At 39.0% G+C, this 57,671-nt stretch carries 59 protein-coding genes, 1 pseudogene and 1 riboswitch (1 of these 61 running past the window's edge); of the genes and pseudogenes, 51 read left to right on the top strand and 9 right to left on the bottom strand.

Annotated features, from left to right (window positions below; genetic code table 11):
* A protein-coding gene (locus BLV86_RS12925) for a hypothetical protein (protein WP_090818178.1) crosses the window boundary here: on the top strand, positions 1-184 show its end. 758 nt of this gene lie to the left of the window's left edge; the window shows 184 of its 942 coding nt (coding positions 759-942); its start codon lies off the left edge, out of view; it ends in the stop codon at positions 182-184.
* A 140-nt stretch (positions 185-324) separates the two neighbouring features.
* On the opposite strand, the gene tnpC is transcribed toward BLV86_RS12925, so the two are convergent.
* The 3 genes from tnpC to tnpA (BLV86_RS12910) form a co-directional block, all read right to left on the bottom strand.
* Positions 325-1,968, bottom strand: a complete 1,644-nt coding sequence (gene tnpC, locus BLV86_RS12920) for an IS66 family transposase (protein ID WP_090818175.1) — start codon at positions 1,966-1,968, stop codon at positions 325-327.
* Between the two features lie 111 nt (positions 1,969-2,079).
* Positions 2,080-2,460 carry an IS66 family insertion sequence element accessory protein TnpB gene (gene tnpB, locus BLV86_RS12915; RefSeq protein WP_090818172.1) on the bottom strand — a complete coding sequence of 127 codons (381 nt, stop codon included), beginning with the start codon at positions 2,458-2,460 and terminating at the stop codon, positions 2,080-2,082.
* Positions 2,453-2,794 carry an IS66 family insertion sequence element accessory protein TnpA gene (gene tnpA, locus BLV86_RS12910; RefSeq protein ID WP_090818169.1) on the bottom strand — a complete coding sequence of 114 codons (342 nt, stop codon included), beginning with the start codon at positions 2,792-2,794 and terminating at the stop codon, positions 2,453-2,455. The genes tnpB and tnpA (BLV86_RS12910) overlap by 8 nt, the downstream gene beginning before the upstream one ends.
* Before the next feature lie 228 nt (positions 2,795-3,022).
* On the opposite strand from tnpA (BLV86_RS12910), the gene BLV86_RS12905 reads away from it, so the two are divergent.
* The 19 genes from BLV86_RS12905 (at position 3,023) to BLV86_RS12825 (ending at position 18,578) form a co-directional block, all read left to right on the top strand.
* Positions 3,023-3,487, top strand: coding sequence for a hypothetical protein (locus BLV86_RS12905; RefSeq protein WP_090818166.1), 465 nt, complete (start codon positions 3,023-3,025; stop codon positions 3,485-3,487).
* Positions 3,488-3,616: 129 nt separating this feature from the next.
* Positions 3,617-4,171, top strand: coding sequence for a 3'-5' exonuclease (locus BLV86_RS12900; protein ID WP_090818163.1), 555 nt, complete (start codon positions 3,617-3,619; stop codon positions 4,169-4,171).
* A 48-nt stretch (positions 4,172-4,219) separates the two neighbouring features.
* On the top strand, positions 4,220-5,371 hold the full coding sequence (locus tag BLV86_RS12895) for a hypothetical protein (protein ID WP_090818160.1): 1,152 nt from the start codon (positions 4,220-4,222) through the stop codon (positions 5,369-5,371).
* Positions 5,372-5,489: 118 nt separating this feature from the next.
* On the top strand, positions 5,490-5,741 hold the full coding sequence (locus tag BLV86_RS17920) for a hypothetical protein (RefSeq protein WP_175456554.1): 252 nt from the start codon (positions 5,490-5,492) through the stop codon (positions 5,739-5,741).
* The gene (locus BLV86_RS12890) at positions 5,710-6,531 is read left to right on the top strand and encodes a DnaB-like helicase C-terminal domain-containing protein (RefSeq protein ID WP_175456553.1); all 822 of its coding nucleotides are present in this window, start codon (positions 5,710-5,712) and stop codon (positions 6,529-6,531) included. Before BLV86_RS17920 ends, BLV86_RS12890 begins: the two co-directional genes overlap by 32 nt.
* Before the next feature lie 47 nt (positions 6,532-6,578).
* The gene (locus tag BLV86_RS12885; RefSeq protein WP_090818154.1) at positions 6,579-7,139 is read left to right on the top strand and encodes a 3'-5' exonuclease; all 561 of its coding nucleotides are present in this window, start codon (positions 6,579-6,581) and stop codon (positions 7,137-7,139) included.
* Between the two features lie 18 nt (positions 7,140-7,157).
* Complete coding sequence (locus BLV86_RS12880; protein WP_090818152.1) at positions 7,158-8,276, top strand: chromosomal replication initiator protein DnaA; 1,119 nt, start codon at positions 7,158-7,160, stop codon at positions 8,274-8,276.
* 66 nt (positions 8,277-8,342) lie between these two features.
* Positions 8,343-8,873 carry a YqiA/YcfP family alpha/beta fold hydrolase gene (locus BLV86_RS12875; RefSeq protein WP_090818149.1) on the top strand — a complete coding sequence of 177 codons (531 nt, stop codon included), beginning with the start codon at positions 8,343-8,345 and terminating at the stop codon, positions 8,871-8,873.
* 8 nt (positions 8,874-8,881) lie between these two features.
* Positions 8,882-9,055, top strand: coding sequence for a hypothetical protein (locus BLV86_RS17915; protein ID WP_175456552.1), 174 nt, complete (start codon positions 8,882-8,884; stop codon positions 9,053-9,055).
* 264 nt (positions 9,056-9,319) lie between these two features.
* Positions 9,320-10,636, top strand: coding sequence for an AAA family ATPase (locus BLV86_RS12870; protein ID WP_242873306.1), 1,317 nt, complete (start codon positions 9,320-9,322; stop codon positions 10,634-10,636).
* Positions 10,637-10,725: 89 nt separating this feature from the next.
* A complete protein-coding gene (locus BLV86_RS12865; RefSeq protein WP_090818146.1) occupies positions 10,726-11,484 on the top strand; it encodes a DnaA/Hda family protein in 759 nt (252 codons plus the stop codon).
* Between the two features lie 320 nt (positions 11,485-11,804).
* Positions 11,805-12,209, top strand: a complete 405-nt coding sequence (locus tag BLV86_RS12860; RefSeq protein ID WP_090818143.1) for a signal peptidase I — start codon at positions 11,805-11,807, stop codon at positions 12,207-12,209.
* Between the two features lie 341 nt (positions 12,210-12,550).
* Entirely contained in the window at positions 12,551-12,961 is a 411-nt protein-coding gene (locus BLV86_RS12855) for a hypothetical protein (RefSeq protein ID WP_090818140.1), read from the top strand.
* Positions 12,962-13,185: 224 nt separating this feature from the next.
* A complete protein-coding gene (locus BLV86_RS12850) occupies positions 13,186-13,848 on the top strand; it encodes a TraX family protein (RefSeq protein ID WP_090818137.1) in 663 nt (220 codons plus the stop codon).
* Positions 13,849-14,088: 240 nt separating this feature from the next.
* Complete coding sequence (locus tag BLV86_RS12845) at positions 14,089-15,636, top strand: helix-turn-helix domain-containing protein (RefSeq protein ID WP_090818134.1); 1,548 nt, start codon at positions 14,089-14,091, stop codon at positions 15,634-15,636.
* Between the two features lie 201 nt (positions 15,637-15,837).
* Positions 15,838-16,278, top strand: a complete 441-nt coding sequence (tnpA, locus tag BLV86_RS12840; protein WP_090818131.1) for an IS200/IS605 family transposase — start codon at positions 15,838-15,840, stop codon at positions 16,276-16,278.
* Positions 16,235-17,398, top strand: a complete 1,164-nt coding sequence (locus BLV86_RS12835; RefSeq protein ID WP_090818128.1) for an RNA-guided endonuclease InsQ/TnpB family protein — start codon at positions 16,235-16,237, stop codon at positions 17,396-17,398. Before tnpA (BLV86_RS12840) ends, BLV86_RS12835 begins: the two co-directional genes overlap by 44 nt.
* A 200-nt stretch (positions 17,399-17,598) precedes the next feature.
* Entirely contained in the window at positions 17,599-18,354 is a 756-nt protein-coding gene (locus tag BLV86_RS12830) for a class B sortase (RefSeq protein ID WP_090818125.1), read from the top strand.
* Positions 18,354-18,578, top strand: a complete 225-nt coding sequence (locus tag BLV86_RS12825; RefSeq protein WP_090818122.1) for a hypothetical protein — start codon at positions 18,354-18,356, stop codon at positions 18,576-18,578. The genes BLV86_RS12830 and BLV86_RS12825 overlap by 1 nt, the downstream gene beginning before the upstream one ends.
* Before the next feature lie 34 nt (positions 18,579-18,612).
* On the opposite strand, the gene iscB is transcribed toward BLV86_RS12825, so the two are convergent.
* A complete protein-coding gene (gene iscB, locus BLV86_RS12820) occupies positions 18,613-19,887 on the bottom strand; it encodes an RNA-guided endonuclease IscB (protein WP_090818119.1) in 1,275 nt (424 codons plus the stop codon).
* Between the two features lie 686 nt (positions 19,888-20,573).
* On the opposite strand from iscB, the gene BLV86_RS12815 reads away from it, so the two are divergent.
* A complete protein-coding gene (locus BLV86_RS12815; protein WP_090818116.1) occupies positions 20,574-21,098 on the top strand; it encodes a hypothetical protein in 525 nt (174 codons plus the stop codon).
* A gap of 56 nt (positions 21,099-21,154) precedes the next feature.
* Here BLV86_RS12815 and BLV86_RS12810 read toward each other — a convergent pair whose 3' ends face one another.
* Positions 21,155-21,625 carry a hypothetical protein gene (locus BLV86_RS12810; protein WP_090818113.1) on the bottom strand — a complete coding sequence of 157 codons (471 nt, stop codon included), beginning with the start codon at positions 21,623-21,625 and terminating at the stop codon, positions 21,155-21,157.
* A 168-nt stretch (positions 21,626-21,793) separates the two neighbouring features.
* Between BLV86_RS12810 and BLV86_RS12805 the strand changes: the two genes are divergently transcribed.
* On the top strand, positions 21,794-22,915 hold the full coding sequence (locus BLV86_RS12805; RefSeq protein WP_090818110.1) for a toprim domain-containing protein: 1,122 nt from the start codon (positions 21,794-21,796) through the stop codon (positions 22,913-22,915).
* A 189-nt stretch (positions 22,916-23,104) separates the two neighbouring features.
* Here the strand turns inward: BLV86_RS12805 and BLV86_RS12800 are convergent, their stop codons facing one another.
* Both BLV86_RS12800 and BLV86_RS12795 read right to left on the bottom strand, forming a co-directional pair.
* Positions 23,105-25,195 (bottom strand): hypothetical protein, encoded by a 2,091-nt coding sequence (locus BLV86_RS12800; protein ID WP_090818108.1) that lies wholly within the window; start codon positions 25,193-25,195, stop codon positions 23,105-23,107.
* Positions 25,196-25,274: 79 nt separating this feature from the next.
* Positions 25,275-25,868: a zinc ribbon domain-containing protein gene (locus BLV86_RS12795; protein WP_090818105.1), complete on the bottom strand. Its 594-nt coding sequence runs from the start codon at positions 25,866-25,868 to the stop codon at positions 25,275-25,277.
* A gap of 467 nt (positions 25,869-26,335) precedes the next feature.
* On the opposite strand from BLV86_RS12795, the gene BLV86_RS12790 reads away from it, so the two are divergent.
* The 11 genes from BLV86_RS12790 to BLV86_RS12740 all read left to right on the top strand — a co-directional run bounded on the left by BLV86_RS12790 (position 26,336) and on the right by BLV86_RS12740 (position 35,847).
* The gene (locus BLV86_RS12790; RefSeq protein WP_090818101.1) at positions 26,336-26,620 is read left to right on the top strand and encodes a hypothetical protein; all 285 of its coding nucleotides are present in this window, start codon (positions 26,336-26,338) and stop codon (positions 26,618-26,620) included.
* Positions 26,621-26,681: 61 nt separating this feature from the next.
* Entirely contained in the window at positions 26,682-27,029 is a 348-nt protein-coding gene (locus BLV86_RS12785) for a hypothetical protein (protein WP_090818098.1), read from the top strand.
* A gap of 66 nt (positions 27,030-27,095) precedes the next feature.
* Entirely contained in the window at positions 27,096-28,424 is a 1,329-nt protein-coding gene (locus BLV86_RS12780; protein WP_090818096.1) for a hypothetical protein, read from the top strand.
* A 16-nt stretch (positions 28,425-28,440) separates the two neighbouring features.
* A complete protein-coding gene (locus BLV86_RS12775) occupies positions 28,441-28,926 on the top strand; it encodes a PrgI family protein (protein WP_090818093.1) in 486 nt (161 codons plus the stop codon).
* 24 nt (positions 28,927-28,950) lie between these two features.
* Positions 28,951-31,686, top strand: coding sequence for a VirB4-like conjugal transfer ATPase, CD1110 family (locus BLV86_RS12770; RefSeq protein WP_090818090.1), 2,736 nt, complete (start codon positions 28,951-28,953; stop codon positions 31,684-31,686).
* 252 nt (positions 31,687-31,938) lie between these two features.
* Positions 31,939-32,313, top strand: coding sequence for a Lar family restriction alleviation protein (locus BLV86_RS12765; RefSeq protein ID WP_090818087.1), 375 nt, complete (start codon positions 31,939-31,941; stop codon positions 32,311-32,313).
* 3 nt (positions 32,314-32,316) lie between these two features.
* Positions 32,317-33,000, top strand: a complete 684-nt coding sequence (lepB, locus tag BLV86_RS12760) for a signal peptidase I (RefSeq protein WP_090818084.1) — start codon at positions 32,317-32,319, stop codon at positions 32,998-33,000.
* Positions 33,001-33,183: 183 nt separating this feature from the next.
* A complete protein-coding gene (locus tag BLV86_RS12755; protein WP_090818081.1) occupies positions 33,184-33,837 on the top strand; it encodes a hypothetical protein in 654 nt (217 codons plus the stop codon).
* A gap of 10 nt (positions 33,838-33,847) precedes the next feature.
* Positions 33,848-34,147, top strand: a complete 300-nt coding sequence (locus BLV86_RS12750; RefSeq protein WP_090818078.1) for a hypothetical protein — start codon at positions 33,848-33,850, stop codon at positions 34,145-34,147.
* A 128-nt stretch (positions 34,148-34,275) separates the two neighbouring features.
* Positions 34,276-34,944: a 3'-5' exonuclease gene (locus tag BLV86_RS12745; protein ID WP_090818075.1), complete on the top strand. Its 669-nt coding sequence runs from the start codon at positions 34,276-34,278 to the stop codon at positions 34,942-34,944.
* A gap of 117 nt (positions 34,945-35,061) precedes the next feature.
* Complete coding sequence (locus tag BLV86_RS12740) at positions 35,062-35,847, top strand: ADP-ribosylglycohydrolase family protein (protein WP_090818073.1); 786 nt, start codon at positions 35,062-35,064, stop codon at positions 35,845-35,847.
* Positions 35,848-35,905: 58 nt separating this feature from the next.
* Here the strand turns inward: BLV86_RS12740 and BLV86_RS12735 are convergent, their stop codons facing one another.
* Positions 35,906-37,201, bottom strand: a complete 1,296-nt coding sequence (locus BLV86_RS12735; protein WP_090818070.1) for an ATP-binding protein — start codon at positions 37,199-37,201, stop codon at positions 35,906-35,908.
* 429 nt (positions 37,202-37,630) lie between these two features.
* Between BLV86_RS12735 and BLV86_RS12730 the strand changes: the two genes are divergently transcribed.
* Entirely contained in the window at positions 37,631-38,230 is a 600-nt protein-coding gene (locus tag BLV86_RS12730; RefSeq protein ID WP_090818068.1) for a hypothetical protein, read from the top strand.
* Positions 38,231-38,233: 3 nt separating this feature from the next.
* A complete protein-coding gene (locus BLV86_RS12725; protein ID WP_090818064.1) occupies positions 38,234-38,494 on the top strand; it encodes a hypothetical protein in 261 nt (86 codons plus the stop codon).
* A gap of 23 nt (positions 38,495-38,517) precedes the next feature.
* Here BLV86_RS12725 and BLV86_RS12720 read toward each other — a convergent pair whose 3' ends face one another.
* Positions 38,518-39,060: a hypothetical protein gene (locus tag BLV86_RS12720; RefSeq protein WP_090818061.1), complete on the bottom strand. Its 543-nt coding sequence runs from the start codon at positions 39,058-39,060 to the stop codon at positions 38,518-38,520.
* 175 nt (positions 39,061-39,235) lie between these two features.
* Here BLV86_RS12720 and BLV86_RS12715 point away from each other — a divergent pair, with 175 nt between their 5' ends.
* The 16 genes and pseudogenes from BLV86_RS12715 to BLV86_RS12645 form a co-directional block, all read left to right on the top strand.
* Positions 39,236-40,528, top strand: coding sequence for a Na+/H+ antiporter NhaC family protein (locus tag BLV86_RS12715; protein ID WP_090818058.1), 1,293 nt, complete (start codon positions 39,236-39,238; stop codon positions 40,526-40,528).
* A 189-nt stretch (positions 40,529-40,717) separates the two neighbouring features.
* Positions 40,718-43,099: an InlB B-repeat-containing protein gene (locus tag BLV86_RS12710; protein ID WP_090818055.1), complete on the top strand. Its 2,382-nt coding sequence runs from the start codon at positions 40,718-40,720 to the stop codon at positions 43,097-43,099.
* 217 nt (positions 43,100-43,316) lie between these two features.
* Positions 43,317-43,859 carry a type IV toxin-antitoxin system AbiEi family antitoxin domain-containing protein gene (locus tag BLV86_RS12705; RefSeq protein WP_090818052.1) on the top strand — a complete coding sequence of 181 codons (543 nt, stop codon included), beginning with the start codon at positions 43,317-43,319 and terminating at the stop codon, positions 43,857-43,859.
* 142 nt (positions 43,860-44,001) lie between these two features.
* Positions 44,002-44,163: a hypothetical protein gene (locus BLV86_RS17910; protein WP_175456550.1), complete on the top strand. Its 162-nt coding sequence runs from the start codon at positions 44,002-44,004 to the stop codon at positions 44,161-44,163.
* Positions 44,164-44,217: 54 nt separating this feature from the next.
* On the top strand, positions 44,218-44,508 hold the full coding sequence (locus tag BLV86_RS12700) for a hypothetical protein (protein ID WP_090818049.1): 291 nt from the start codon (positions 44,218-44,220) through the stop codon (positions 44,506-44,508).
* Positions 44,509-44,523: 15 nt separating this feature from the next.
* Positions 44,524-45,054, top strand: a complete 531-nt coding sequence (locus BLV86_RS12695; RefSeq protein WP_090818046.1) for a nucleotidyl transferase AbiEii/AbiGii toxin family protein — start codon at positions 44,524-44,526, stop codon at positions 45,052-45,054.
* Between the two features lie 327 nt (positions 45,055-45,381).
* Positions 45,382-46,803 carry a hypothetical protein gene (locus BLV86_RS12690; RefSeq protein ID WP_090818042.1) on the top strand — a complete coding sequence of 474 codons (1,422 nt, stop codon included), beginning with the start codon at positions 45,382-45,384 and terminating at the stop codon, positions 46,801-46,803.
* Entirely contained in the window at positions 46,796-48,022 is a 1,227-nt protein-coding gene (locus BLV86_RS12685) for a hypothetical protein (protein ID WP_090818039.1), read from the top strand. Before BLV86_RS12690 ends, BLV86_RS12685 begins: the two co-directional genes overlap by 8 nt.
* A 198-nt stretch (positions 48,023-48,220) precedes the next feature.
* Positions 48,221-49,120 (top strand): helix-turn-helix domain-containing protein, encoded by a 900-nt coding sequence (locus BLV86_RS12680; protein ID WP_090818036.1) that lies wholly within the window; start codon positions 48,221-48,223, stop codon positions 49,118-49,120.
* 118 nt (positions 49,121-49,238) lie between these two features.
* Positions 49,239-50,429: a ParM/StbA family protein gene (locus tag BLV86_RS12675; protein ID WP_090818033.1), complete on the top strand. Its 1,191-nt coding sequence runs from the start codon at positions 49,239-49,241 to the stop codon at positions 50,427-50,429.
* Positions 50,429-51,301 (top strand): hypothetical protein, encoded by an 873-nt coding sequence (locus BLV86_RS12670; RefSeq protein ID WP_090818030.1) that lies wholly within the window; start codon positions 50,429-50,431, stop codon positions 51,299-51,301. Before BLV86_RS12675 ends, BLV86_RS12670 begins: the two co-directional genes overlap by 1 nt.
* A 123-nt stretch (positions 51,302-51,424) precedes the next feature.
* Entirely contained in the window at positions 51,425-51,892 is a 468-nt protein-coding gene (locus BLV86_RS12665) for a hypothetical protein (protein ID WP_090818027.1), read from the top strand.
* 155 nt (positions 51,893-52,047) lie between these two features.
* A pseudogene (vapC, locus tag BLV86_RS18685) lies at positions 52,048-52,441 on the top strand (type II toxin-antitoxin system tRNA(fMet)-specific endonuclease VapC).
* 202 nt (positions 52,442-52,643) lie between these two features.
* A complete protein-coding gene (locus BLV86_RS12655) occupies positions 52,644-53,234 on the top strand; it encodes a hypothetical protein (protein WP_090818024.1) in 591 nt (196 codons plus the stop codon).
* A 200-nt stretch (positions 53,235-53,434) separates the two neighbouring features.
* On the top strand, positions 53,435-56,587 hold the full coding sequence (locus BLV86_RS12650; protein WP_090818019.1) for a SpaA isopeptide-forming pilin-related protein: 3,153 nt from the start codon (positions 53,435-53,437) through the stop codon (positions 56,585-56,587).
* A 53-nt stretch (positions 56,588-56,640) separates the two neighbouring features.
* Positions 56,641-56,717, top strand: a riboswitch (Fluoride riboswitch).
* Between the two features lie 50 nt (positions 56,718-56,767).
* The coding region (locus BLV86_RS12645) for a cation:proton antiporter domain-containing protein (protein WP_090818017.1) at positions 56,768-57,671 on the top strand (904 nt) is incomplete at its 3' end.

Genomic DNA, 57,671 nt, shown 5'->3' with positions numbered 1-57,671 from the left:
TCCTGATCCAGAAGATCTAAATAATTTCGAGATGATGATTATACTTACTGATTCAGCTGTGGATTATTATAAAGAGCATGAGGGAATTATTAATATGCATATCCAAGGGAACAACTATAACTGCAAAATTGTTGAATGGACTGAAAGAAAAACACAAAGACTGTTGTTTGATAATCAAAAATAATATTCTTACTGAAACGAGTAATAAATAAGTGATGTGCCAAAAAAAGCGCATCACTTATTGTATTATTATTTCGTAAACGATTCAAAATCGACGTAGTCGAAAAAAAATCCCCGACCCGTCGATAGACGAGTCGAGCAATATTAGCTCTTCCTGATATACTCCGGTAAATTTGGAGACCAGGGGAGCAGGTTATCAATTATGAACTGTCGCCGTTGATCTTCTGGATCATCACGATGCTGCGGCAGTACCTGAAGGATATACTCGAAATAAGCATACGGCTTCAGATCATTTGCTTTGGCTGTTTCAGCCATTGAAAATAAAACAGCACTTGACTGAGCACCAGCTAAGGAATCGATCATCACAAAGTTCTTTCTTGAAATGACGAAATTGCGGATCTTCCGTTCAGCTTCCGAATTATCAAGTGGAACTTGGGCATTACTTATAAAGCCACGAAGATATACTTCCTGGTTTAAACTGTATGTAAGTCCCTTACCTGTTTCGGATTTAGGCCTTGCCTTTTTAGATTCAACCTGTTTTCTGATCCAGTTAAAATAATCATCAAGGTCCTTTTTGAGGTCCACTGTTCTTTTCAGCAGATGTTCTTCCTCAGAAAGATCCTTCCATTGATTGTCTTTCCGGAACAGAGAGGCGATGCGCTGAAGAGCTTCTTCAGAAATCTTTAACTCATCGCTGTAAGCCGGTTTGCCCTGCAGAGCTTTTACTGCATTGGCAAAGTGTCGTCTGGCATGCGCCCAGCACCCACAGATAACGATCGACTCACCAAGGTGATGGTATGCATCATAACCATCGCAGCATAGGAAACCGTGATAATTTTCAAGGAATTCCTTTGCATGGATATGCGCCCGGGTCTTCTGGTATTCGAAGATGACAACCGGATGCTGGTCTGCCTCCTTGGTGTAGACCCACATGTAACTGGTGGATCCGGCCGGTCGGCCGTCTTTGGCGACTTTGACCGTAGTCTCATCTGCATGAACCACGTTGCAGGTGAGCAGATCTTGCTTCAGGCAGTCATAGATCTGTGAAAAATACAGATCAGATACATTGATCATCCAGTGCGCCATCTTTTGCCTTGTCAGAAGAGCGCTATGCTCTGAGAAAGTCTTCTCCAGACGCATAAAGGTGACAGCATTGACGTACTTCGCTGTCATGATGCCGGCAAGTAATGACGGCGATGCAACGCTCTTATCAAATGGCTTTATAGGATGTGGTGCTGTGATAATCGTACCACATGAATTGCATTTGTATGTGTAGACGGTATGTTCCTCAACCTCAAAGGATGCAGGATGGAATGCAAGCTGACGATAGGTCTTCTTGCCGATTTCAGTATAAGTGCCTCCGCACTTGCACTGAAGTTCTGACTCATCGAGTTTATGTGGGACATTGACTACCGGGAATGGCTTAAGAAGCTCGTCAAGCTTTCCGACCTCACGAGGCTTTCGATTGTGCGATGTTTTCTTCTCGGATGGCTGTGAAGGATTGATATCCTCGATCTCAGGCTCACGGAGCTCGGCTTCAGAGGCGTCAACAATGGTTATCTCGGCTTCATTGAAGCAGAATTCCATCTGGTGATCTATCTGGTCAAGCTTTTCTGTACGACGGCCAAACCTGTGATCAAGATGAGTGTTTAGATACTCTGTAAGCTCATCCAGTTTTCTGTTTTGGGCAGCTATCTGCTGTTGCATGGTATAGACCATCTCAACCAGTAGACTGTTTGAAAAATGCTGCAACTGTTCTTTTGTGTATTCTTTAATTTCATCGCTCATGATGTAAATTTACCACTAAAGAACAGCAAGGTACAGAGCTTAGGCCAAAGATGTGGAGTGCTGGCAAAAGTTGTGGATTTTCAAGGCTTTTTGGCCTCTTGAAGATGATGGTTATACACTTTTTAAAGCGTTTTTTATGGATGCCGGATATACCTTTGGGATACCCTGAGTTTTATCAGGTCTCATGCCATCCATGAGCTCTGCAAATTCACGTGGAGATAGTTCCCTGGCTTCTGCCGGAGTTCTGGGCCATCTGAATTTGCCGGTCTCAAGACGTTTGTAAAGAAGCAGGAAACCGTCGCCTTCCCACAGGAGTCCCTTGATCCTGTCATTACGGCGCCCGCAAAACAGGAAAAGGCACCTGTCATAGGGGTACAGCTTGAGTGTATTCTCAACGATTGCGCTTAGTCCATCAATACCTCTACGAAGATCCGTATATCCTGAAGCGATGTAAATGTGTTCGAAACTTTTTGGATCAACATCGTTAAGCATTGATTGCCCTCAGTATGTTTTGAATAAGCTGTGCTGAAGCCGCATTGGTCAGTGCGATGGACACAGAGCCGGAGCTTATAAATGCTGTTTTATTGTCAAGGTTCGGTGCTTCATCTTCAGCTACCTGTGTTGCTAATTCAGAAGCATTTATTTCAACAAGCTGAGGGATGGCACTTGCTGCCGCCTCTCTGAGCTTTTGTTGACGATAATAAAAACAATTTGTACTGATGTTTGCCTGCTTACACCAGGCAGATACAGTAAGTCCGCTCTGCTTCTGATCCTGGATCATTGCAATCCAGTTGTTGCGACGGACGTTATTGGTAACTTGATCCATGAGAAATGCCTCCAAATCCTTTTGGTAGTTTTCACAGTAACAATTGAGACTGTGAAAACTCTCAAAATATGTTTGGGATTATTATCTCAGGATTGTGATAGGTTTTAAAGTACGGTAAATTTTGTACCGTTTACATTATTTCAAAGTTTTCAAAGTAATTGTAGCGATAATTACAATATTTAAGATTAAAACAGAAATATTTTTATAATCCAAAATAGGTATATGTGTATGAGTGGTTTAAGCAACCAGCAAAAATCGGTTTTTTCTCATTTATTAAACGTATATATTAGACAAAATCCGGAACAGTTTAAATATGATATAAATTGTAAAAGAGATTGTGTCAATTGTAATATCGAGAAAAAAAGTATTTGTAATGTATTAATTCCGGAGGGGATAGAGTTAAATAATTATATTGTTAAAGATATTTCTCTGGATGAGCTTCCATATTCATGGAAGGACACAAATAGAGCATACGAAAACAATGCCTCAATCGGTCTATGTTTTTATATAAAGGCTTATATTGATGTTTACTTCGGATTTGAAGATCTAGAGGAAGATGAGCAAGCAACAAAATATGAGCAAATATCAAAATATTATAAAATACATGCTTCTCTCGATTTTGAGAAGTTAATTATAAGATGTCTAACCATTAGTTCGTGCAGAGATAAGGAGTTCAATTTTTGTGAGAATTAATACGATATCATTGTTTCATACCAAGCCAGGAGAAGTAACAATTCGGTAAGATTTTTACAGCAATGCTAGAAATTATATATTAATAAAATTTTGTATAAAGCAGAGCCATATTGGGTAAAGGGAAAAAACATGAAAATGCAGCAAGTTTCAAAATACATCAATATTTTAACTAAGGATTCCTTTGTTGTATTCGATATAGAATCAACCGGGCTCAATTCGGAAAAGGATCAAATTATAGAAATCAGCGCAGTCAAAATTGTAAATGGCAAAATGATTGAACAGTTTTCGACTTTAGTAAATCCGGGTATAGTAATTACAAGAGAAGTAGCAAATTTGACTTCTATTACCAATGATATGGTAAAAGATGCTCCTCCCTGTGAAGAAGTAATTCGAGAATTAATGGGATTCTGTAAGGGATCTGTTCTAGTATCACATCATGCTGAATTTAGTATGAGTTTTATAAAACAAGCGGGACAATATTTAGATTTAGATATTTCATATATTGATACTATGACAATGTCCCGAGCATTGTTGCCTGATTTAGAAAAATACGGGCTTGATATAGTGGCAAGTGCGTTGAATATCTCTTACGCAAGTGATAGAACCATTGATTGTGCAGAATGCACTGCACAAGTATTTCTAAAATTATTGAAAAGGCGCAAAGATAGACAGGATTGTAACTAATGATAATGGACATTATTTAAGGATCAAGCAACGGAGGTCATAAATAAAATGAAGCTTAATAAATATCAGACAATCGCATTGGAAAAGATGCAGGATAGTAGAGCTATCAGCCACAAATTATTGAAAGAGTTTTCCGATAAAGAAGGGGCTTTGTATAGTTTCCTTCATATTGTAAAAAGACATGATGACGAACTTAATGTGTGTTTTAGAGGAAATAATAATGCTATCGAAATATATTATCTAAATCATCTGGTTTGGAAGCTTACTCCTGCGGATAAGGGCAACTTTAGGGTTAGCTTTAATTTTAATCATGCTAAACTCATGCCTGATAGAATGGAGTATCTGAAGCGATTAGAAATGGATGGGAAGGGTTTTGTTCTTAAAAATACCGGCGAGATAGAGTGGATAAAGGAATCTTTTTCAAAAAAGGATATAAATGATGGATTGTGGCAGATCTTCAAGGACATCATGGATTTCTGTTTTGATCCTCTTAAAGGGACACCTCAGATAGAGAAAAGATGGCAGCATAAGTTCTTTAGAGACTTCCATACTTATGAGTGCTTGACTAAAGGATTTTATGTTTATGATCTGGAATATCATCAGAAGCTGCCAAACAAAAAAGAGTTAAATAAAATGTTTATTGGAAAAACAGATGATGAATTGAAATCCATGGGCGTTCATTCCGATGTTATGAAGAATGTCGTAGTCAAGAATGAGCCAGATTTTATAGGGATTGAGTTAGATACAGAAACAAATGAATCATATCTGATTTTTGGGGAAATCAAATCTTTATATAAAAGTTGTAATGGAAAATCCGGTATCATGAGTCATCTAGAAAAAATGAAGGAGTTCATGGAAACGGATATACTCGTTAATAAAAGAAAAGCTGAAGCAGAATCCATGCTACAACAATATTCAGCCATCGGAGATATTACAAAGACCACTGGTCTTGAAGGATTATCGAAGCGACTTAAGATAAAAAATGTTCTTGTTTTGACAGATTCAAAGTATCATGACAAAAATAATACTGTGGTTGAATGGGATAAAAAAGGAGGAGCTATCAAGTATTTTGAGGATAATAGAAATGACATAATTGATAAAGCCAACGAGGTCGGATGTGAGATATGGCTCGTCAAAAATGCTTGTTGTGATGATGAGACCCCGATTACTATGAAGCATAATATCTGTTGTATTAAGTAAAAACATTTGGAAATGGTTTTTAAAAATTATGGGGAGCAATGTGCTGAAAACCGCGCATTGCTTCTTTTATTATATGATTTAGAAAGCGTTTATCAAAAGCTAATGGAGAGGAGAGAATATGAATATCCTTAACATTCATGGTTATGCTGGTTCAGCGGAAAATACTAATTTTTCAATTTTGAAAGAGGCAGGATATACAGTAATCAGCTTTGAAATCGATTATGATAGTTGTTCTGCTACATTCAAAGAACAGTTGGTGGAAGATTATAGGCGATGTGCTAAAAATAGCACATCGTTTTTTTTATTATGTACTAAAGAACAAACAGAAAGGGCAAGATATGAAGGATTATTTAGAGAAAAGCATAGATGACATAACCGGATTCCGAGATGTCGATAAGATGATTTCAGGATTGCCTAACGGCAATTTGATAGTTGTTGGCGGAAGACCTAGTATGGGTAAGACAACTTTTGCTTTGTGTGCGGTAAAAAATATGGTCTTAGACAAAAGAAAAAAAGTAATGTTTTTTTCTTTAGATATGTCTAGAGAAATGATAGTAAAAAGACTTATTGCCAGTAAGTTAGATATTGATTTACAGGACTTTATAGCCGGAAGGATAAACGATAACCATTGGGATGATTTATGTAGCAATGCCACGGTATTAGCTAATTCTGGACTTATGCTTAATGATACTCCAGGGATATTGGTTGATGATATTTATAAAATATGCCTTCAGTTGAAAGAAATGCAGGGTGTTGATCTGGTTGTAGTGGATTATCTTCAACTTATTTCTGCACCAGATGAAACAATAAGTAGAACAAAGCAAATTGAGTATATAATCAGGAAACTCAAAAGTTTAACAAATGAGCTAAATAAACCAGTGATAGTAATTTCTCAATTATCAAGAGCCCCTGAGACTAGAGAAGACAAACACCCGGTGATGTCAGATTTTAGGGAAACAATAATAGGTAGAGAAGCAGATACTGTAATGATGATGTATAGAGAAGATTATTACAATAAAGATTCTATATTTCATAATCTGACTGAAATAATGTTTCTAAAACGAGGAACCGGAGGAAATGGAAAGGTGTGTTTGGAATGGGATTCCCGAAAAAGTGAGTTCAAGGACTATGAAGGTATGAGATCTTCAGATGCAGAATAGAATCCGCTTTCAGGAAAGGATTATAGAGTGATAAACGGAGATATTTTATGAAATTACATAAATTTGAAGATTTTAATAGTCTAACAGTTAATGATTCCTATGTAGTATTAGATATCGAAACTACAGGGTTTAGCTCTGAAAAAGATAAGATAATTGATATCAGCGCAGTCAAAATTGTAAATGGCAAAAGGATTGACCATTTTTCGACTTTAGTAAATCCAGGGATAGTAATTCCAAGAAAAATAACAAATCTGACTTCGATCACCAATGAAATGTTAAAAGATGCTCCTCCCTGTGAAGAAGTAATTCGAAAATTCATGGCATTCTGTATGGGATCTGTTCTAGTATCACATAATGCTGAGTTTAGTATGAGTTTTTTAAAACATGCGGGAAAAGATTTGGATTTAGATGTAGATATTTCATATATTGATACACTGACAATGTCCCGAGTATTGTTACCCGAATTAGAAAAATTCGGGCTTGATAAAGTGGCAAGCGCGCTGAATATTTTGTACGAAAGTGACAGAACCATTGATCGTGCAGAATGCACGGTACAGGTATTTCTTAAACTATTGAAAATGTATGATGGTGAGCAGGATTGTCATTAATATAAGGAGAAACATTGCATGAGGATTAAGATAGAGAACCAAGTTAATATCGATAAGAAAAATGTCGCAGAGATTCAAGAAGTGAAAAATAATGATAAAAGAGAAACAACACTGAGTGTTGACAGGATAATACAAGATTGGGAGATGATTCTTAAGGATATCAAAAAAGATCACAATCTCCTTTGTGTCTCATTTGATACATGGCTTAAGCCTTTAAAAATATGCGACTTAGTAGATAATGAATTAGTGGTAATAGTACCAGAACAAGGATATATCAAAATCCTAGAAAAGAAAATGTATTCATCGTTTTTAAAAGATGCTATAGAGAAACGTTACAAGATTCCCATAGATATACGTTTTATTACAAATGATTATTTAGAGAAAATAACCATAGCTGTAAATAATAAAACAAGCATAAATTCAATGTATCGCTTTGATAATTTTGTAGTATGTGACGGTAATATGTTTGCATACTTAACTGCAAAAGAAGTTGCGACAGGAAATAATAGATTCAACCCATTCTGTATTGTTGGACCGGATGGAAATGGAAAAACACATCTTTTGCAGGCTATAGGTAATGCAATCAGTGAGACAGATCCAAATAAGAAGGTTATTTATTGTACATCAGAATCATTTATCAATGAATTCATTACTTCAATAAAACAAGGCTCTTCCCAAAAATTCAGAAGAAAATATAGAAGTGTTGATGTATTGTTGTTAGATGATATTCCTTTCTTTGCAGGAATGGAGGGTTCAGAAGGAGAATTTGCTCATCTTTTTGATACACTAGATAGAATGAATAAGCAGATAGTATTATCTTCCGATAAGGCTCCTAGAGATATAAAGGAAATGGATGAGCACATACGTAATTTTATCAATTCGGGTTTAGTTATTGAAATATCCGCTCCAGATAAGGACATGAAAGAAAACATTATAAGAACAAAGGCTCGCGAAGCTGGGATTTTTTTACGGGATGATGTCATTGATTATATTGCTTCCAATTGTAATTCAAATGTTAGCGAGATTGAAGGATCGATTAAAAGCTTAGTTGCTTATTCGGAACTATCAAAATATATGATTTCACTAGATGCTGCAAAAGATGTACTCAAATCCATCGTTTCTGAAAATAATAATTAAGATAAATGATAATGTATTCAAATAAGTCTCTGAAGAGCTTAAGTGACTAAAAGGAGTGGAAAGAATATGAATATCCTTAATATACATGGTTACGCCGGATCACCTGAAAACACTAATTATTCAATCTTACAAGATGCGGGATACACAGTGATCAGTTTTTCAATAGACTATGATAATTGTTCCGCTACTGACGTTGAAGATTTTCTTTTGGCAGCTGCAAGAGTATATCGAGTGGATATGATAGTTGCTACTTCCTATGGTAGCTACTTCGCAAATATCATATCAGGGAAATACAATTTGCCATTTATAGCGACTAATCCGTGTGTAAATCCCTCTATAAGTCTGAGAAATCTGGCTCCGGATTATTGTTTTAGAGAAGCGAAGTATTTCAAGAGCAGGAACCGGGAATATCAGAAAAATTGGGAAAATGGAATCTATATTCTTGGGAATGCGGATGAAGTTATAGATCATTCCATCACGAAGGGAGTGGTTGGAAAGGCTAAAATATATGAGGTATCTGGCACACATCGACTTCGTAGAGAATCCTACGAGATATTGTTACTTAAAGAAATAGAGTCGCTTATGAAGGAAGGATAGAAGGTTTTATGCGAGGTGTATTTTGGCTGATAGATGAAGAACTTCTTGCAGTACCTTATGATGATAGTTCAAGTGTTGGTATCGCTAAGTCCGGTAATAACTACAATCATAAGCTTCTGTGGTGTCATGTTAAACCAAGAAAATGCAATAACCGTTTAATTATTATCCCAGGGGCAGAGTAAGCTTAACAGTAAGGGTGAACCTGTCATTTACATGAATCCGAATATTTCCGAGGAATATATTCCAGAGATCATGAATTTATTTGGATTGAAAGATGTTCCGAAGGTACATTATGACTGTAGTGAACATTACATATGCGGTTTTGACTAAAAGAAAAAGATACGGCTATAAGTCAAAAAAGGTCAAAGAAAAATAATGGTTTAAAGTGAGCAATGTACCAAAAAAGGCACATTGCTTTTTCTATTATGTGAGTGTAAGGAGACAAGATGAACTTAAATAAAAACCGAAAGGATGCAAATCAAATGAAAGATTACTTTAGTGAGATCGTAGGATATGAAGACATAAAGAGGGAATTAAGACTTATAAGTGATATGCTCAACAATCCGGACATTTATGAGAAACTCGGAGCAGGTATTAACGAAGGTATGATCCTCTGTGGGAAACCTGGAACTGGAAAAACAACAATGGCTGAATGTCTGATTAAGTCACTGAACAGAACGGTATTTGTATGTAGAAAGAAGGCGTCAGATGGAAAGTTTGTAAAAACTATTACCGACACTTTTGAGGAAGCTAAAAGGAATGTCCCATCGGTCATACTGCTTGATGATATGGATAAGTTTTCTGATCAGTACGATCCGGAATGCGAATCAGCGATAGACGCCGAGGAACTGGTTACTGTGCAATCATGTATAGATGAAATTAAGGGAATGGACATCTTTGTTATCGCAACAGTAAATAATATTAGGAAAATCCCCGATTCATTGATACGACCGGGAAGACTCGGAAAACTTATAAGAGTTCGGAAACCAAAATATGAAGAAATCATTGATATCATTAAGCATTATCTTGCGAAGAAAGCACTGACAACCGGAATAGATGAGATAGATATTGCTAGAATGCTTATAGGAGAATCCTGTGCAACGATGGAAAGTGTCATAAATAGTGCAGCTATGAAAGCGGCCTTCAATCGACAGAAAAACATTGAAATGCATAATATCATAGATGCATGTTTAGACGTAATCTTTGAAGCACCCGAAAAAAGTGCATCATTGTCAGAAGATACTAGAAAAAAGATTGCCTATCATGAGGCTGGTCACGCGGTTATCTCGGAAGTATTAGATCCCGGTAGCGTAAGTATTATATCTATCAGAGAAACTAATGATGGGAATTATGGTTTTGTAAGGTATTATCGATCCGATGAGAAAGAAGATTTCAGTTTAGAGTATAACGAAAACATATTGAAATCGTCTCTGGGCGGCAGGGCTGCAACTGAATTGATATATGGCGAAACAGATATGGGTTCAAATTCTGATTTGCACAACGCTTTTTCTAACGCACGCTGTCTTGTTGACAATAATTGTATTTATGGATTTCAGTACTGGATAGAAGATATGAACCCTGATTTTGTAGCTGAAAACAGAAACCGGGCCATGGCTATTCTCATGGAGAAGAATTACATGGAAGCTAAACGAATACTTGCAAATAATCGCGATTTGCTCGAAAAGCTAAAAGATGAATTATTAGCAAAGACAACGTTGGTGTATTCCGATATCAGAAGAATCTTTCAATGGGAATCAAAATAATAACTAGCGATTCTAAAAAGATCTTTGGACATATTTGCTGTAAAAAGAAATGTTAATAGTTTTGCACCTATAAAGGAGGAGTAATCTATATGTCACATGATAATAAAATGTCGTCTAAAAGTGCATTTAACACACATCTTAGCGCGGTGTATACATTTAAAAACTTCATAAACTGTGAAGAAAACATGATTGCATTTGCTGCCGCAAAGTCTGTAGCTTTCGAAACTGAAGTATATAATCCGTTATTTTTATATGGGGAGAGCGGAACAGGAAAGACTCACCTTTTGCATGCAATAGGCAATCATATCTGTGATCATTACAACAATATGGATGTAATGTATATTACAGCTGAGATGTTTATAAATGAATATAGTAAAGTTTCTGATGATATTCAGGAAAATGAAATAAGGGAAAAATATAGGGATGTAGACGTGTTACTTATAGATGATATCCAACTTATGTCTGGAAACGAAAAGATGTTAAGAGAACTTGAGTTTACCGTGGATGCTCTCATAAGGGATGAAATGCAAGTGGTTATATCAGCAGATAAGCCCCCCAAAAAACTTGACGGATTTAGCACGCGCATGAAAAAATTACTTGGAATGGGTCTTGTCACAGAGTTACGTGCTCCAAACAATATATCTAAGGAAACTATCATAAGAATGAAGGCACAGGAACAAGGAGTACTGTTAGAAGAGGATGTATTCAAGTACATATCAGCTAATTGCAATGCGGATGTTGCTGAGATTGAAGGCGTCATGACCAGTATCGCTGCATATTATCAAATATATAAGCCGGTGATAAACTTAGAAACTGCAAAGAATATATTAAAGAATGTGTTCTGTTAATGAAAAAATGTGTCTGGCAAACTAGGTGATGACTCAAGCGTATGAAGTGCCGAAACAATTATTTAAGGACATCTTGATGTATTTTTAAATCCAGTTTCAGCTTAAGTGAACAGATTTAAAATCAAAGATTGAAATAATTTAACCGATCCGTTACGCTCGATTTCTGTGCTAACGAATCGGTTCTTTTAAATCTGGTATTTAATTGCAAAATTAATCAAAAGAATTTCAATAAAAACTGATATAGCCAAAAGTCTCCCCATAATAAATATAGAAAGCAAATTATAATCAGGCATCTATATACCGGAAAGGCCATTAAAAGAATGAACAGAAAGAAGTTATTGAATATCGGGGACAAACTGCTCACTGCGCTCATTGTGCTCTTTTTTATTATCACAATCCTTTTTAAAGTGAGATACATAGAAACAGGTTCGATGAAGCCGACACTACAGGTGGGATCCATAGTATACGTAAATCCATTCTCATACAGTGAAAAAAGAAAACCGGGTATCGGAGATATAGCCATGTACCAGTCATCGACAGGCATGGAATACATACACAGGATAGTCGATATTACGGAGGATGGGAATTACATTTTTAAAGGCGATAACAACTCAACCACGGACTTTAGTCCTGTGCCGCTTACCAATATCGAAGGAAAAGTGGTAATAAAGGTAAATATTGTCGCTCCAGTGATTAGAGCAATTAAGAATCTTCAGGATATCTGATGTCCGATTATATTGGGTTATTACATACAAGCCTCTGCCTATATGAGCAGAGGTCTTTTTTGGCAATAAAAAAGGCAAGCCCGAAAGCTCACCTTGACCGATCTCATGTATCGGTGCTTCTCCGAATTACTTAACGTAATTTACGAGAATTATTATTTCATAGAATACTCAAAAAATCAATGGTTTTCTGTGGTCTATGTTTTACCTCAAACAGCTTTCAACTTGTTTCTTCAGAAAGCTTTTTTTCATAATAATCCTTTCCCTTATAAGAAATATCCCTTCCCATAATTACAGTGTTACAAAAACAAGTAATTGCGTTAAGAACGCAGGAGGAGAAAGAAGTGAAGATTTACTATCAGAAAGAGATGCCGTGTCCAATTTGCGGTAAAAAAATACTGAATTCCGGAAAGACAAATGATTCCGGGCTTTTTGAAGAGGAGAGGTTCCACTGCTGGAGGTGCAAAGAGGACTTTTTACCATACCAAGATGTCCAGAAAATGTTCGTAACGGAAAAATACGCTATAGCTATAAAAAAGGATATCGATGGATGGAATTACAGAGTACTTGACCTTTACGGAAAGACTCTCAAAGAAGGTACCGACCAGGATGCTTCTTGCGCTATGTCACTTTGCAGACAGGTAATACGTGAATGCAATTTGAAAAGCAACCAGATACGAGCTCTCAGCGAGGAATCCAGAATCCTCATGCTTGAGATCTTTGAACGAGGAGGTCGTCTGGTTCCGGCTTCATAGATGCACTTCATAAGCCCCATTGCGGGGCTTTTTTTATCTGAACTTGTCTCCTCCTATGACTATCGGTTCCAGATATTCCTGGATTCATTCAATATCACAGCATTATTGTTCATTTATGATTTTGGATAATAATATGTTTGGTCAAACTGCTTTGCAATTTTTTACTGATACGCCCAGAACTCCTCCCATAATTAGAATGCAGAAATGTTTTCTTGGAGGTTTTGATGATAAAGCTACTGGCCCTTTTAACGATGCTAATAGACCATTTAGGTGTCATACTATTCAAGGATATAATGATATTCCGGCTTATCGGACGGCTTGCCATGCCTCTGTATGCTTACTGCATAGCAAGAGGATTTTACTTTTCAAAACAGCACGGAACACTTAAAAGGTATGTATCAAATATCCTTGCTTTGACCATAATATCAGAAATTCCATATAGCCTGATTGTACAATACCCAGCCATTAACATAGGATTCACCTGGCTTAGTGCAATAGCAATACTCTTTGTATTGGAAAGTAACATGGATAGACCGAAAAAATATCTTGCGGCTTGGCTTATAGTCCTTTTTTCCTACAGTTTGGATCGGATCATCAGCTTTGACTATGGAATATACGGGGTGATGACGGCTGTTGCCATGTATTACCTGATGGTAAAACAAGAATCGCCGGTTATGATGTTCATAGTCTCGATGAGCCTATGGATATTCTACATTTTATTTATGAATAGATCTTTTGAACAGTTCTATGCGGTATTTGCAGTATTATTTATCGCTTTTCTGAGCCCTATTGATGATATCGTAAGGATTCCGAAGAGAGTATATTATTGGTTTTACCCACTTCATATGATTATATTGCTGCTCATAGGAAAAATGCTTCCAAAGTAATCAGAAGGTATATAAACACTATTTTTTTCTAATAAAAACGCTCTCTATAGGGGTTGTCAGGGATGACTACTCCTATTTTTTTGAAAAAATTTCAAATAATAATGAAAAAGTACACTATTCTTACCAATATCGAGATATCCCCTTCCATAATTATGTTACGGAAAAAGAAGTCATAATAGTGAAAGGGGTGCAATAACACCTACGAACCTTATTCCGAAAAAATAGTTAGGGTTAATAACCATGGAAGAATTAGACGTTAAAAAATCACAAGGCATGACAGACTCTTATGAGCTCATCGGTATAGACAGCGAAGGCTACGGTAAAGTCTCGAAGTGTCTGATGCTGGACACTAATATAGATCCGTCCGCAAAAGGTCTGTTTGCCTATTACGCGACTTATACAGGTAGCGGTATGAATTATGCTTTTCCATCGAAAGAGAAGATAATGCGTGATCTTAAGATCAGCAACCGCACTATGTATAAGTACAGAAAGCAGCTGGAAGAAAGAGGCTATATTAAAGTCCAGGAGCTCTACAACAAAGAACATAAGCAGATGACAAACCACTATATCATCAATATGTGCCCTGGAGACATAATGGAAGAGCATAGCAAAGGTTCCCGTGCAGCTTATTTAAGCTTCAAGGGCTGGGGGAATATGCCGACAATGGTGGCAATGGATAGCTCACTAGGGTTAAAAGCGATAGGGCTATATGGTTATATATCTGCTCTTGCAGGATCGGATACCTATACCCTCCTAAGAGCGGAATATCAAAAGAACACCTTTGGATTACAGGAAGAGCCTTTCCAAAAAACAGTAAAAAAACTCATCGATAACGGATATATTATTCGCTACCAGGTTCACGTTAACGGTTCCGTCCGTGGAGCAGTCTATGAACTTACAGACCACAAATTGTCTCAGGAAGAGATTGATAAAGAAAAAAAGAACAGAGTAAGAGTATTTACTGAAGAAGAGTGTCTGAGTATGTTCGGGAGACCGGAATTTGTAGATTTTGGAAGTAACGGGCACAGGAGAAGTACGCCTATTTGTCAGAACCCGGGAAATAGCACCACGGCTAAAACCTTGAAAAATAAGGATTTTTATGAGGTACCGGAAAAGAGCACCACGGCTTTTCCTAAGGAATCCTCCGACATTCAGAACCCGGAAAAGGACACCACAGCTATCTACACCACGGCATCCCACACCGCAGAGGAGAGCACCACAAACAATAACACAATAAACATAAACACAATAAACAATAACGCATTAAACATCACTCACTCCCTCAAGAAAACAGAAAAGAGTGAAGGAGAGAAAGGTTCGCTCGATTCCTGTGAGCTATTGTTCGATAAAAAGCCAATGGATTACAGAACAGCATTGAATACCCTGAAGGATGCAGTAAAATACCAGTCATGGGCTAAAAAGGATTCAAACCTCGATTTGACGGTTGAGATCCTGGCAAGAATGTTGTCGGATAGAAATACGTTTAATGTCAAAGGGATCATGATATCATCTGAGGATGTCATAAAAAAACTTTCAGACAGACTTACAGAATATCATGACATAGATAAAGCTGATCTTGCTGACTTCCTGTGTGCTTGCGCCGGAAAGATGGCAGAAACTGAATCAAAAGACGGAATCCGTATAAATGACAAGCAGAAATACATGAGGTCTATCATATACGACGCGTTACTCAGTAACACTATGTCTGTCGACCACTTGGAGGACCCTGTGATACGCAGCATATACACAAAAAAGCTTGAAACATTTGAAAAAACGAAAAGTTTTTAACACGCCGTGAGCAAGAAATCCCCCCTCTTCTATAAGTGGGGGATGAATTGCGCCCAGCACGGCGCTTTTTTCATTTTAGAAATCTTTATCGAAAATTTTTATCAAAAGCCAAATAAAAAGAACATATATTCTTGACTTCTAGAGTAAGGTGGCATATAATAATTATATATCAGTCGTAATGAATATATGAGGCTATAATAAATGAATCTTGATACAAATAATCATTCAGTGTTCTTGTTGCATTACCATCTTATCATGTGTGTGAAGTACCGAAACAAGGTCATCAATGATGCCATATCTTACAGACTCAGGGAGATATTTGAAAAGATCGCTCCTTCCTACAACATCACTCTTGAGGAGTGGAACCATGATGTGGATCACGTCCACATCCTTTTCAAAGGGCAGCCGAACACTGAAATAAGCAGATTCATAAATGCATATAAATCTGCCAGCAGTCGTCTTGTGAAAAAGGAGCATCCCGAGATAAGACAGTATTTATGGAAAGAGATGTTCTGGTCACAGAGTTACTGTCTTATCACGGCAGGCGGTGCGACTGTCGACATCATCAAACAGTACATACAGTCACAGGGAATGAAACATGGCAAACAGGGCAATAAAGTACAGGATATATCCAACAACTGAACAGAGTATATTGTTTGCAAAGACCTTCGGTTGTTGCCGTAAGGTCTGGAACCTGATGCTTTCAGACAAAATCGAAGGATATAAGGTGACTAGCAAATTTCCTGCTGTTACTCCGGCTAAGTACAAGAAAGAGTGTCCTTTCCTTAAAGAAGTGGACAGCCTTGCTCTTGCCAATGTACAGATGAACCTGCAGACTGCATTCAGCAACCGGTTCAATAAGAAGCGCAAGGTAAAAGCCGGTTTCCCTAAGTTCAAATCCTGCAAGCACAGTCATAAATCATTCACAACAAACTGCCAATACCCGAAACCATCCAATAAGCTAAAGCGGCCTACCATCAGATTAGATGATGACGGTCTTATACTGCCCAAAGCAGGCAAGGTAAAGGCCGTAGTCCATCGTATTCCCGAAGACAACTGGCACATAAAATCAGTGACAGTATCAAGAGAATCGGACGGTAAATTCTACGCATCTGTATTATTTGAATACGAGAATGCTGTAAACACCTATGCTCCTGATTTTGATAATGCCATAGGACTTGATTATGCATCAGACGGTCTGTATGTTGACAGTAATGGCAATAAAGGCAGTGACCATAAGTATTACCGTGAGTCACAGCGTAAGTTAGCAAAGGCGCAAAAGGTTCTGTCAAGACGAAAGGGTTCAAAAAAGAACTCTGCTAAATCAATGAACTACCTTAAGCAGTTACGAAAGGTAAATAAGATACACAGACATATATCCAACCAGAGACTTGATAATTTACACAAACTGTCTGCGAAGATAGCCAATTCGCATGACATAGTCTGTGTTGAAGATCTTAATATGAGATCCATGTCTAACAAAGGCTTTGGCAATGGCAAAGCGACCCTTGATAACGGATATGGTATGTTCTTAGACTTCCTTAGTTATAAACTTCATGACAGAGGTAAACTGCTTGTCAAAGTAGACAGGTGGTTCCCGTCATCGCAGATATGCAGCTGTTGTGGCATACGACACTCTGAGATGAAAGACCTTGCTGTACGTAAAATGGTATGCAAGTGTGGTCTCAGTATTGGACGAGACCATAATGCGGCTATAAATATAAAAATGGAAGGCTTACGCATACTGAAGTCAGCAGCATAAGCCATTACTTATACAAAATAGGGACGGAATGTCCCGAATCTACGCCTGTGGACATTGTGTAAGACGGGCCAACAAGGTAACTTGTCTGGAACGCAGTAGTGGTTGAAGCAGGAAGCTCCGACTTCTATAAGTCGGAGTAGTTCACAAAAACACTAATACGCCAATAACATAGTCCATAATTCACCTGGAAGGGTTTGATTATGAGGATATTAAAATACATTTTCCTTGTGATGTGTATCGTTCCTTTGGCACTAATGTTTTTACGAATGGGCGAATACCAGAAAGAGGAGAACACATACAACGAGATTAAGAGGATAGTTGCAGAGCAGAGAATAAGGGATGGCCAGAAAGCAGTGCCGGATTGGGTAAACCCCAATGACCTTATTAACTTTGATAGTCTATTAGATAAAAATCGAGAGACAGTCGGGTACATCAGGATAGACGGAACAAAGATTGATTATCCTGTTGTACGTACTGAAAAAGATAGCGACAGATATCTTAACACCGGTTTTAACGGAAATAAATCCATTTACGGCACCATATTTGAAGATAGTGCCGGCGGACTAAATCTCACAAACAACATACTCCATGGGCATAACATGAAGAACGGCAGCATGTTCGGGAGTCTTAAAAAGTTTGATGATGAAAAGTACACTGAATCCCATAAATTGATTAAATATATCACCGAAAACACTGTTTATCTTTACGAGACGGTATGTTTTTTCACGGCAAGTGGGAGAAACTCGATATTATTGAAAAATCTTGTTCCTTACAGCAAAGAAGAATTTGAAGCATTAAAAGATACCATAACTGCAAACAAAGGCATCTTTTACGGGGATATGGAATGGGGTGAACAATACATTACCCTTGCAACCTGTGAATATTCACATAAGTCCGGACAATGCTATGTTATTGGAAGGCTTATGGACAAATACAAATTCAAGGAGACGGACTGATGAAGATTTTAAATGAACATGATAACAGAGAAAGAAAAGTCACCGAAGTTAAAGTCAATGGAAAGTCGGTGAGATTTGCCCTGAATGCATGGAACACACTCCTTAACATTGTAGGCGGTGTATTGGCAACTATAGGAGCTATCAGCCTTGTGCACCCGGACCTTAGACTTGAAGTAGTGACCATCTTCAACCAATTTCTCGACGAAATTGGATTGTTTTTCTGATATTACCCGAAAAAAACATGAGGCTGCCATAATTTTAAATAGCCACGGGAACGTCGGGGCTTGCCCCGATGAGGAGTGGCGTCCTCCTTTCACAAATGTAATTTTTTCGCATTTCTAACAACTTTATCTTCTTATAGGACAATTGTTCGTTTATCTTGGTTCCATCCAGCATACGTATTGCAAACCTGCCGTCCAGTCTTCTGCCAAATACAAAGGCTTCAACACTATTTACGGTCACTTTATCGTATAGCCTGAATCCATGTACTTCATATGGAGCCTGGTTACGTTTACGGATACCACCTTTGTTTATGGTACTCTTATGTATCTGCCGGTTATGACATCGTACCTTCTTATAGAAATATACTGTGCCATCAGATTCAGCCTTTGGATTACTGCTTATACATCTTGCATCTATGTGATGATCCTTTGGTAAACTGTTCTCTATGCGCGTATTTTTTGTGATATATCCGTATGTAAGATTTACATCCGAATACAGTTCCTTTAGTTTTTCATATATCGCCCATCTTGTGATACCCATGAAGGCAGCATCTCTGAAACTCATACCTCTGTGAATCGTCTTTGGGAGTTTTATTTTCCCAAGATGATACTGTTTATGGCAGTACTCACATAAAGTGATAAGGTTATTCGGTGAATCACCGCCTGTCTTACGTGATTCTATGTGGTGTACATTAAGTATCTTGTCCTTTGACTTCCCCTTACAGCACTGGCATACATGACCGTCACGCCACAGAACATACTCACGTACATTCCAGAAGTCTGTTTGTTCCCCGTTCTGATAATTAGTACCGGATATATTGGGGTTCTTTATCTTCTGTATGTCAAAGGATGCCGTTTCAACCTTTATGTGTGATACAGGGAGTATCTTATGTGCCTTCTGAACCATTGTGATATGTGACTCAGCCTTCTGTCTTACAGACGGTGCAAGCCAGCCTTCATGTCTTGTGCGGTTATCAAATCTTGGCTTTCGGTGACGTGTCTTACGGTTACGTCTTGCATGACGATGTTCACGTCTTGTAGATATGAGTTCGACTATATCATTCCTCAGTATTACTTTGGCTTCAAACAGTACCTTTAAATTGGTTGTGGCTGATAAGCCTATGTCTTTACTGCCTGCATCCACACCCAATGATATGTCCTGGGTGATGTCAGTAGTCTCATATAATAGTTGTATTGTGAACGGGCATCTGCTGATTACTTTAGCAAGACCGGACTTTAACATCCGTCTCACTTTACCATACCGCATTGTAGGCATAAGCGGATGTCCGTCTTTACTTATCACATATACCATATGCGGTACTCCTTCCATAAGATTGATATGTTTTACGCTGTAAGCCGGTACATATCTGACCGTTGGTGTACCATCGCCAATGTTAATAAGAGGTTTTATATCAGCAACACTGCCCCTATACCACAGGACTGTTTAATCACTGACCTCAGAGCTGCAGACTTGGTACTACATCCGCAGGTGACTATATATTCTCTCTTAACGTAGTGCCGAAGCACTTAGGCTACTCACCATGGGCTACAGTATTTCTACTGCAACCCCGCGGGCTTGCCCGTGGGTATTAGTGAGTATTCCAATAATAGAGAAAAAGGCTGAGGGGAAGTTTTTTGAATTGATTTGCTCAAATTCTTTATTTTTCGCGTAACTCCAGTAATAGTTAGATTCATTTGTAAAAAACTGTTTTGTTTCATAGTAACACTCCTCGTATGGAAAGATTTAATTCACATAACAGTATAAGGAGCTATCTCTTTTTTAAAACAAGTTTTAAGTAATAATTATATTGCCATTTAACAACAAGGTAAAAAAATCCGCAAAAGATCAAAATAATAGAAAATCCGGAGGTTATCTGAAATATCTCCTTCCATATTTAAAATGTAGTTAATTTTTAAAGCAAGTCATCTGGAGTCATTAATGATTCAGCTGACTTGCTATTTTTCTATTTTAAGGGGAAGACCCCAGGAGGTATTAAGATGGCAGACACAACAGCACAGGTAACAGTTGTTTCAACAGAGGGAATCTCTTTTTCTTTCGAGAAATTCACTCTCGCAAGAGGTATGAGCTTTAAGTATGACTACTCTGTTGAAATGGGCCTTGAATGGTTTGAATGCTTTGACGAAGCCAAGGAAAGATATGAGACATATGGTATGGATGGGCTGATGGATTATTACGATCCGGATGGCCATAGCTTATATGGACGTGTCCTAGGCCAGGATAATACTGCTGACCGTCACAGAAGCTTCGACGGAAGCAAAAAATACCTGGAAGATCAGCTCCGCGCCTATACTAATTTTACGTATACGGTGTTAAGGAAGCTTAACCGATTTTCCGGAGAAAACCGCAATGTCACAGGTGGATTTATTTATCCGCCTCATGACGGTTCTTCACAGGAAAAGAGATACGCCTTCGTAAAGAAGTTCGTGTCAGATCTTGCGAATTGGTATGGTGAAGATGTAGGAGAGTCTTCTTTTGATAAGAAGATACTGTCAGTCGGCTGATAATAATATAAGATCCCAGAGGTTTATGCCCCTGGGATTTTTTGTGTGCCCTTAAATTATAATTCTCCGTCGATCACTGTGAAAAAAGGTCTCTTCGTTACAGGCTCGTCCATAAGTCTCTTTATGGAATCTTCGATTCGGTTCCTCATATATGGTTCTTCCGCAGTATCATGGAAATTTTGAAGGAGAGCATCCTCATGAATCTCTACATCATCAACAAGTCCTTTTATTATTTCAGAAAGATAACCCACTTCAACGACCTTTTCTCCCATATATATGGTAACAAGATCATTGTCTTCAGCTTCGTTAACAACCTGTATTGATACCCCATCTTTGCTGCCGTTTACATAGAGGAAAGATGACGGAAACATATCAAAATCTTTGTTAAGATGTTCATGTGCAGCCTGTACCTCAAGTGATATTGTCTCAAGTGCCTGTACGGGATCACCGTCAGAGATAACACTACCTTTATTATTCAACTTGTAAGTTCCGTTCTGGAACATAATGGAATCTCTTGTAATCTTCATATCTTTTTACCTCAAAAAAATCTATGCCCTAATTTTGTCCCAAAAATTAAAAACCGTCAACTTTGTACATAGCTGCTGATAGAAAGTTTGAAATTTTTTTATTATATGATCTATCCCCTCCCATAATTATTGTGAACGAAAACCTAAAAGTCATCGAAGGAGGACAACATGGGTAACTTGAGACAGAGTGTACAGAAGTACACCAAAATAGAATATAACGAAAAAACAGGGCTCTATAAAGGACGATGTCCTTTCTGTCTTGGAGAAACGGAAACTCTCATGGTGGACACAGATCAGGATCTTTACGTCTGCTATGGATGTGGGGAAATGGGGAACAGGGAGAAATTCCTTCAAAAGAAAGAAGGGGTAAAAATTCCTATACCAGATTCGGCCATCCCGGAGATTCTACCTATATATAAGAAAGCGCAACAATACTATGCCTTCATATTGAAACAGGATGGGAATCCAGGACATAAATACCTGGAAGCACGAGGGATATCCGACAAGGCTATTGAAAGATTTGGGCTTGGCTTTGCTCCATATGGCCACAGACTCTATGACTTCCTGAAAAAATGCGGGTTTTCAGATGATCTCATATTCGCAACGAAACTCTGCAGAAAATCAGTGGACTCAGATGAAGTATATGACTTCTTCAGAAACCGCGTGATGTTCCCAATCTACGACGGGCATGACAATGTTATTGCCTTTGGAGGAAGGATACTTCAGGCTGAAAAAAAGAAAACAGAAGATGGAAAGAAAGCAGCACCAAAATATATAAATAGTGCAGACAGTCCGCTCTTTTCCAAGAGAAAGATCCTTTACGGTTATCCGTATAAGGTTCCTGAAGGGGTAAAAAGAGCGAATGCCATAGTCATATGCGAAGGATACATGGATCTTATCGCAATGAAGAGAACCGGTCTTAATGACTGTGCTGCAGTTCTTGGTACAGCTCTTACAGAAGATCACGCCAAAAGAATTGCAACCGACTATAAGACGGTATTCCTGGCATTAGATTCCGACGAAGCCGGAACAAACGCTATGATCAGTTCAATCAACATCTTAAGGGAATTCGGATTAAATGTCTTCATTATGAAGTACAATACTGAGGTGCATCCCGCAAAGGATGCTGATGAACTAATCACCAAATACGGACGTGATGCCTTTATATCCGTCCTGAAGAAGCAGACCAAGGCTGATTTCTTTCTTGCAAGACATGCCGGGGATATCAAAAGGTTTACAGACCTTCTGGTAAAACTAGACCGTGAAGGATTTGAACCAAAGAGAGCATAGTGTAAGTTACTATGTTTTAGTACGCTTCTGAAATATATCCATGGAAACAGAGAAAGAACCTTGGAGAGTTTCCTTTTTTGCAAAAAAACAGCCAGAAAACAAAGATCTAAAATCATTTGTTTTCTAGCTGTTTTTTTAGGTTCTTATGTTTTCGACCTTTAAAGTTTTAAAGGTATTTTTTTCCGTCGGCTATTGTCTTGTGTAGAAGTTGGTGCCGTCTGTCATCTCCGTGAAGCTGCCGTCTTCAACGTTCAACGCTGTGTATTCATTGCCGGAAGAAGATGCATCAATCTCAAGCTTATGCTTCTCATCTGTAGAATACAAATCATCGGCTTCGCAGACCCAGCTTGTAATGCCCTTTAATTTCAAGGTATCTCCATCACATTCAGCCGTACATTCCATGCAGGAGACGTCACCGCCATACCATGAAAGATCAGGATTTTTTTCGATTACGTTGCTTCCGTTCCTAAGAAGTACGGTACGTTCTCCGTCCTCATTGACCCATGTACCCATGAAGGCATCGATGTCGAGTGCTGTTTTTTTGCTACGGGTTCTTGCGGGTGTTTCAGCAGGATACGTGTCATCCGCTTCTTCTGCCTCTGTTGTCTCAGTCTTTTTCTTTTCCTCAGGTCCAGTGTACGAATCCATTGATTGACCGTCCAACATCCAGCTGCCGCCGGATTCCTTCGTGATTTCAGTGCCGTCATTGAGGGTTGCGCCCATGGAACCATCAGAGTATTCCGTGACTTTGATTTTCTCTCCGGCCGGAGTAACAATCTCTGTATCGCCGTTAGTAACGGTAATTTGGAAACCTCCACCTATTGGACCGCTTCCGCTGACTATCTCACCGTTTTTTTCTATGTAGCTTACGCCGATCGTTGGATTGTTGTATTCCACCCACTGATCATCTCCATCGGTCGTAACATGGATTGTCGTACCATCCGGATGGGTATAGTCCGAAGTTCCTGTTTCGTCATTGATGACAAATCGGCCCCCATCTTCGTATACGATTACAACGTTACCGTCATCATCATAAGTTGTTTTGATCAGAGTGTGTTCTCCGTCCTTGTCTTTGTAGGATGAATTTAATCCGTTTCCGTCCAGAGAAATACGATAGTTCTCTTTTCCATCGCCGCTTTCATAACTTTTCTTGAAGAAACCGTCACCCAGATATTGATTTGTGTAGACGTTGCCGTCCGAATCTTCAAAAATAACGGATGCCACGTCATCTTTCGTATTGTTAAAGGTGAACCTCCAGGCGTTTCCGTCCATACTGGAAACTTCAACTTTTGTGTCGCTGGTCATGACATGGTCTTTGTCTTCACCGTTTGTAGCAAACATTTTTTCCCTGGTTGCTTCCTTATCCATGCGATAGTCGTTGCTGGGATCATAAGATGCGTTTCCACCTCTGCCGTCTTCACCTATGACTTTGAAGTTGTAGCGATCATCACCAAGGTAAGTTGAACCGTTGTGCCAAGTAATCGATGCCCCATTTGGCCCCTTCAGTTCACCATCACCCTGAGGAAACATTCCGTCCTGCAGATTCATTTTATCACCATGTTCGAAACCAATGGCGATACGTTCACCGTCTTCATTGTAATCAATGACTATGCCGGACTGGTTCTTCCAGCTGACAGAACCGTCTTCATGGGGAGTTATTACGGATCCATCTTGACCATGCCATTCGTAAGAATCATTCCCTATACTTACCAGTGTGTTTCCGTCAGTAAGATTGATGGTTTCTTTGCCATCCTTATCGGTAGTATAATGATTGCCCCATGTATCAAAGGCCTCAAACGTTCCATCAGGGTGTTTTGTAGATACACTTCCGTTATCATACACTCGGGTTATAGATCCATCTTTTCCTTTATATTCTGCATACTTATCTTCGAAGCAATTTTCTGGAACTTTGACCTGATCTAAATCCAGATTATCAGAGAATACCATCTCCATCATCTTATCACGGCCAGGCTTTGCATCAAGATTACTTTCATGTGCAATCTCTTTCTGTTCGCGCATGAATTCTTCATTGGCCGCAATCTGTTCCTGCGTTGCTTCACCAGATTCAGGCGGTGGTGGCGCAGTTTCATTAGGATTGTATTCTTCTTCTGTCAATTCACGATCCGCACTGTTCAACCTGTCCCAATAAGCCGCATTCTTTTCTCCATCGAGCCAAAACCAGTCAACTAGTTTTGGTTTACCCTTATCCTCTGCAAGGGAGGTAAAGACCATGAGACTGGATATGAGAAGAACACAAAAGATATAGAAAAATCGTTTCATGATTTTGCTCCTCTTTTAAATGCAAATAAACTATATTACACTGTACTGAATTCTAAACGGAGGTAGTTTCCTTTTAATATTATTTTCCTGAAAGTATTCGGTGGAGATCTTCGCCTGAAAGAGCGTCAAGCATGAGACGCTCCGGATCGTCCCGGTGTTGATTGGACGCTTCTTTAAGATCCGCCTGTCCGCCCTCTTTTAGCATTTGATTTACTGCCTCAGCAGCTTCAGGGTTTCCGTTCTCCTTGAGCTGTTCGGCATACTTGAGCATAGCTTCAATGTTAGAAGAAGGTTGTTCCTCCGTATTCTTTTTCTTCCACTTGAAATCACATACATGTAACGTAATCAAGCTGCTTATGACGAGCACTAAAATCACTACACCTGCAATGATCATAGCTGTTAGTCCACGTTTACTCTTTTTTGACTGGTTTATATAGCTGTTTTGCATTGTAGGATTTGTCTGGAACTTAATCTTCTGGGGCTGCTGATAAGTCTGTTGTTGTAACATGGATGGACTTCCGCAGTTCTTACAGAACCGGGCATTATCAGACAAAACACCTCCACAATTTGGACATATCGATTGTTGTTTCTTCTGTACGGGCTTCCCGCAGCTTTCACAAAACGCTGCAGCTTCATTTAGTTTCGATCCGCAATATCTGCAATACTTTGCCATGTTGTTCTCCTCCTGCTATGAAGTCGTTTACACGGTGCCGGATTATTGTAATGACTACAATTACTAAAATTCCGGGGATGTAGATTAAATCATTCACAAGACAATTTCAATTAATTCTAGTATACAAGCTTTGCTTGTATTGAAAAAGAATAATTATTTTAAGGATGAATTTTTACTTTACCACAAAATACATAGGTTTGTTGAAAAACGTATCTAAAGAAATTATCTGATACTATTTTCTCTATCAAAAATCTATAGAAGCTGCAGAAAAGGTCCTGATAGATCAAATTAGAAATAATTTTCAAAAATTTTTTCAAATTATTTTCCAAAAAATACTAATACACAAAGAACACTCCCCATAATTGTCTTGTACCGAAGAAGAGGTATGAAAAATAAATAAAGGAGGGCGCTTGAAGCAGATTATCCGCTGTATGTGACAAGAAATCTTTGTACAAGTGAAAAGACACATGAAAGAAACATTGTCTGCTAAGAAACATACAAAGACACAGATTAAGATGACTCACCAGGAATATGATGAGCTCGTCAACAGTATTGTAGAGATGGGGTATATAGACCGAACATGGTATCCGGAGGAAAAAGATGTTTTGGAGCTGGCCGAAGACCCAGTTGGTCAGTTGGAATTCACATTATGGATACTATATTCCGACCCTGAAAGAAAACTCACAGAAGAACAAAAAACTGTTGAAAAATCTCTGAAAGATCTTGTTGAAAACACGATAATTTTTGTCTAGTCCAAAAAACCGGCTAGCATAATTATATCAAAACAATCATTTATTTTTTAAGGAGCACAGTATGAAAGCAAATATCAAAACATTAAGAAACAGGGCACTTACACTTGCAGAGGCTGCATATCTTATTATGACAGTAAACGTAATGCCGGCACTTGCTGTTGACCTTGGAAAGTCTTACAAGGTAACAGTAAACTCATCTACAGATCCTATGTCTCTTTTTCTTCAGGTAGCATTCTATATCTTAAGAGGTATGGGTATTGGTCTTGTAGTATACGGTATCGCGGGTATTGCTACTGCACGTTCAGACGGAGACAGTTCACAGATTATGAATCAGATTGGTAAGCTTATCGGTGGAGTTGTTCTTTTCGGTCTTCCTACGATTCTTCAGGCTGCAAATATCATCGCTTAATACGCATAACAATAACAACTGGGTCTGGGAACAACATCCCGGGCCCTGTTTTTTTAGGAATAAATAATGATAAAACTGAAAAATATTAAAAATATTCTCGCAAGAGTAGTGCTATGTACATTTATTCTATCAGCGACTGTTCCGGCGGTTTCCAGTTTTGCAGGTTCCCTCGACTCTTCTCTTAACGATGACACTGACAGAATACTTGATGATATCAAGAACGAAGACCAGTATAAGCAGATAGACCCTGAAGAAGGAGAAGGAGCATCCGAGGATACTTCCAGCGCTGAATTAAGAGATAAGCTTGTCGATGAATTGGAAGACGCATTATCTAAAGTATCGGCCTCAGACAACAATAAGGTTAGTATTATAACAGGTACGAATCTCATAAACGAAGTATGTTCAAAAGCAAAAGCACCACTTACATTTACAAGCCAATGGATAAACAACTTTGTCGAGACAGCCGGACAGCTTGGCATTCCTACAAGTGCAACTCTGGATGCTAAGTTTGGCACAGAAGCAGATGTAAAGGGTGCAGCCAAAAAAATAAAGCTTCTTCAATGGGAGGGCAGTGATTTTAATAATGGTGCCATGTCGACACTCCTTGAAGACCTTAATACCGGTACTTCAGCATTCACGGATCTTATGGTGGGATATGGCCTTACTATGTGTGTTGCATTCTCTTGTCTCGCTCTCTCAGAAATGGTTGCCGATAGAAAGTTCTCACAGGAAGCTTTCGGAACCACGATGTTCAAAATGTTTTTTGGACTCTGGATCATATACAACTTTAAGGCCATTATAGGCTTCGCTGTATACTGGGGCGGTTATATGGTCACTAAGTTCTCTAGTGCAATCACCGATGAAGCTATACAGTATGCACTCTATAAGAATGCTTTAGCCACATCACTCGGACAGACAATAATTGAAATGAACCCCATAGCGAATGCTACGGCAAACCTTATGACAAATGTTAAGACTTTGGGTTCATGGGCTGGAAAGTTATTGGTAGCAAGCCAGACACTTCCAGCTCATGCATTAGGTGCAATCGGAAACGAGATTTCTAATTTTTTAGGAAACAGTATTATCCAGCTTGTATCTTCGTTCACTGTATACTCTATCATCATAGAAATAATGGTGCGAGCAACATTCACACCCATCGCCATTGCTGATATGTACAATGACACACTAAGGTCATCTGCAGTCAGATATATCAAAAAGATTGTAGCCCTTGCTCTCACAGGTGTGGTCATGTACGTAATTCTTTACGCTACAAGCACGCTAAAACAACACATCCCTTCCTATGATCCTGTACCTCTGATGGCTATAAACCTCACAATGCTAGGACTTCTCGCAAGAGCAAGGTCCATTGCAGAAGATATTATAGGCGTGCACTGATGAAAGGAATATAAACATGGTTATAATGCCCATCCCAAAGGATGTACGAAAATTCAAAACGAAAATATTTATGAGTTTTACACTTCGTCAGATATCATTTCTCCTTATCGGTGGCGCACTTGGGTGTGCCGTAAAATTCGGACTTGGTAATGTATGGACTGATGAAGTAGGAAAGGAAGCCTGCAACTACTTAATGATGTTTGTCATGGCTCCGTTTGTTATGTGCGGATACGTAGACATACAGGATATGCCAATCTATGTATACGCAAAAGAAGTGCTGGTAAACAGATACTTCGGACATAAACGGAGACCCTACAGGACAGTAAATATTTATGAGAACCTGGCTGTGCAGAACAAGATCACCTACGAATATTTTGATGATGTAGATGACAGTTTTGACAAAAAGGGAAGAAAAAAATCTGAAAAAAAGATCAAGAAGGAACATGAAAAGAGACTTGAGAAGTTTCTTAAAGAGAATCCCGACTTGAAGCCTATTAGTTAATGTTTCGAACGTGAAGGAGGGTTTATGTTCGATTTGTTATTTGGTAAGAAAAAAACTGTTACCAACGTAGACAATGTCAAGGCATCGGAAGAAAAGGATAAGTCTCTGGATCTATCCGGTGACGTTGGGTCAATAAAGACTATCTTCGATGAAGAAGAAGAAAAACAAAAGAGACTTGCCGATAAAAGGAACGGCAAGGCACAGGATACAAACAAAAAGAAGATAAAGAAGACGAGAAAGGCACTTATCAAAATGATAACCGTGCCTAAGTACGTACAGGATTCGATCCCCTACGATAAAGTTTTCCTAAACGGTATCATAAAGACAAAGGATGACATCTATACAAAGTCCTATAAGATTACTGATACGAATTTCCGCACAGCCACACAGGAAGTCCAGAACGAGATATTCTTTGCATACGGGGAACTTTTAAACTACTTTCAGCCTGATGTACGCCCACAGTTCGTCATCTGGTCTCATAAGATTGACCAAGACGAGTTTAAGAGAGAAGTCCTTTATCAGAAGAAGAATGACAAGTTTGATGTGTATAGGGAGGACCTTAACAACATACTTAAAGAAAAGATTTCTGAAGGACAGAATTCAATCGTACAGGACAAGTATCTCATTATCTCTGTAAAGGCTGAAAACGTAGAGATAGCAAACGGTATCTTCTCACGTATCGATGCCGAAGTTTCAAGCAAGTTAAAGACCATCACTGATTATCAGACAGACCCTATGGAGCTTCAGGAAAGACTTGAGCTTCTTTACAACATCTATAATCAGGACACGGATATCAAGTTCTTTAAGAAGATGAATATTGATGGAAAGGAAGCAAGAAGCTTCTCCATCCCATGGCTCCTTGAACTTGGACTTACCACAAAGGATGTAATAGGCCCTAACGCTCTTACTTTTGAGAGAGATTACATGAGAATAGGTGATAAGTACGCTAGATCCCTTTATCTCAGAAATCTCCCCACAGAGCTTTCAGCAGAGATATTCACTTCTATTTCTGAGATAGGCTGTAACTGCCTTACATCAGTGCATTACGCCCCATACAGACAGGATGAAGCTATAAAGCTTGTCCGTAACCGTATGATCGATGTTTCGGCTAACGTTGCACAAAGCGCTCAGAGACTTGCAAAGCAGGGACTTACAACAGAGTTTATTTCACCGGACCTTCAGGAAGAAAAGGAAGGAGCAGACTCCGTATATAAGGATCTCACTGTAAGAGACCAGAAGGCATTCCTTATGGCAGTGACAGTAACTATCTTTGCTGATGACCTTGAGGAATTAAACAAATACACAGAGATCGCAATGAACAAGGCCGGTGACCAGCTCTGCACCCTTGCAAAACTTACCGAACAACAGGAGAAGGGTTTAAACACAACACTCCCTCTTGGAGTAAAGGAGATTTACGCTGACCGCTTCATGAATACAGTTAGCGCTGCCCTTTTCCTCCCTTTTTCAAGCCAGGAGCTCATCCAGAAAGGCGGTAATTACTATGGCATAAATGAAACAAGCCATAATATGATCATGTATAACCGCTTGCGAGGACAGAACTCCAACGGCCTCATCCTCGGAATGTCCGGTTCCGGTAAATCTTTCGCTGCCAAGGCAGAAATGACACAGGTTTTTTTGAAGGATCCAACCAATGAGATCTTCGTCATCGACCCGCAGGCAGAATACGCACCGCTCGCAAATGCCCTTGGAGGAGAAGTAATAAGAATAACACCCGGTTCCTCAAACCATATAAATCCTTTCGATCTAGACATTACTGCAGATGAAAAGGACGGGGATGATCCTATCACCGTGAAATCAAACTACATCTGTTCAATCTTTGAATCGGCTATCGGCGGAAGAAACGGCCTTAACACCATTCAGGTAACAATCATTGACCGTTGTGTACGTCTCATTTATGAGGACTACATTGCTGAAATGACAAGGAGAAATGTCGCAATAGACGAAAAGAATGAGGAGATAGAGCGCTACAACAGGCATAATCCGGATAATGAGAAGCCGTTAAAACCCCGTGAGACCATCGATACTACAATATGCCCTACCATGACAGAGTTCTATGAGCTTATCAAGCGTCAGCCGGAGCCTGAAGCTGAGTATATAGCACTGGCTATCGAGAAATACTGTATCGGTAACTTCAGAACCTTCAGCTATCAGACTAACGTAAATACAAATTCACGATTCACTGTTTATGATATTTCAGCCATAAAGGCCGGGTCCGGAATGGGTGAAATGGGAATGCAGGTGTGCCTTAACGATATCTGGAACAGAACCATCAGAAATAAAGGCAAGTGCCGTACATTCATCTACATAGATGAGCTTTACATGATTACACAGTCAGAATCTTGCGCTAGATTCTTAATGTATGTGTTTAAGCAGATAAGAAAGTACGGTGGTGTACCAACCGGTATGACACAGAACTGTGAGGACCTTCTCACAAACAGAGAGTCCCGTGGTATCTTCAATAACTGCTCATTCATTATGATGATGAACCAGTCACTTGAAGACCGTATGCAGATCGGTTCCCTCCTTCATCTTTCAGAGTCACAGCTTGGATTTATCAAAAATGCAGATTCCGGCCACGGACTACTTTATACCGGAAAGAGCATTGTGCCGTTTGCAAACATATATCCCCGGGATAATGAGCTATATACACTCCTTTCTACAAACCCTAACGATATAAAGAAGGTGCTTGCAAAGCAGGAACTTGAGAAAGAACAGACTATTGAAGAAAAGTCGGCATAATAGTTTGCATGTTTTATTAAGCACCTTCGGGTGCTTTTTTATTTCATAAATTATATTTATTTTCGTTTTAATCTTTTTAATAGCCAAAAATACTAATACAGAAATATTTCCTCCCATACTTATAAGGTAAAGCTAAAGCAAATCAGAATGATTCCATCAGCAACAAAAATAAAATAAAAAAATCAAGCATAATTGTATTAAAATAGCAAAGATAATACTGTTGGCTTGATAAGCCAGAAAGAGAGGACATCTATGTCAGAGCAATACGAAATTTTTGAAGAAGAACAGATTAACGAAAAGGATAATACTCCTTTCATTTTTTACAGAGTTAGAGGCATTGTAGACAAGCAGGAAAAACTCCCAAGAACAGAATCCGGATGGACCATTTATCCGGAGCTTAAGCTCTGCCCATTCTGTGGCGGAACCCCCAAGGTACAGACAAAATCAAAAACCATAATAAAGGGAGTTCCCAACCGGAATTATTATGTCCAGTGTACAAGATGCGGTGCCAGAGGATCCAGATTCATAGCTGAAGACTTTAACAATGACGGAAAGCAGACAAAGCTTGAAGCCATAAATGCCTGGAACAGAAGATTTACACCGATTTTTAACGAGTACGCTAACTAACATATGGCAAAAGAAGTAAAGGAATTTTTCAGGAGCATCATAATTGCTATCTTGGCAGCCGGAATAATATCAAATTTCGTATTGGCGGTTGCGTACATCCCTTCATCATCAATGGAAAACACCATGATGACAGGGGACAGAGTAGTAGGATCAAGGCTATTTTACAAGGGAGACTCCATCAAAAGAGGCGATGTAGTTATATTCCGATACGGATATACATGTAGTTCCTGTGGTGCTATGTATCAGGAAAATGATGAAGGTCATTGTCCGGAATGCGGAGAAATCGATGCACATAACAAAGTAGTACATTTCACAAAACGCATTATAGGAGTGCCGGGGGATGTTATAGACATCATGCCGACAAATATAAAGTCTTCGGATGCTCTAAACATGGGGACATTCTATAATGAAGCTACATTTAAAGAAGCTCTCGTCATGGTTAACGGAAAGGCGCTTGATGAAAAATACATTGCAGAACCAATGATATGCGATAAAACCCGCTACCCACTTGCTCATGTGAAGGTTCCTGAAGGGTGCTACTATATGCTTGGGGATAACAGGAACAATTCAGAAGATTCCAGATTCTGGGTGAATCCGTTTGTGGAAGAATCAGATATCATTGCAAAGGTGCTGTTCTGCTTTTATCCATTTAACGATGCGAAATTAATAAGATCCTACAGGTTTTGAACCTTGTATTTAGTGCAGACCATTTTGGCCTGCACTATTTTTTTCATAAATAACACTAATAAGAGAAGAACTCCGCTCATAATTAATTAGAACACATATAAAAAACCGAAAAACAAACCCAGAATAAAAAATCCGCTCTCATAATTTAGGTAACAGATTATTGATTCAATGCGGAGGTTTGAAATGTTTATCTTGAATTCGAGCGGTACTATAGCTCTTAACTATGATTACGTAATCTATGCAAAATGCGAAAACGATTCTGACAGACTAAGGGCAAATGAACTTCTTTACAGTGGAAGTCATTATGCACTGGCGCTTCATTTCGGAGATGAACATGACGGAAAGATATTACGGTTCTACGGAGACGAATCCCTGGATAATGTTGAAGAAAGAAACGCTTCAATACTTCTCTCATACAATAATGGGTTAAGGCTATACGACTTTTCAGAGTCACCTGACCAGTACAAAAAGTCCGAGCTCTGCGGGCCTGAGCCTGATGCCTACTGGATACTTAGTCAGAATCCTGTACAATCCGTGAATCTGAAGAAATGCTCACAGGTCCGTATTGTTGATGTCACTGACAAATACCGATTGGAACACCCTGTATCGAAGGAATGTTGTTACGCATTGGTAGCAACATACAATAAGCAGTGCGGTTACAAAAGGATAAACCTTTTTGCGGCAAAGAATCTCAATGAAGCAAAGGCAGCACTTAGGGTGCTTATGTATAGTTACGCTGAAGGAAGGAAGATGCTGGATTATAGTGGCTTTGCAACTACTGTTTTTGAGAGATACGAGGATTACAGGAGTGTCAAAGAGGAATTCGGAATAGCATAAGGAGAAAGAAATGTTTGAGATTCTAAAATCGGTCGAAAGGTCATATTCAATAGGGTCAACCCTGATACTTCTTGCAACTATTTGGGCAGGACTTGCAGTGTTGTCATATAAAAACAAACGGATATTGAATTTCTATATAGAATTAATTATCATGGGCATTTTATATCTGATATCGTTTGTACTTCTGATAAGCGCGATATTCTATGAACCATTTGGGGTTGTACTGAAGCTTGTAGGACATACGCTGCTTATAGCAATAGCTTTAATCGTCATAAGATATGCTCCATTACATCATAATAAGAATATATAACTTAAACGCATGATATAACAGGTATATCATGCGCTATTTTTATGTACTTTTTTTTCGCTGGGCTACATATTATTATGTTTCCATAAACACAGAAGGATTAGCATTTTCATAAAATATTGGAGGGAACCATGAAACATATCGTTGTTGATCTTGAGATGAATTATGTCGCAAAGAAATCAGATGCAAGAAGGATCTGCAGGATGGAAACTATAGAAATAGGAGCAGTCATGCTTGATGATAATCTTCAGGAGATATCAGCATTCAGGACCTATTTGAAGCCTGAATATAATGACTGCATTGAAAGAAAGATTAAGAGAATCACGGGTATCACAGAAGAGATGGTCCAGAATGCCCCCATTTTTAAAGAGGCACTCCGAATGTTTACGAACTGGTGTCTTGGAACCGGGGATGAAGTTACTATATATGCCTGGAGTGATTCGGACTATTGCCAGATAGCAAAGGAGATTACGCTTAAAAATTATGAAATGACACCAGAAGAAGAGATTATACTTACCACAAAATGGAGTGACTTCCAGAAAGAATTCGATACTCACCTAGGATTCAACAGGCAGGTTTCGCTCAGCATGGCCCTCGACATGGCAGGGATTGACTTCACGGGAAGAGAGCATGATGCTCTTGATGATGCGAGAAATACGGCAGAACTCCTTAATATCCTGAGAGATACAACATTGTTCAACCTTACACTCAGGAAGATAAAAGAAGCAATGGAGCCGAGCAAAATAAGCAATACAATGGGCGAGCTGTTTGATTTTTCAGCATTTGCCTGTGTGGGATAAGTGGATTTTAAAAGGTAAAATACGAGTTTACCATTTTTCAATCATATAAATGTATCATTATGACATCAATCAGGAAATGCCTCTCTGGAGAGCGGCAAATGGAAGGAGATTAATGATATGGCAGTTAAAGGCGCAATACTCGGAGATATACTGGGTTCTCCGTATGAGTTTAAAAGAATAAAAAATTATGACTGGAAGACCGTGCAACTTGCCGGAAATCCATCGGCAGGGTTTACCGATGATACCGTAATGACACTTGCAATAAAGAAAGCAATCATTGAGGGGCTTGATATTACTGAGACTATGGTAGAAGTTGGCAGGAGATATCCAAATTGCGGTTATGGTGGAAGTTTCTATAACTGGGTAAATGGGGCTGATCATACACCCTATGGAAGCTATGGCAATGGATCTGCCATGAGAGTTTCCTTTGTAGGAGAGTACTATGATGATTTTGATGAAATGCAGCTGGAGGCTAAGGCTACTGCGGCAGTGTCTCATAATCATCCGGAAGGAATTAAAGGAGCAGTAGTAACCGCTACATGTATATGGATGGCAAAGCATGGAAAGAGCAAGCAGGAAATATACGACTATGTATTAAGAGAATATCCGCCTGAGGACTATGAATACAGCATAGCTTATAGCCTCGAAGAGTTAAGGCCTCGATACAGATGGAATGAAACCTGCCAAGGGTCTGTTCCGGCGGCCATGAGATGCTTCTTTGAAAGCACAGATTATGAAAGCTTCATGAGAAATGTCATTAGCCTTAATTGTGATACAGATACCTTCGGAGCTATTGCCGGAGGCGTTGCTGAAGAGTTCTATCACGGGTTCGGAGATCTGGATGCAGAAAGGATACTGGAAGAGTGTTTGGATGATTATCTGAATATGATCTTAAACAAGTGATTTTGACAAAAAACTCACTAATACTCACTTAAGCCGTGGGTATTAGTGAGTTAAATTGTTAATCTACAGAATTAATCCACTCTTGTGAAAGATAAAGAGGCACGTTTACCATCCATTCTTGTTTTCTAAATCCTGACATCGAAAAACGGCATGGTTTGAGGTTTTGGTTTTCTTCAAACACTGTTCGAAGGCTCTTGGATTTAAGGTTTTCTTCTGCTTTTACTTCTATTGGATATATTTCATCCTTCTGTACTATAAAATCAATTTCAAGCGGTGAGTTTTCCTTTGAATAGTAATAAATCTTTAAATCAAGCGCTGTAAGTTCCTGTGCAACAAATTGTTCTGTAAAAGCTCCCTTGTATTCAGAAAAATAATTAATTCCAGTGAGTATCTCCTTGGATGTTACATCAGCCATTGCACCAAGCAAGCCAAGATCAGAGATAAAAAGCTTGAAAGCTCCAGTGTCTTCGTAAAATTTAAGTGGACGTTGTATCTTGTTCGTGCGGACTATCTTATGTAGAAGACCGGCATTTATTAACCATTGAATGGCATTCTCAAATTCTTTTGCTCTTGCACCCTGTTTTAATGCACCATATATAAACTTTTTATTTTCTTTAGCTAATTGTGAAGGTATTGAATTCCAAACCATCACAACCTTTGGAAGTATATCTTCAGGAACATGTTTTGAAAAATCCCTTTCATAATCTGAAAGGATTCTATTTTGCAGCTTACGAACTTCCTTAAGATCTTGTTTAGTAAAATAGTTATTTACAATTTCAGGCATTCCGCCAACATAATAATACTGACGGAGTAGATCAGTTAGTTTCTGTGACATGGGGGCCAATTCTTCCCAATTATGACTTTTTATCTGTTCCAGTAACCCATTATTTCCGGAAGCTTCCAGAAATTCAAGAAAGGTCATAGGGTATAGTTTTAATTCCTCGACCTTGCCCACAGGATATCCAGTGCCGGAATGTAGCTTAATACCAAGCAGACTCCCCGCAACGATTATGTGATACTCAGGTGCATCTTCTGCGAAATATTTGAGTGAAGTTAAAGCAAGAGGAGACTCCTGTACCTCATCAAGTATTATGAGCGTAGTTTCAGGAAGTATTGTCTCTTTGGTAATGGATGAAAAAGAACGGATAAGACGTTGTATATCATAATCATAAAAGAGTGATTTCATTTCTATTGTTTTATCACAGTTTATATATGCAACATTTTTGTATTCGTTCGCACCAAATTCTTTAAGAATCCATGTCTTTCCAACTTGTCTTGCACCATCTAAAATCAAAGGCTTTCTATCATGAGAGTTTTTCCAATCTAATAGTTTTGAATATATATTTCGCTTCATCTATGACCTCATTAATACGTACATATAAATTAACCATTATATAGATACTACATTTAAATGAACGAAAGGTCAATGTATTGTAACATTTTTATGAATGAATAATGGCAGATAATAACATAATGATGAACGAATAATAACGATAAATCAACAAAAACATGAACGAAAGATCGCTATAGCGATGGAATAAAAATAGACACCAATGGAATAAATTCAGACAGTCCGGACACAAAGCAGACAGTTCCGGACTTTTTTACACCCATTCACGACTAAAAGTCGCCAATCACGGACATATTCATGACAGGAACAGGCTACGCCGGGTAGAAATAAATAATTATTGATCAAAAAATACTTATATGAGCAGATCTCCTTCCATAATTGTTATACAGCAGAAATTTATTAAGCGTTTGCAAAGGCAGAAAGAAGGACAAGATGATTGCTTTTATCAATGTTGCGGGATGTATGGACCGCATAGGAACTACCACTCAGGCAGTACAGCTTACAAGGTTCATTAAATCCATGGACTATGATGTAGCATACATGGAAATGAACGACAAGAATTACATTAAGAACACCAATAACGTTTATTCCGATTATGAAGAAAAAGATACAGGAATTATAAGCGTACAGGGTATAGATGTGATCCCAAGGCATAAGTACATTGATATAAAGAAAGGCGGCTCAAATCTCGATTTCCTTATTATCGATCATGGCTGTGTTAATGACAAAAGATTCGACAGAAAGGAATTTCTTCACGGAGGAATACCTATCCTCGTTGGTGGTATCAAAGCAAATGAATTAAGCGAAACAGAAAATGCTCTACGTGACAATGAAATGCAGAAAGCATTCTTCGTGTTTTCTTTTGTTGAAGAAGGGGATAATGAAGAACTTCTTTTGAATATGGGGCGGAAAAAGGACGAAACATTCTTTTCTCCCTACTTCCCTGATCCGTTTGTACAGATGAACGAATCTAAAGAAGACTATTTCCAACAGGTAATGAGTGCCGTCATGCTGCGCGTTGAAAGGGGCTAAAAGATGAGATATAAGCCTATCCTAATGACGAGGATCGAAGAAGAAGAGAGGCAGTTAAAAGAAAATCTTCTCCTTAGCGAAGAAGCCGGAGTTATACGGTCAGCTGATAATATTGTTGTAAAGAAAAAGAATGCCGGAGATTACATACAGGAAATCTCCAACATTTTCTTTTCCGCTGTTTTCCTCATGCTCGTATTCGTAGGGCTGCTTGTTTTACTGAATCCTACATCGAGAGAGATACTGCTCAATATCTTTACGTTTTAAGCATGAACGGTCATGCGCTGATTCTACATGGAAAAAAGCTTTGGAATAATCTGAAGCCATATTATTCCCATAACAATACAGATTATACCCATAAAAAACCACCAGACACGGTGTATATAGGCCTCGTGATCATTATCAGAAATAAAAATCTTGTAGGAATTCCCAATCACATACTTCTTAGTGGAGGAAATATGGTTAACTGTATAGGTTCCCATGTCTTCGTCAAGTTCAAAATCTAGGGAATAGTAGTTCCGTCCTTTGTAGGTACTATGTCTTCTTATCCTTACAAGTCTTCCTTCTGTTTTAATATGATGCGTAATGACTGAGTAGGATTCATGTAGTCCAAACCATAGGGTTAATCCACCCATTAGTGCTGATAAAAGTGTCCCTCCAAGCACCGCATTCTTTGTAAACATTGAAAAAGACAGCGCAGAAAAAAATGTCCCGATGGCAATATATAAAATCTTTTCTTTTGTGTCAAAACCCTGCTGAAAAGGATAGTAGTAGAACAGTGCTCCTACAGCTCCAAACATAAGGGCAACACAGTAAAAAATAATCATTTCCATTATTAAATATCCTCAGATCTAACAAAGAATGTGCTTAGATTACCATAAAGGTCTCAGAAATAATATTGGCATTATGGAGAAAAGGAATCAGACTTCTTTCTATCAGGTTTCCTTTGTGATAATCTAACTACTATTAAACTATGGAAATAACTCAAACTGATGGAGATGTGACCTTATGGAATATATAGTGCTAGGACTATTCTGCATAAGTCTTTTGCTTTGTATATCGCTGAATATTTCAATAATCTGTGCTCTTTTGGCAGGGCTTATTCTGTTCATGCTTTACGGAAGACATAAAGGATTTTCCTGGAAGTCTCTAATATCCATGGCTATCAATGGGATCAAAACCGTTAGTAATATATTGATTACTTTTATCCTTATAGGTGTTATGACCGCTCTTTGGAGGGCTTCAGGAACCATTCCTTTTATTGTCTCTAAGGCTTCAACCCTTATTAGACCATCCATTTTTCTTCTTATGACTTTTCTTCTTAACAGCGGACTCTCGGTTCTGACCGGAACGTCCTTTGGTACTTCGGCAACAATGGGAGTGATCTGTGCCTCCATGGGTTCCACAATGGGAATAAGTCCGATGCTGACCGGAGGTGCTGTCTTATCCGGTGCTTTTTTCGGCGACAGATGTTCTCCGGTCTCAACAAGTGCATTGCTTGTTGCAGGAATCACCGGAACAGATATCTATAAGAATATCCGAGGAATGATCCGTACTTCCTTAATACCTTTCATTGCAGCTTGCGTTATATATTTTGCGATAGGTTCATCCGTTTCCGCTGAAGGTCCCATTGTGGATCTAAAGGATCTTTTCTCTGCATCCTTCCAGCTCGAATGGATTACAGTCATTCCCGCAGTCACCATTATGCTTCTTAGCATTTTACATGTTAATGTTAAGATTGCCATGGGACTAAGCATACTTTCCGCAATACCTATCTGCCTTTTTGTACAAAATATATCTTTCATTGAGATATTACATACTGCACTAACAGGTTTCACTCCAAAGGAGGAGGCTCTTTCTTCCATGCTTAGCGGTGGAGGAGTGCTTTCCATGCTGAAGAGCGGATTAATAGTCTGCATATCATCATCTTATTCAGATATCTTTAATAGGACAGGGCTCCTTGATAACGTAAAACATTCAGTTTCCTCCCTGGCCGGTAAAACTAACCGCTTCACTGCATTATTCTGTTCCTCAATTGGTTCAGCTATAATTGCATGCAACCAGACCCTTACAATCCTTCTCTGTAATCAGCTTTGCAGCGGACTATATAAAGAAAAGGATAAACTCGCCGTCGATCTGGAAGATACGGCAGTCGTTATCGCACCATTAATTCCATGGTCAATCGCCGGTGCTGTTCCTTTGGCCACAGTAGGTGCACCATCAACAGCAATATTTGCTTCATTCTATCTCTTGTTACTTCCTATTTACAGGTTACGTTCGGCAAGGTATGAGAAAAACTGACCGAACTAAAATCGACACATACTTCAAAGCTAAACAAATGAAATACTATTCCACATCTGGCTCCTTTTAGCGGAGTCAGATTTTTTTTACAAAAAATCTCGAAAAAAAACTAATAACAAAAGAACCCCTCCCATAATTAGAAAGTACGAAAAAGAGAGAATAAATTATCGAAATATAGGAGGAGAAGCAATGGGCAAAGCATATAAGTCATCTTATTTTAAATATCCTGGAATTCTATTTAAAAGAATGATGACGGGCAAGAATATATTACCCAAAGTGCTGATAGCATTATTCATTGTGATATATTTATTGACCGAAATACTATCGCCAATTAAGGCATATGCGCTTAATTTTGACAGCAGTACCGTGAGCGTCAGAAACGACGGCGGTGATTTCACATTCTCAGCATCGGATAAAGGGTCTGGCTGGGTCCGCGTAAGAATGACGGGACAAACCCCGGACTATACTGATTGGAATAGTACATTTACTTACGAGTCAAGATGGTCTGGTTTATCCATGTCATTCGGTTTGATCACACCATATTATTCAAATTATTATGATGAGGTAGTATACGGTAACAACACAAGCTACAATAGCCCTCGTGATAAATCTACTACTGAAATGAGGCATTCCGGAGGAAAATACTCAAGCAGTAGCGGTTCAGGATACACATTCCTTAAGGGCGGTGAGGTTACATTTTCAAGTGGAAGTGGAATTAAATCCTTTTCAACCAAAACAACCTGGGAGCACTCAGGCACAAGTTCTTCCTCGACAGAAACAAAAAGGGATTACTTAAACTCAATGAGTGGTCAGTATGAAGTAATAAGCTACAAACTCACCAAAACATCTTCACATAGATATAGTGGTGAAGATTACGCTACCGGTTACAGCTATGATATTACAGTTGACGTAAAAATAAATAATGGCGGTAAGAACGGTGTCAGTTTAACCCCTGTGTTCTATGTTGTTGGATATGCTGAAGGCGCCACAAAATCCAAAGGTGAGTATTATGACAAAATACTGTGGGAGAGCTCACATATGGCAACAGCCGCCGAAATGATGAACACGGTAACTGTCACATTTAATGGAAACAATGGCTCTGATGGCGGCACCGTCACAGGATCACCAAATGAAACCAAAACAGCACCTAAATCAACCCGCACAGGATACAACAGTAACGGTTGGTATACTGCACCATCTGGCGGAACATTTATAACAGCAGATGATGGAACATATACACAGCCATCTTCAGATGTAACCTACTATGCTCAATGGAGCCCAATTAACTATACAATCAAATTTAACGGTAACGGCGGAACTGTAAGCTCAGAATCTCAGACTAAGGCTTATGATTCTACCCTCGGCACACTTCCTACCGCAGAAAGAAAAGGTTATGACTTCAAAGGCTGGTATACCTCATCAATAAACGGTACAAAAATTGCCTCGAGTACAAAGGTTTCAGGTGACGCAAACTATTATGCTCAGTGGTCACCAAGATCCGATACACAATATAAAGTAGAGCACTATCAGCAAAACGTAACCGGCAGCGGATATACGCTGGCAGATACTGAAAGTAAAACAGGTGAATCAGATTCCAGTGTCACACCATCAGTAAAGACATATACAGGTTTCACATCACCTAAGACACAGACACAAACGATCTCTGCAGACGGTTCAAGAGTGTTTAAGTACTACTATACAAGAAATAAGTACCCATTTACTCTCGGTACGGACACAGGCGTAAATACATCCGGATCAACCGTGACAGGAAGCTACTACTTTGGTCAGACAATCACACTTAAGGCAACTCCTTTAAACGGATATAAGTTCGACAAGTGGTCTGACGGCAATACAAACCAGAGCTTTACATTCACAATGCCGGCACAGGCTGTGACAAAGACTCCAGAAGTACACCCAATCACTTATACAATCACCTACAATCTGAACGGCGGAAGGATTAATTACAAGAAAGTATCATACAATGTTGAGACTCCGACCTTCTATATTGAGAACCCGACAAAGAAGGGCTTCTCCTTCTCTGGCTGGACCGGCACAGGAATCTCAGGTGCAACAACAGATCTTTCCGTACCTTTAGGTTCATACGGAAATAAGACCTTTACAGCAACTTGGGGTAATGGTGTTTATACAATCAACTTCGATGGTAACGGACATACAGGCGGTTCAATGGATGCTATCACCGTAAAATCCGGAGAAAGCGTAACACTCCCTCAGAATGGATTTGTAAAGGATGGTTACAGCTTCGTTGGATGGTACACCACAAAGCAGGACATGTTCGGTACATTCTACAAGAACGGGGCAACAATAACAGACCTTACAGAGTCAGTTACACTCCGCGCACAGTGGAAGAAGATCCGTAACACTGATCGGGAGCCTTACGATAATCCATCAGGCGGTGATGATGGTAATGGTGGCAATAGTGGTGATGACGCAGAGATCATCCCTAACGATGAGCTTGGATACTTCGGTACAGCTAAGAGAACAAACGAGATTTCAATCCGTACAACAAACGGCATGAAGGACAAGAAGCTGACTCTTAACTACAACTACTGATGCTTAAATCTGAGAATGACATTCAAAAGGATGTGAACTATCCAGAGAAGACTATTAGAAGATATTAAAATGGTAAATGGAGATCATTTGCCATTACAAGATTAGCAAAGACTATGCAGTATTTATGTTTACTGTTCTATTGGTTGATTAAAAAGGTGCAACTGTTATAATATTTACCTAAACATACGCAAATATTATTGAATTGCGGAGGATAAGGGTGATATTTTCATATGCCGAGAGTATAAATAAATATGGCTCCAAGTACCTTGTAAATAAGGCTGTTAAAACAGGACAGCTTTATAAACAGGAAAGTGGTATTTATTCTGATAAAGAGTATGTGCCGGCTATTGCTGTAATAGCCAGTAAATACCCGGATGCTATTTTTACGATGAACAGTGCTTTTTACTACTATGACCTGACGGATGTGATCCCTGAAAAATTTTATTTGGCTACAGACAGAGACGCCACGAAGATTGCAGATAAAAGGGTGGTCCAGATATTTGAGTGGAAAGACCTTCTTGAGCTTGGTTTGACATCAATGGAGAGAGAGGAGTGTTCCATACGTATTTATTCCAGGGAACGTCTTCTTGTTGAACTGATCCGGCACAAGAAAAAAATACCGTTTGACTATTACAAGGAACTAATGCGAAATTACAGGGAAATAATATATGATTTGGATATCCCTGCCATTGAAGAATACGCATATAGAGTTCCAAAAACATCCATGATTATGGAAACACTTCGTTTGGAGGTTTTATGATTGATATCGATGCAATGATAAAGAAATAGAAAACGGGTATGGCGATACCAATGCTCAGGCCAAGGTATGCCAGGACCTTATTCTTAAGGCAATAGCAAAGAGCTCGCTGAATCGTAATGTTACCATCAAGGGCGGTGTTGTGATGCGGAGCAAAACAAAGAATGTTCGTAGAGCAACACAGTATCTGGATCTTGATTTCATCAGATATTCTTTAAGTGACGATTCAATAGATGCATTTATTTCCAAGCTGAATTGCCTAGAAGGCCTAACTTTCAAAAGAAAGGGAAAGATAAAAGAAGACTAACCACAATTAGTGGTTGAAGATATGGTTATTCTTCAATAATGTAGGAGGTTGTTAATGATAGCAGAAATAATATGTAAAGACTGTAATTCTGAGACATCATTATATGGATATGTTGTAAGAGATGATCTTAAATATACTAAGCTGGCATATTTGCTTGATACAAAGCTTAAAACAGAAGAGGACTTCAATATTTGGCTAAAAAACAAAGAAGAAAATGGCACAGCTTATTACAAAGAGGACAAGTTTATAATTGATGGAGAGGAAGTTCTTGACGAGTTTCAGCGATGGGAACAAAATGGTTGCGTATGTCCTGAGTGTGGTTCTAAAAATTGTTATTGGCTTTAAGGAAGGCGAGAGTGGATTTTTCAACTACTTTTTTCGGATGCCCTAAAAGAACTTAAACAGCAGGATTATCATGGAAAAAGAGTATACATAGAGATAACAGATTCTAAAGGGCATTCCATAGAAAACAAGATGGATCTCGGAGTTCACAATAAGCTTGATATAGAGCAGGATGAGTTCTGTTTTGACATTGCATATGATGACGAAGGTGCCAGTCTTCTGATTAATTCAAATGAGCAGATGATAGCAGAAAAGCTGAAATCTCTGCTTCGATTTGGAACTCTTTCATCCAGATATAAGGACATCTTCGACATTTATTATCTAAGCCATCATGTTAATAAATCTACTATGAAGAAGTGCTTTAAAACCTTCATTTTCGATGACCCCAAAATGAGAGAAAAGGACCTTAACGGAATATTAAGGAGGCTTGAAATGATATTCAAAGACAAGCTGTATGTCAGTCACTTAAATTCCAATGAAGTAAATTGGCTCGAAGAGGATGTAGATACCGTTCTTAGCGGGATAATAGCTTTTATTAAAAAATCATGACTTATTGAACTGTATATCCGCAAAATATATTTATTTGCGGATATACAGATTATTTAATGATACTTTTAATCCTTATGATGAAAATTAATTGCAGAACAGAGACTTAATTAACTTTACGTAAGCAGTAGATCGCATGGTCTACTGCTTTTTTCTAGGCAAAAAACGCTACTATAACACACTTAAAAGCCTGACTATCTTTAGGAAGTCAGGCTTTTCTAAAAAAATACTAAGAAAAATTTCTCAGAAATACTAATATGCCCCAAATTCTTCCCATAATTACTGAGTAGAACAGACAAGAATTTATTTTTCATAGAAGGAGTTTTAAAGATGAGGAAAAATATTGCAGTAAAACTTGCTGCTACAGCTCTCTGCCTTTCCATGATGGGAATACCTGGAAGTGCCCCTGCATACGCCGGCACAGTAGATGCAATCCTTAAGACTGGTGGAATCCAGATTGGCTTGGAACAGAAGATGCTTGATGAAAGCGGAAACAGAGTGGATCCGTATGAGGTCAGTCTGCACCCTACGGAAGAAGTATCATATATCGTAAGCGTAAAGAATGACTTATCACCGGCTTATATAAGATTAAAGCTTAATTACACCGGCGAATTTGATGGTATTGATGACACTATGTTAAGAGGTGTTAGCGATGAATGGGTTAAGCAGGGTGATTACTGGTATTACACAGAGCCCGTTAAGACCGGTTCTCTTACCGATTTCTGTACTAGCCTTGTAATGCCAGAATTCCCCGAGTCAACTGGAGTTCCCGTATCAGTGAGCGTTGATGCCGATGCCGTACAGTCTGCAAACTTTACTCCTGACTTCACATCCACATCCCCATGGGGTGATGTAGAAATACAGTCCCACGCATCATTTGGTGATTCCGTAAGATCTGATTCAGGTGATTCAGGTTTCCATATCAATTTTGAGGACATAGAAGATGGTGAGATGAATGAGTCAAACGATCTTTTCAAGAATTTCCGATCTCTCATGCCTGGAGATACTGTTTCAGAGAAAATCACCATCAAGAATGAGTATAACAGACCTATTTCTATCAGACTTTCATCTGACAACAATGATAAAGATACTTCCTTAAATAAATGGATAAACGTTGAAATAAAACGTTTAAGCACCGAAGGCACTGATGAAAAAGTTGTTTATTCGGGCCCTCTTTACGGTGATGACTTAGAAAAAGACATAAACCTCGGCATAATTGGCAAGGACAGATTCCAGGAGTACTTAGTAACTCTTTTAGTTGATAAGAATATGCCTAACTCTACGATGATGAAGGATTACTCTGTTTCATGGGATATTTATTCTAAGAATACTACAAGTGGTGGATCCGGAGGCAGCGGTGGTCCCGGAACCGGTTCATACGGAATAGACACAACCGGTCCATCAGTACTAGGAGTAGCCCGTCCCGAAGAGATACCTCAAATCATCCAGAATCTCCCATTCTCAGGCTCGATTTCACAGATAATCGGTGACATAAAGGCAAACTACAGACCGGGCGCAAAGGATTCAAAGGGAAACAAGCTCACCTCAAATGATACATCACTTTTAGGAAAAGACGGTATCTACTACGCATTCAGATATGGTGAAGACGTAAAGGGAGCTGACAGGGACATAGCCGGAAACTACAAGACAGGAGACGTGTTCCCGTTTGCAATGCTTGAAGGTATCTCAATTATTGGATTCTTTGGACTTTTGTTCAGTGGAAAAAAGAAGAAAGGTGAAGGAAATGCGTAAATTAGTGACATTCATATCAGTTGGCGCAATAGCTGTAAGTAGCTTATCAGGAACTCTGACAGCCCAGGCTAATACAAACAATCAAGTTAAAACCACCGCAGAACGTTACAGCGAGATGGAAAAAGCTGCAAGTTTCGATACTTCAAAGGTTTCTGTAAACAGAATCACACATTCATTTGCGCAGAAAACCGTGTACACCACATTCGATAAAGAAAAAGATCCAAAGGAAATACTGGATGATCCGGTTCTTATCAATGACATACCATTCATAGTAAGCAATACTGAAGCTCCTACCCTTATATCACAGGAAACAGTAGATCCGCTTGTAAAGACAATAGTTACGGATACGTTTCTTGGCGAAGAGACAGACGAATCTAACCAGCCATTCCCTTCAATTTCCGAAGACGGCGTTAAGTATAACCTAACATCAAAGACTCTGATTGAGGGCGCTGTCAAAGACAGAAAAGAGCATAAGTCTTCAGAGGTCACATACACATCTGTAGAAGATAAAGTTAAGGTCCCTGAGAAAACAGTCATAGAAATGTCTGATAAGGCATCCGGTAAGGAATTTGAAGCGACACTCGACCTTGTAAAAGAAGAGGTACTTAAAGAATACTGGGACAACGACTTTGAATTCCCCATAACAGTATCAGGCTACGGCGATGCAAACGTATTTAACCTTAACGGAATAGAAATACCGGCAGATGCAGAACTTATCAAGTATAAGGACGAATTCTTAAAGATGCTCGACCTTAGCACAAAGGCCTATGAGATTGAATCCATAAAGTGGGACGGTGAAGCATACATGGTTAACGGAAACGCCATGAGAAATGCTGTTGCAAAGGGCAGAAAGTACGTAAAGGACATAAAGGCTATTTATGAATCAGACGTACCTCTCCCCGCAATGCCTGAGAAGTCATGGAGATGCACATACACAGAAGAATTCCCGGAAGGTAATACTCTATACACCATGGTCACAAATGCCACCTACACAGTTGATCCAACAGTCGCTAAGTCAAGAGGCGGTCTCTTAGGCGTTCTCGATTCCGTAGTTGGTACCATTACGGCAGCTTACAGTGCAGTTATTGAATCCTTCACTGAGAGACCTATTGCCACAACTATACCTCTCGTTCTTGTCGCTGGACTTATTTCTATCTTTGTAACGAGAAGGATGAAGGAGAAGAAGCTTATGGCTGAAAATACTGCAGGTAATATTTAAGTAACCTCAATTTACACTTGCTTGTTCTCGATAATCTTCAGAAGATCAAAACCATAACCTTTTATGGTACTAAAAAAAGGTCTAAAGCATTCACGTTGATTTTTATTGATTTACAATTGACATAAATCAATACAGTTGATATATTATTGATGTCAAGATTGACATAATTCAATATCGCATCAATCAAGGAGACAGATCATGATAATTAGTACGCAATATACCGAGAACGGAGTTGAAAAGAATTTTGACCATTTAGCATATGTTGAAAAGCTCAAGGAATCGCATTACAGCGAATTAAAAAACTTGATCAGAAAGGCTATAGGCCTAAGAACTCAGGCAGGATTTGCCAAAGAAATCGGCATGAGCAAGGAATATCTTAACAGGATCCTGAAAGAGGGAAGTGACATACTCCCCTCAAACAGAATGCTTGAAGAGATCAGCAGACATACTCAGGATAAATCCGTAACACTCAAGGAGCTTCTCATTTGTGCAGGAAGAACACCGGCTTCAGAAAGACTTGATGACAGGTTAAAGACACAGACAAGACCCAGCTTGGTTTCTGTAGATGATAATATTAATGATGTATATACATTCAAAAAGAACATGGTCGAGTTTCTCATAAAGGAACGCGATAAGAAAACAAATCTTTCTCCAAAAGAGTACACCGAAAAGATCATGTCTGAGTTTATTGGACAGGTAAAATATTCTGCATTTGATTTTGAATGCTTTTACAATGAATGTGATTATAAACGCATGGAAGATTGGACCCTAGACTGCAGCGAGGAATGTGATGAATACGCAAGAGACAGATTTGGATCATCCACAGTTGTAAAGGGTTATGTTACAGCTGTTGTCAGCAAGAGACGCAATCCTGATGAATGGGTAAGAACCAAAGTGGATTTTGCATTTATCTTTAAAACTGATGATGAGTCAGATAAGCTTATTGTTGTAGATACTGACTGGGACATTCCTCAGCATATAATGGAAGAACCGGAGTTTATAAAAATAAATGTAGAAAACACTTATTCCCTTAAGGATTATTTAGAGGAAGAAACAAACCCACCTTATATTGAAGTTATCACACCTGATACTGTCTGAAACAATTTAATCCTTCTCATATCCCTAATATGGGAAGGATTTTTGTTATCTGAAAAATCCCCTTCCATAATTAAATTATCAGAAAAGCTTATCTTTTATCGAAAGGGGATAACTACATATGATTACTGCAAAAGAGTACCAGACAAGAACAGAATTCAAACCTCTTAACAGTCCTTCCGTTGAAGGAGTTACTATCATTGCTACGGATATAGGCTACTCCGGAGTTAAGACATATTGTGAGAGCGGGGTATTCTGCACACCTTATTATGCGAAGGATTTAGGAATAAATCCGGAAATGCTGAGCGGATCGTTAAGTCCTGAAGAAATACTGTATCGGGATGCAGAAACAAAGCACATCTGGCGAGTTGGGAAAACAGCCCAGGCGCTTGTAAGCCAGTCAGATACCAATGATTGTGATGGAGAGCTTGTATCGAGATACAGGTATCACACCACAATGTTTAGAATCTCTTTGGAGACAGCCATAGGTCTCGCACTTATTCATAACGGATACCGTGAACCAAAAGATCTTAATGGCACCATTGCAATTCAGACAGGACTCCCACCTGCATACATCGAGGAGGATACAGAGCTTATAAAGGATGCATTCGTAGGTAAGCACAGATTTTCGCTTAAAGTTGCAGAAACCGGCCAGTATGTACAGTTTGATTTCGAGCTTACAAGTGGTTGCGTTGATGTAATGTCACAGCCAAAAGGTACTCTTATGAACCTTATGGTTGACGATAATGGAAATCTCGACAGCCTTATCAAGACATTTTCCGAAAACGGAGCCATTCTTGATATCGGATATGGGACACTTGACTTCTTTGAAATAACCGAAAGATCCATTTCCAATAAGGAATCTTTTACAAAATTCTCAATGAATTCAGTACTTAAAAAAACATCTGAAAAGATAAAAGAAAAATTCGGGGTGAAGCTCAGGGCTTCTGCTATGCAGAACTGCCTTGAAACCGGAAAAGTAAGAGTATGTAAAAGAGTCAAAGGAAGACCACCCGTGATAAAGTCCGAAGATTTTACAGATTTACTTCAGGAAGCCAGTAGAGAAATATGCACTGAGGCAATGGAACAGGTGACAAATACATTCGATTTCTCAAATTATAAGTATATCGTAATCACAGGCGGAACCGCAGCTGCATGGGAATCCTACATTAGAGAGTATTTTGCCGAAATGGACATTAAACTCATACGTGGAGATGAAAACACAAACATCGGCATGACATATTCTAATGTCAGGGGATATTACTTCAATCAATTAACAGCACAACGGAAAAGGAAAGCAAGGTGTGCCTAATGTACCTACCGATTAGACTACATGATAATGGTGACCATGTTCTGGTGGAACTATTTACTAATTATAATGTTTCGGCAAGTATATTTCTCGATGCGCTGTATGCAGAACTTAAGAAAATTCCTCTTCAGTTCGGTATGCCACAAAAAAGAGAAGGAGAATGTCCTATAAGAACCCGTTTTACATTGGGTATAAATGATGATGAACTAATAGACTATATTAATGGGATAACACCCGGATATCGCAATGAATGTTTAAAATTCATCCTTAAGGAACACATATGTCTTTTCCGTGACTATGTATTCTATAACAAAAAACCAATCGAAACCACTGATGGAAGATATGTTGATTTTCCTAAGGATATTATGGAAGAAAGCGGGAAGAAAATAAAAAGAAGGTGGGAAAAAAGCACATTCTGCGATCAGACAGAGGGCAAGACTGTAAGTCAGAACGTCGAGATTAACATAGATACTAAAAATATCATTGAACTAACAAATGAAAAAGCAGTGTCAAAATCTGATATTCCACATATCTATCAACTAGTTTCGGGTAAAGAAACAAATGATAAGCGTAAATTCTCAGATAATTCTTCAAAACCTAAAGCAGATGTGAAGATCGTTTCCGATGAATCTTTAGAGGAAGACGTTGAACACAGCGAGGCTTATCTGGAAGAAGGCCGTAGAATGCTTGATGAATATCTGAAAGAAATCAGAGAAAGTATAAATAATGATGATACTCTTATACATTCACCTAAAACAGCTACTACAGCAAACACAAGTGTTACAGAAACCATTACTGAAAACAATAAGAGCACTGATTTCGACCAGGATGAAGCACAAGAAATATATGATGTATTCTTTAACTCGGATTGTTAACATGAAACAACATATAAAATTATATGCTGCGTGTTCGTTGTGTCAGACATATATTGACGCGAGAACGTGCACTGAGTAAAATAAAACGCGATTTAATATGAGTGGGGGTTAAAAAGAAGTATTATGTACGATAAGAGAACAGAATTCGAAAAGCACATCAAAAACAAACTTGAGGAAATCCGAATACTTTGTAACAGGGCCAGAATCCCTTTTGTTTTTGTAGCTGCACTTTACGATGACGATGAGAAAACAAAATATGCAAGCTATATTGATGCCAACGATGGTGACGGAAGAGATATGGAAGGTTATGCATGGAACGGACTTGCTCCAAGAACAATGGGATATGAGTTCACAGATAAGGACAACCGCATAGTTCAGATAGCAAAGATCATGAACGGAGAGGTTGCCGTACCAAACGGAGACAAGCAGCGTGCAAAATTTGAAGTAATGGAGTCTCTAAGCTCAAATCTCGGTGATGAATTCAAATCCATGTATGACTTGAAGGATGATGGTACCATTGATGATGACTTTGATTCTGATGGCGACGATGATGACATGGATTTAATAGAAGATGAATTTGATGATGAATAAGAGCGTATAATTCTCCTGATTAACGCGTGATACAGCCACACATGCGTGGCTGTTTTTTTGTGAAAAAAAGGAATTTCATAAGAGTTTTATGATGATGCTTGCTTTGGTATATACCACGATATATACCTAATCACAGGACAGGAGCGTGAAGATTTATGAGATATATGTTGGACACCAACATTTGCTTTTATGCGATCAAGCATAAACCGGAGAAATTATTTCAGGAGTTACAGAAACATAAATCATCCGAAATCTGTATTTCATCTGTAACATATGCAGAATTGGTACATGATGTAGAAAAAGAGCACAGCTGTTGAGAAGAACAGTCTGGCATTTTCCCTTATGCTTGCAAATATTGAAATAATGGATTTTGATGTCGATGCCACAAATTACTATGGAAAAATCAGAGCTGATCTTGAGAAAAAAGGAACCCCGATAGGTTCTCTCGACATGATGATAGAAGACCATGCCCAGTCGCTTGCTTACACTTTGGTAACAAACAATGTCAGAGAATTTTCCAGGGTTGAAGGCCTAAAGATTAAGAATTAGATTGAATGATAGATTTAATATATTAGGCAAATAATGTGCCGTTCTGATATTGACACCCAAATATATGTTTGCTATTATATTAAGCATATTAAGACTAATTGAATCCAAATGTACGGCGAATTAATGCTATTGAGGTATCAACAGAAGCAGTAGACACATATCCAAGATACTTCAAAAATGTGCAAAAGAGGTAATAAAGGATATGGAAAACTCACTATATATCGAGCATATAAATACCCACGTAGAAGAAATTGCCGAATATGTTAACAGTTTTTTTGAAGAACGCAAAAACTTTATCCGTGCTCAGCTGATTCGGGAAATACGAAAATATATTGAATCTCCAGTAGAACACTATGTATGGAAATCTGATGGCAATAAGTACGACCACTCGGGTATCCTGGTTGAAGATGGTTATGTATCTTTAGACCAGACAGTAACAGATTTTCTTGAAAATGAGTACACTGGAGGCAAAAAATCAACGCATATGAGTGGGATGGGATGGAGTTATCCTACTTATGGAGATGACCTTAGTTATTTGACCATCGAGCTTGGTTCTGAGTTGATGTTTGCGGCTATCAGAAATTATTTGGAAAACTCATTTTCAATAGTATTGTCTGATCAGGACTTTTTAAAGATTCAGGAAGAATGCTGTGATTTCGATGATATTTATGATAACTGTAAGGCGTCCGATTTTTTCATAGCAGAGCCTGTCATTGAATTTGTCGGAATAGGAAACTATAGATTGATTGATATTATGCTAAAGGCAAAGACACATGTTAGACGTTACAGATAATCGCCAGACAAACTACATCATCATTATATAAACAGATTTGCGGAGAGTACGAGTGTACATTCCGCAAATACATCCTGCATTTTTTCAAAAATCCTCATTAAATACTTCAAAATCCATAAATTCACCCTTATCTGAAAAATCCCCTTCCATAATTGTTTTATCAGTAAGAAATAACATAAAACAGGAAGGGAGACAGCGATATGATTCGCTTCGGAAAAAAGATCAGAAAAAGTGTTTCGGCCCTGGCAGCTGTATCAGTGCTTGTAAACACTGTACTCACGGCCATTGCCGATAACTCAGGAAGTATTAAGACAGTTTCAAATAACGGCATCACATATGTCACAGGCATCACATCAGGGGACACCGCAGACGGAGTGCTTGTTATACCGGACGACCTTGGAGAGACAATATTCCTTGGTGATCCAAACGGAACAAAAACATTCCTTGGAAACAATGATGTGAGTACCCTTGTCATTGGAGACAATGTTTGGGGCGTTACAAGCTCAGCTTTTACATATGCCGACGCATTAAGCACCATAATAGTACCCGAGACCAATACTTCATTCGTGGCTGCGGCTGAAGGTCTTTATGGCTATATATCCGATAATAATTATTCCCTCATTAAGTACTATTCCGGTAATCCCAGACAGGATTTCGTCATGCCGGATTACACAACTATGGTGATTAGCGCTGATGATGCGGAATTTGCAACCCTGAATCTTAACAGGGTTGCAACGGTATATCCACTTACCTTTGCGGGAACAAGCATAGATACACTTGTCTTAACAAATGATGTCACAAATGCTGCGGCTGATGTTGCTGAAAGCTCTGATATCCTATACGGCGCAAAAGTTGGAAGTTTTATGGCATCAGGAGCATTTCAGACAAACTATGACGGTTCGATCCTTTCAAAGAATGGCCGTATCATCAAATTCTCAGAATATGCGGATTCAAGCGTAGATGTATCAGGATATACAAGTATTTCTCCATTTGCTTTCACAAGTATCTCCCAGTATAAAGACATCCGTGGTAATCTTCCGGATGAGATGATTAAGGATGTAGTGTTCTCATTCTACGATCAGGGCGAAGCTGTTTTCTATGTAAATGATGAGATAGGCTTCTGTTATAACTATGACAGATGGATGCCTGGACGAGTTAATAACAAGAACGGATACACCCTTTCAACAAGTGGACTTTCTGAAAGCCAGTATAACAATGTGAAGAAACTCATGTACTACGGTGTTCCCAATGACCAGACTGGGCTTTTTGAAGATGTATTCGGTATAAGCTATGATTCTGTAAAAGGTTCATTTGAGAATGGTGATGCGGCTCTTAATGTTGTATCAAGCCTTTTATATAGGTTCATTACAAATGGTGCACATGAACCATCAGAGACAAAGGGCATTGACGGATATGTCTTTACCGAAGCAAAGGTGGCGGCTTACAGAAATTCACTTCTCAGCGCCATTCAGAATGATACTGCAGAAAGCGGAAATGTATCATTCAATGCGGATGAGGATATCGTATTCTCACTTCAGGATGACGGCACATATATGTCAAATGAAGTAACTGTGACAGCTTCTGATGATGCTGATCACACGCTTAAGCTCACAACCGAGGGCATTACGGTAAGCGGAAGTGATGAATTCTCAACAGGCACAAAGATCTGTTTTATAAGCGATTCTGAGCCTACAGAGATTAAATTCACAACTGAAGACGTTGCACTCAGCTTCTATGTAACTGATTCAAAACACCAGAACGTACTTACTTCATCAACAACCACAGTAGAGCACACTCTTACTGTAAAGGAAAAAGAGGAAGAGGAAGTATATAACGAAATCCCGATCTCAAAGAAGGATGCCACAACAAAGGAAGAACTTAGCGGTGCATTCCTTGTGCTCTATGACGAGGATGAAAACGAAATAGATTCATGGATATCCGACGAAGAACCTCACCTTGTATACGACCTTCCGGACGGAACATACAAGCTTGTTGAATCCATCGCACCGGAAGATTATAGCGTTGCCGAAGACGTGACTTTCGAAGTTAAAGACGGAAAAGTAAAGAAAGAAGTTGTGATGTACGATGAGAAGATTGAAAAGATTGCAACATCCTCTGAAATTCCTATCTCAAAGCAGGATATCACTAACGGTAAGGAGCTCCCGGGAGCGGAGCTTACACTCTATGACGAGGATGGCGAAGTAGTAGAGAGCTGGACCTCAAAGAAAACGCCACACATCATGAAGAATCTTAAGGACGGATTCTACACACTTGAAGAAATAACTGCACCTGAAGGTTATGATCTTGCAGAGGACATTAAGTTTGAGGTTGTCGACGGAAAGGTTGCCGAAAGCGTCATCATGTATGATGCACCTCTTAAAGAAGAGATTGCATCATCATCAGAGATTTCAATCCGTAAGACAGATATTACAAACGGTAAAGAACTCCCCGGAGCAAAGCTTAAGATCACAAACGAAGATGGGGAAGAGGTTGAATCATGGACTTCTACAGAGAAACCTCATGTAATTAAGAAACTCAAAGACGGAAAGTACATACTTGAAGAAGTTACGGCTCCCGACGGTTACGAGATAGCAGAGTCCATCGAATTTACTGTTGTCGAAGGTGAAGCACAGACAATAGTAATGAAGGATGCTCCCACTAAGAAAGAAGAACCGGAAGAGAAACCTGAGAAGACAAAGGTTGTTCTCCATAAGAAAGACTTTACCACCAGCGATGAGCTGCCTGGTGCAGAACTGATGATTGAAGACTCAGAAGGAAACGAGATCGACAGCTGGATATCTGAAGAAGAACCTCACGAGATTGAAGATCTTCCGGACGGTACCTATTACCTCATAGAGATTACAGCTCCTGACGGCTACCTTGTAGCAGAAAAGGTTGAATTCAAGGTATCATCCGGTAAATCCGTAGTAACCGTTACAATGAAGGATAAGAGAGAGCCGGAAGAAACAGTAATGGAAGGCACGCCCGAAGAGACACAGCCGGAAACAGAAGTTCCTAAAGAGACTCAGCAAGAAACTGAGGCTCAAAAGGAAGAGAAAAAAACAGAGACTCCTACATCTCATAAGTCAAGCGACAGTCATTCAGGAGGTGGCGGCGGAAGCTATGTAATAGGCCGAGGACTTGAGTTCAACAAAAGAGCAGAGACACCTGATCTTGTCACTACACAAGTGGATACTCCTATTACAGCTGATGTTCCTCAGAACGTAAGAGTTCTTGCAGCAAGAAGGACTCCCAAGACCGGCGAGAATAGAAGTATGACAACTCTTTTGAGCGCTGCTGTGTTTATCACAGCGGTCTATGGATTCCTGAAGCCTGAAAAGAATAAGATTTAACGGACTGTCACTGTGAACATTATTGCTTTAATATATCCCATATGCTATATTAAAACAAGCAAGGGAATGAAGTTCTCCCTAAGTAAAATTACTTGAACCGCTTACTATAGCTGATGACTTCTGCGTTTATTCACGCAGTAGTTGTCAGCTTTTTTGATATCACAGGAGGGTTAGGGTTTTATGTTACTCAGTATTTCGCTTATTTTTATTTTAGGAATGTCTCTTGGTTTTATTTGCAGGAAACTAAAGCTTCCAAGTCTTATTGGATTACTGATAACAGGCATTCTGCTGGGACCCTATGTACTGAATCTTATAGATGGAAGCATTCTTGGGATATCTTCTGATCTTCGGAAAATAGCTCTCATCATAATCCTGACAAGAGCAGGACTCGGCCTCGATGTATCAGGACTGAAAAAACTCGGAAGACCTGCTTTTCTGATGTGCTTTGTGCCTGCAACATGTGAGCTCATAGGAATGCTTATTCTTGCTCCCGGATTGCTCGGACTACCTCTTCTTGACGCTGCAATTCTCGGTTCTGTGCTTGCTGCTGTATCACCTGCTGTTGTCGTCCCCAGAATGGTAAAACTGATGGATGAAGGTTATGGAACAGAAGAAGGTATCCCTCAGCTCATCCTGGCGGGGGCATCTGTTGATGACGTTTACGTTATAGTACTTTTTTCGACATTTTTAGGCATGGCTCAGGGACAGGGGATTTCACTGACAAGTTTCGTAAACATTCCTGTATCAATATTTCTTGGCATAATCATTGGACTCCTGATAGGTTCGGCTCTGGCATTTTATTTTAAAAACGTTCATATTCGTGACACCATAAAGGTACTGATCATTCTATGCATATCTTTCATTCTTGTTTACATGGAAGACTCAATGCATACACCGATAACCTTCTCTGCACTTATTTCGATAATGTTTATCGGAATAGGACTGCAGAAGAAACGAAAGATCGTTGCGGAAAGACTGTCAAAAAAATATGAAAAGCTCTGGGTAGCGGCTGAAGTATTATTATTTGTACTTGTGGGAGCAGCAATCAATATTTACTACATAGGAAACGTCGGACTAAGAGCAA

Source organism: Oribacterium sp. KHPX15, from assembly GCF_900107835.1.
Lineage (GTDB): Bacteria > Bacillota > Clostridia > Lachnospirales > Lachnospiraceae > Oribacterium.
The sequence above is the reverse complement of the archived record's forward strand: the minus strand, read 5'-3'. Positions and strand labels throughout refer to the sequence as shown.

Bases quoted from the DNA above. Each gene is read 5' to 3' on its own strand.
- tnpC (WP_090818175.1), bottom strand. From the start codon at position 1,968: ATGAGCGATGAAATTAAAGAATACACAAAAGAACAGTTGCAGCATTTT.
- tnpB (WP_090818172.1), bottom strand. From the start codon at position 2,460: ATGCTTAACGATGTTGATCCAAAAAGTTTCGAACACATTTACATCGCT.
- tnpA (WP_090818169.1), bottom strand. From the start codon at position 2,794: ATGGATCAAGTTACCAATAACGTCCGTCGCAACAACTGGATTGCAATG.
- BLV86_RS12905 (WP_090818166.1), top strand. From the start codon at position 3,023: ATGAGTGGTTTAAGCAACCAGCAAAAATCGGTTTTTTCTCATTTATTA.
- BLV86_RS12900 (WP_090818163.1), top strand. From the start codon at position 3,617: ATGAAAATGCAGCAAGTTTCAAAATACATCAATATTTTAACTAAGGAT.
- BLV86_RS12895 (WP_090818160.1), top strand. From the start codon at position 4,220: ATGAAGCTTAATAAATATCAGACAATCGCATTGGAAAAGATGCAGGAT.
- BLV86_RS17920 (WP_175456554.1), top strand. From the start codon at position 5,490: ATGAATATCCTTAACATTCATGGTTATGCTGGTTCAGCGGAAAATACT.
- BLV86_RS12890 (WP_175456553.1), top strand. From the start codon at position 5,710: ATGAAGGATTATTTAGAGAAAAGCATAGATGACATAACCGGATTCCGA.
- BLV86_RS12885 (WP_090818154.1), top strand. From the start codon at position 6,579: ATGAAATTACATAAATTTGAAGATTTTAATAGTCTAACAGTTAATGAT.
- BLV86_RS12880 (WP_090818152.1), top strand. From the start codon at position 7,158: ATGAGGATTAAGATAGAGAACCAAGTTAATATCGATAAGAAAAATGTC.
- BLV86_RS12875 (WP_090818149.1), top strand. From the start codon at position 8,343: ATGAATATCCTTAATATACATGGTTACGCCGGATCACCTGAAAACACT.
- BLV86_RS17915 (WP_175456552.1), top strand. From the start codon at position 8,882: ATGCGAGGTGTATTTTGGCTGATAGATGAAGAACTTCTTGCAGTACCT.
- BLV86_RS12870 (WP_242873306.1), top strand. From the start codon at position 9,320: ATGAACTTAAATAAAAACCGAAAGGATGCAAATCAAATGAAAGATTAC.
- BLV86_RS12865 (WP_090818146.1), top strand. From the start codon at position 10,726: ATGTCACATGATAATAAAATGTCGTCTAAAAGTGCATTTAACACACAT.
- BLV86_RS12860 (WP_090818143.1), top strand. From the start codon at position 11,805: ATGAACAGAAAGAAGTTATTGAATATCGGGGACAAACTGCTCACTGCG.
- BLV86_RS12850 (WP_090818137.1), top strand. From the start codon at position 13,186: ATGATAAAGCTACTGGCCCTTTTAACGATGCTAATAGACCATTTAGGT.
- BLV86_RS12845 (WP_090818134.1), top strand. From the start codon at position 14,089: ATGGAAGAATTAGACGTTAAAAAATCACAAGGCATGACAGACTCTTAT.
- tnpA (WP_090818131.1), top strand. From the start codon at position 15,838: ATGAATCTTGATACAAATAATCATTCAGTGTTCTTGTTGCATTACCAT.
- BLV86_RS12835 (WP_090818128.1), top strand. From the start codon at position 16,235: ATGGCAAACAGGGCAATAAAGTACAGGATATATCCAACAACTGAACAG.
- BLV86_RS12830 (WP_090818125.1), top strand. From the start codon at position 17,599: ATGAGGATATTAAAATACATTTTCCTTGTGATGTGTATCGTTCCTTTG.
- BLV86_RS12825 (WP_090818122.1), top strand. From the start codon at position 18,354: ATGAAGATTTTAAATGAACATGATAACAGAGAAAGAAAAGTCACCGAA.
- iscB (WP_090818119.1), bottom strand. From the start codon at position 19,887: ATGGTATATGTGATAAGTAAAGACGGACATCCGCTTATGCCTACAATG.
- BLV86_RS12815 (WP_090818116.1), top strand. From the start codon at position 20,574: ATGGCAGACACAACAGCACAGGTAACAGTTGTTTCAACAGAGGGAATC.
- BLV86_RS12810 (WP_090818113.1), bottom strand. From the start codon at position 21,625: ATGAAGATTACAAGAGATTCCATTATGTTCCAGAACGGAACTTACAAG.
- BLV86_RS12805 (WP_090818110.1), top strand. From the start codon at position 21,794: ATGGGTAACTTGAGACAGAGTGTACAGAAGTACACCAAAATAGAATAT.
- BLV86_RS12800 (WP_090818108.1), bottom strand. From the start codon at position 25,195: ATGAAACGATTTTTCTATATCTTTTGTGTTCTTCTCATATCCAGTCTC.
- BLV86_RS12795 (WP_090818105.1), bottom strand. From the start codon at position 25,868: ATGGCAAAGTATTGCAGATATTGCGGATCGAAACTAAATGAAGCTGCA.
- BLV86_RS12790 (WP_090818101.1), top strand. From the start codon at position 26,336: ATGAAAGAAACATTGTCTGCTAAGAAACATACAAAGACACAGATTAAG.
- BLV86_RS12785 (WP_090818098.1), top strand. From the start codon at position 26,682: ATGAAAGCAAATATCAAAACATTAAGAAACAGGGCACTTACACTTGCA.
- BLV86_RS12780 (WP_090818096.1), top strand. From the start codon at position 27,096: ATGATAAAACTGAAAAATATTAAAAATATTCTCGCAAGAGTAGTGCTA.
- BLV86_RS12775 (WP_090818093.1), top strand. From the start codon at position 28,441: ATGGTTATAATGCCCATCCCAAAGGATGTACGAAAATTCAAAACGAAA.
- BLV86_RS12770 (WP_090818090.1), top strand. From the start codon at position 28,951: ATGTTCGATTTGTTATTTGGTAAGAAAAAAACTGTTACCAACGTAGAC.
- BLV86_RS12765 (WP_090818087.1), top strand. From the start codon at position 31,939: ATGTCAGAGCAATACGAAATTTTTGAAGAAGAACAGATTAACGAAAAG.
- lepB (WP_090818084.1), top strand. From the start codon at position 32,317: ATGGCAAAAGAAGTAAAGGAATTTTTCAGGAGCATCATAATTGCTATC.
- BLV86_RS12755 (WP_090818081.1), top strand. From the start codon at position 33,184: ATGTTTATCTTGAATTCGAGCGGTACTATAGCTCTTAACTATGATTAC.
- BLV86_RS12750 (WP_090818078.1), top strand. From the start codon at position 33,848: ATGTTTGAGATTCTAAAATCGGTCGAAAGGTCATATTCAATAGGGTCA.
- BLV86_RS12745 (WP_090818075.1), top strand. From the start codon at position 34,276: ATGAAACATATCGTTGTTGATCTTGAGATGAATTATGTCGCAAAGAAA.
- BLV86_RS12740 (WP_090818073.1), top strand. From the start codon at position 35,062: ATGGCAGTTAAAGGCGCAATACTCGGAGATATACTGGGTTCTCCGTAT.
- BLV86_RS12735 (WP_090818070.1), bottom strand. From the start codon at position 37,201: ATGAAGCGAAATATATATTCAAAACTATTAGATTGGAAAAACTCTCAT.
- BLV86_RS12730 (WP_090818068.1), top strand. From the start codon at position 37,631: ATGATTGCTTTTATCAATGTTGCGGGATGTATGGACCGCATAGGAACT.
- BLV86_RS12725 (WP_090818064.1), top strand. From the start codon at position 38,234: ATGAGATATAAGCCTATCCTAATGACGAGGATCGAAGAAGAAGAGAGG.
- BLV86_RS12720 (WP_090818061.1), bottom strand. From the start codon at position 39,060: ATGGAAATGATTATTTTTTACTGTGTTGCCCTTATGTTTGGAGCTGTA.
- BLV86_RS12715 (WP_090818058.1), top strand. From the start codon at position 39,236: ATGGAATATATAGTGCTAGGACTATTCTGCATAAGTCTTTTGCTTTGT.
- BLV86_RS12710 (WP_090818055.1), top strand. From the start codon at position 40,718: ATGGGCAAAGCATATAAGTCATCTTATTTTAAATATCCTGGAATTCTA.
- BLV86_RS17910 (WP_175456550.1), top strand. From the start codon at position 44,002: ATGCGGAGCAAAACAAAGAATGTTCGTAGAGCAACACAGTATCTGGAT.
- BLV86_RS12700 (WP_090818049.1), top strand. From the start codon at position 44,218: ATGATAGCAGAAATAATATGTAAAGACTGTAATTCTGAGACATCATTA.
- BLV86_RS12690 (WP_090818042.1), top strand. From the start codon at position 45,382: ATGAGGAAAAATATTGCAGTAAAACTTGCTGCTACAGCTCTCTGCCTT.
- BLV86_RS12685 (WP_090818039.1), top strand. From the start codon at position 46,796: ATGCGTAAATTAGTGACATTCATATCAGTTGGCGCAATAGCTGTAAGT.
- BLV86_RS12680 (WP_090818036.1), top strand. From the start codon at position 48,221: ATGATAATTAGTACGCAATATACCGAGAACGGAGTTGAAAAGAATTTT.
- BLV86_RS12675 (WP_090818033.1), top strand. From the start codon at position 49,239: ATGATTACTGCAAAAGAGTACCAGACAAGAACAGAATTCAAACCTCTT.
- BLV86_RS12670 (WP_090818030.1), top strand. From the start codon at position 50,429: ATGTACCTACCGATTAGACTACATGATAATGGTGACCATGTTCTGGTG.
- BLV86_RS12665 (WP_090818027.1), top strand. From the start codon at position 51,425: ATGTACGATAAGAGAACAGAATTCGAAAAGCACATCAAAAACAAACTT.
- BLV86_RS12655 (WP_090818024.1), top strand. From the start codon at position 52,644: ATGGAAAACTCACTATATATCGAGCATATAAATACCCACGTAGAAGAA.
- BLV86_RS12650 (WP_090818019.1), top strand. From the start codon at position 53,435: ATGATTCGCTTCGGAAAAAAGATCAGAAAAAGTGTTTCGGCCCTGGCA.